Source organism: Pseudomonas sp. MWU12-2345 (assembly GCF_023242385.1).
Lineage (GTDB): Bacteria > Pseudomonadota > Gammaproteobacteria > Pseudomonadales > Pseudomonadaceae > Aquipseudomonas > Aquipseudomonas gingeri_D.
In genome coordinates this window covers 229,204-284,458 of sequence record NZ_JALLJA010000009.1, presented here as the reverse complement: position 1 = coordinate 284,458, position 55,255 = coordinate 229,204, and the positions used below count along the sequence as shown (strand labels likewise).

Sequence of the window (55,255 nt, the reverse complement as noted above, 5' to 3'; positions counted from 1 at the left end):
GCGACCCGGCGTGCGCAACTGGCCTGCTGGCGTACCCAGGCCACCAGCGCCGGGTCCTCGGCGGCCGCGTAAGTCCCCCAACCACCGGAGATGATCAGGGTGTCGCACGACACCCCCGTCGCCGGCAAAGGATCAGCCACCAGGGCCAGCCCCGCCGAACTCATCACCGGTTCGCGCTGGTCGGCAATGACGCTCACGGCATAAGGCAGCGGCAGGCCCTCGGCACGGGCCAGGTCGTTGGCCGAGGCAAAGACCTGCAACGGCCCCGTGACATCGAGCACCTGCACATTGGGAAAAGCCAGGATGCGGATCGTTCTGGGGGTATTCATGGGGATTGGCGTGAAACGTGGGGTCAATGGCGGATACGCCAAAGCCTACGAAACTAAAGTAGGTTCGTCCAGCCTCGCCGGACCCGTTTATCCACTTCCAAGGAGCTATCGCCATGACGCTGCATATCGGCTTTCTGTTGTTCCCCAAAGTCCAACAGCTGGACCTTACCGGCCCCTACGACGTCCTGTTCTCGCTGCCGGATGCGCGGATCCACCTGATCTGGAAAGACCTGGCCCCCGTCACCTCCAGTACCGGCCTGGTCTTTACGCCGACGACGACGTTCGAAGACTGTCCGCCCCTGGACGTGATCTGCATTCCGGGCGGTGCCGGGGTAGGCCCCTTGATGGAAGATGCCGAGACCCTCTCGTTCATCGTCCGACAGGCCGCCCAGGCACGCTATATCACCTCGGTCTGCACCGGTTCCCTGGTACTGGGTGCCGCCGGGCTGTTGCAAGGTCGCAAGGCCACCACGCACTGGGCCTATCACGACCTGCTGGCGCCTCTCGGTGCCATCCCCGTGAAAGACCGTGTGGTACGTGACGGCAACCTGCTGACCGGCGGCGGCATCACCGCCGGGATCGATTTTGCCCTGACCCTGGTCGCCGAACTGGTGGGGGCACAAGAGGCCCAGGCGATCCAGTTGCAGCTGGAATACGCACCGGCACCGCCGTTCAACGCCGGCAGCCCGGAGACGGCGCCCGCGGACGTGCTGGCCATTGCCCTGCAGCGGGTGGCGGAACCGCAAAAGCAGCGCGCTCTGATCACCGAACGTGTCGCCCGGCGTCTGCAACAAGCGGGTTAATCGCGCTCCCACGGCAGATCCAGCAACGCCGAGCCCAGGCTCTTGCCGTGGGCATCCAGCGCCAGGGAGCGGGTCACTCCGCCACGGAGGATGCCCGGCAAGACGAAATTCAAGGCCCGCACCCCCGGTACTGCATAACGCCGTACCGGTCCGGCTGCCGGATCGAGCAAGGGCGCAAAGTAGTCCGCCACCCGTTCGGCCGTCAGCCATTCGCATAACCCGGGGTAGTCCTCGGCCCGATAAGCGATCACCGAGATATTCGAGGTGTCGCCTTTGTCGCCGGTGCGCGAATGGGCAAAGGCGCGCAATTCAAGACCACTCATGAGCGTTCCTCCAGATGTACCGTAGCCGTCAGGTTTTCCCGTGGCAGCAGCAGCGACGCCACCGCTACCACCTGCCGCACACTCTTGCTCGCACCGCCACCGCCGGACGGACCATTGGTGTACAGCGTCTCTACTTCATTACCGACACGCAGCGCATCGGCCCGATCGACACAACGCGCCGCCACCCGCAGGCGCACTTCCCAGGGTTCGCCCTGCCCTCGCGCACTCAGCGCTTCGCCATACAGGGCATCAACGCCAATCAGCTCCGCACGGACCTCCTCGGTTTTCACACCGATGATTTCCAGGCGCTGCAAGACAATCTCCCGCGCCAGCCGTGCCCGGGACAAGGCGCCCGGACCACCGTAGGACATCTGCCCTTCACCGATCCAACCGTCCAGGTAACCGACCGAGACCTTCAACATCTCCGGACGCTGGCGCCCGCTCGCCCCCTGCACGCCGACCCGGTCCGCGCCCTCTTCGACAAAACTCACGCCCTGAAAATCCGCCGTGACATCCGGCGTCAGGTAGGCCGCCGGGTCATGCACCTCATAGAGCAACTGCTCCGTGCAAGTCGCCGCGTCCACCCGACCGCCGCTACCCACAACCTTGGTAATGGTCGCCCGGCCCTCGGCATCCACTTCCGCCAGGGGAAAGCCCAGGCGCGCCAGGTCCGGCACCTCCTTGACGCCCGGGTCGGCAAAGTAACCGCCGGTAATCTGCCCCGCGCACTCCAGCAGATGGCCGATCAGGGTGCCACGGCCCAGGCGCGGCCAATCGTCCGCCGCCCAGCCGAACTCGAAGCACTGCGGCGCGAGAAACAACGATGGATCGGCCACGCGGCCGGTGATCACCACATCGGCATCGGCCGCCAGGGCCTGGACAATGCCTTCCGCCCCCAGATAGGCATTGGCGCAGACCAGTCGCTCGCCCAACTGCTCGACCCGCAGACCGTTGTCCAGCCAACGGCTCGGTTCGGCACGCAGCACCTCAAGCACGTCGTCACCGGTCACCGCGGCAATCTTGAGCCCGGGCAAACCCAGCTCGATGGCGATCCGCCGGACCTCCCGCGCGGCGGCCAGGGGATTGGCCGCGCCCATATTGGTGATGATCCGCAGGCGCCGCCCAGCGCCGCCGACGAAGGGCAGCACGCGCTCCATCCGCTCACGCAACAAGGGGTCGTAACCGCCCTCGGGATCACTGAGCCGGGCCTGTTGTGCCAGGGCAATGGTCCGTTCGGCCAGGCACTCGAACACCAGGTAATCCAGCTCGCCCTTGGCCGCCAGTTCCACCGCCGGTTCAATGCGGTCACCCGAATAGCCGGCACCGGAGCCGATACGCAAGGTTTTCATCGCAAGGTCCCTCCTATCAAAAAATGCCCAGAAGCAACGCCGTCAGGGTCATCAACACCGAGGCGGCGAGCAGGAAAGGAATGGTGAAACGCTGGTGATCGGCCAGTTCGATCTTGCACAGGCCCACCAGCAGAAAGGTCGCGGGGGTCAGCGGGCTGACCGGAAAACCGGTGGTATGCACCCCCAGCAAGGACGCCTGGGCCACCTGCAACGGTTCCACCCCCAAGGCCTTGCCGACCTCGGCGATCACCGGCATCACGCCGAAATAAAAGGAGTCCGGATCGAACAACAGGCTCAGCGGCATCGACAGGAAACCCACCACTGCCGGAATCAGCTTGCCGTGGCCGGCCGGGATCTGCGCCACCGCCACTTCGGCCATGGCCTTGAGCATGCCGGTGCCCTGCATGATGCCGGTAAAGACCCCGGCCGCCAGGAGGATGCTGGCCATGGTCAGGGCGGTCTTGGCATGGGCGTCGACGCGAGCACGCTGGGCGTCGACATTCGGATAGTTGAGGCACAACGCAACCACGGTGCCGAGCATGAACATCACCACCGGGTCGACCCAACCGGCGATCATCACCGCCATCACCAGCACCGTCAGCAACAGGTTGGCCCAGAACAGGCGCGGGCGGCGCAAGGCTTCTGCCTCCTGGCTGATCACCCGGCTCGGCACGCTGCCCGTGGCCAGACCCACGCCCAGGCCCAGACGCCGCTCTTCACGCCGGCCCAACCACCAGGCACAGGCGAAGACAAACAGCAGACCGATGATCTGCACCGGAATCAACGGCTGGAACAGGTCCGCCACCGGCACATGCAAGGCTGCCGACGAACGCAGCACCGGGCCGGTCCAGGGCAGGAAATTCACCCCGGCGGCCATCGCCGCGACACAGGCCAGGATCCGTCGGTCAATGCCCAATCGCGTATAGAGCGGCAACATCGCCGGGATGGTCACCAGAAAAGTCACCGCCCCGGAACCGTCGAGGTGCACCAGCAACGCCAGCAAGGCCGTGCCCATGACAATCCGCGTGGGCCGCGTGCCCACCGTGCGCAGGATGCGATCGATGATCGGGTCGAGCATGCCGGCATCCGTCATCACGCCGAAAAACAGGATGGCGAACACGAACATGCCCACCACCGGGGCGACGTTCTTGATGCCGGTGACGATAAAGGCACTGGTTTGCAGACCGAAACCACCGAGCAGCGCGGCAATGATCGGCAAGGCAATCAGCGCGACCAGGGGCGAGAGACGCTTGCTCATGACAGCCGCAAGCAGACAGACGATGGTGATGACACCCAAGGTGGCGAGCATGGGAAGACTCCGGGACCGCTCAAGGGCGGACAGTTATTGTTTTCCCCAGAGTATTGGAACGCGGTTAAGCTTTGTAAATTGGAATGTTCACCGCCATACATTCGGAAAAACAGAATGAAGAACGCCGTCCAGCATATCCGCGCCTTTCTGACGGTCGCCCAGACCGGTAGCTTCGCCCGCGCCGCCACCTTACTGCACCTGTCGCCCTCGGCGCTGACGGTGCAGGTCCAGCAGTTGGAAGAGTGGCTCGGCGTCACCCTGCTGGAACGCAGCCCGCGCCAGGTCAGCCTGACCGGCGCCGGCCAGCAGGCCCGTGGCCCCATGGAGAAACTGTTGCTGGACCTGGACAATATCGTCAGCGGTTCCCGCGACCTGGCCAGCCTGCAACGGGGCGTGGTGACCCTGGCGGCCTTGCCGTCGATCTGCTCCGGTGCCCTGCCGCCGCTGCTCAAACAGTTTCGCCAGGCTTATCCCGGTATCGAAATCCGCCTGCGGGATGTGGTCGCCCAACGCATCGACAGCCTGGTGCGGGAGAACGAAGTGGACTTCGGACTGGGCGTACGGGCCCGGCTCAATCATGGCCTGGACTTCGAAGTGGTCATGGTCGACCGCTTGTGCCTGTTCCTGCCCGACGAACACCCGCTGGCGCACAAGACAACCGTCAGCCTGCCGGACTTGAGCGGCCAGCCGATGATCCTTACCGGACGCGACAGCAGCGTGCGCGAACGGGTCGAGCAACTCTTCGACGAACAAGGACTGACGCTTGTACCTGGGCTGGAAGCCAACTACATGTCCACGGTCCTGGCGCTGGTACTCCAGGGGCTGGGCATGGCGCTGCTGCCGGAATCGGCGGATGACGGTCTCAACGGCCTGCAAAAACGCCCCGTGGAACACCCCGGCGTCAGCCGCGAGATCGGCCTGATCAGCCGCAGCGGCCAGCCCCTGCCCCCCGCCGCCGAGTGCTTCGTGGCCCTGATCCGGGAACGTCTGGCCCCGACCCGGGTTCTTGACAAAACCTGAATCATTCCGGCATTGTCTGACAACCTGACTACCGAGCTTAGCCTTCATGCTGGAACTCCAACGCCCTGATTCCCTGGTTGAACGAGTGGTCAGTGCCATTCGCGCGGAAATCGATGCCGGGCGCCTCGCGGCAGAATCGCGTCTGCCCACCGAGCAGCAGTTGGCGGAACAGTTGAATGTCAGCCGCTCGGTGGTCCGCGAAGCCATTGCCCAGCTCAAGGCCGATGGTGTGCTGATCGCCCGGCGCGGGCTCGGCTCGTATATTTCCCAGACCCCGACCGGCACGGTGTTTCGCTTTCCCAAGAGCGAGGGGCGCAAGACCGATCTGGCGCAGATGTTCGAAATGCGCCTGTGGATCGAAACCCAGGCCGCCTCGATTGCCGCCCAACGACGCGACGAGGCGGACCTGCAACGCATGCGGCAAGCCCTGCGGGAAATGCACGACAAGCGCACCAACTTCGATGCGGCGGCCGCGGCCGATGTGGCGTTTCACCGGGCCATCGCCGAGGCCAGCAAGAACGAGTATTTCGTCGCCTTCCATGACTTTCTGCGCGGTCAGTTGGCCGAAGCGCGCCGCACCGCCTGGGAAAACTCCGCCAGCCGTTCCGTCGGCGGCTCGGCGGATGCCGGACGCGAACACCAGGCCCTGTACCAAGCCATCGCCGATGGCAATCGCCAGGCGGCGGCCGCCTGCGCCGAGTCGCACCTGCGGGCTTCGGCCAAACGCCTGCAGTTGGAACTGCCACCCATGAACTGAGCCGATCAGCCCTGCGGCGAACGGGCCGGCACGGCCCACTTGGCTTACCCACGTTAGTCTGACAACCTGATAACTAGACATGAACAATAACAAGGTGAATTCCCTCCATGATTTATGACTTCTGCATCATCGGCGGCGGCATCGTCGGCCTGGCCACCGCCATGGAGTTGCTCAAGCGCCAGCCCGGTGCCTCGCTACTGATCCTGGAAAAGGAAGCCACCCTCGCCCGTCACCAGACCGGCCACAACAGCGGCGTGATCCATGCCGGCATCTACTACGCGCCGGGCAGCCTCAAGGCCGACCTGTGCAAGCGCGGAGCCCAGGCCACGAAAGACTTCTGCCGCGAGCACGGGATCCGCTTCGAGGTCTGCGGCAAGTTACTGGTGGCCTCCACGGCCCTGGAAGTGCAGCGTATGCAAGCCCTGTACGAGCGCTCGCAACTCAATGGCATGCGCGTCGAGCGTCTCGATGCTGACGAACTGCGGCGGCGCGAACCGAATATCGTCGGCCTCGGCGGACTGTTCCTCGATGCCACGGGCATCGTCGACTACCGCGAAGTCTGCCAGGCCATGGCCCGGGTGATTCGCGCCGCCGACGGCGAGATCCAGCTCGACACCACGGTCACGGCCATCCAGGAAGACGCTGACAACGTCACCGTCAGCAGCCACGACCGCGTCTGGCAGGCCCGCAAACTGGTGGCCTGTGCCGGCCTGCAGTCCGACCGCCTGGCCAGCCTGGCCGGCATCCGCATCGACCATCAGATCATTCCCTTCCGCGGCGAATACTTCCGCCTGCCGGCGGCGAAGAACAACATCGTCAACCACCTGATCTACCCGATTCCCGATCCGGACCTGCCGTTTCTTGGTGTGCACCTGACCCGGATGATCGACGGCAGCGTCACGGTCGGCCCGAACGCCGTGCTGGGGCTGGGCCGGGAGAACTACCGGAAGTTCTCCATCAACTGGCGGGACGTCGCGCAATATGCCAGCTTCCCCGGTTTCTGGAAAACCCTGTGGCAGAACCTGGGCTCCGGCAGCCTGGAAATGAAGAACTCATTGTTCAAGCGCGGCTACCTGGAACAGTGCCGCAAGTACTGCCCGTCCCTGGTCCTCGATGATCTGCTGCCCTATGAGGCCGGAATCCGCGCCCAGGCGGTAATGCGCGACGGCACCCTGGTGCATGACTTCCTGTTCGCCGAAACGCCGCGCATGGTCCACGTCTGCAACGCACCGTCGCCGGCCGCCACCTCGGCCATGCCGATCGGCGAGATGATTGCCGACCGCCTGCTCGCCCCCCGTTAACCCGCAACCCCTCCCGCGTACGGCAGTACGCTCTCTCCGTTTGCCCGGCCAAGGCAGACGGGGCGCACCAGCGATCACTTGAAAATAACTATAAAGACCTGCAAGGAAACCACTGATGTCGGTATACGAAGCGTCCCGATCCCCCGTCGAAACCCCGCAACAGACCCGCAAGCGCCTGCGCAAAGTCGCCGCCGCCACCATCTTCGGCTCGATGCTGGAGTGGTATGACTTCTACCTCTACGCAACCATGGCGGCGATTGTCTTCTCGAAGATCTTCTTCGACGCCAGCAACCCGCAGACCGCCTCGCTGCTGGCCTTCTCGACCTTTGCCATCGGCTTTATCGCCCGCCCCTTCGGCGGCATCCTGTTCGGCTACCTGGGCGACAAGTTCGGACGCAAACAGGTGCTGGTCCTGACCTTCTGCATGATGGGCGTCTGCACCACGCTTATCGGGCTGATTCCCAGCTACGTGGCCATCGGCCTCTGGGCACCGGTCCTGCTGGTGGTAATCCGCATCATCCAGGGCCTGGGTGCCGGCGCCGAACTCTCGGGCGCCGCCGTGACCTCCTACGAACACGCCGCCCAGGGCAAGCGCGGCAGCCAGGGAGCCTGGCCGGCGCTGGGGCTGAACCTCGGCCTGCTCCTGTCATCACTGACCATTTACCTGCTGACCCTCAACGGCAATGAGTTCCTGCTCGAAGGCGGCTGGCGCATCCCCTTCGTCTGCAGCATCGCCCTGGTCGGTGTCGGCCTGTGGGTGCGCAACAGCATTCCAGAAACCCCGGAGTTCAAGGAACTGAACCAGCAGAAGCGCGCACAACCCAAGGTCTCGCCGTTGAAAGCGCTGCTGAAGAACGACCTCAAGGGCCTCGCCGTGGTGTTTTTTGTCGCCGTCGGCTACAACGCCCTGAGTTATATCTTCAAGACTTTTTCCCTGGCCTACCTCACCCAGTACAAAGGCGTCGATGTGCACGTGACGTCTTTGTCGGTGACCCTTGCCAGCCTGGTGGCCATCGTCGCCGTGCCGTTTTTCGGCTGGTTGTGCGATCGCTGGAGCAGCAAAGCGGTCCTGATTCTCGGCGGGGCGCTTTCGCTGCTGTTCGCCTACCCCTTCCTGATGCTGCTGGGCAGCGGTGAAAACGGGCAGATCTACCTGGCAATCGGCATCGGCACCGGGGTCCTGGCACCGATGATGTTTGCCCCGCAGGGTTCATTCCTCAGTCGTCAGTTCCCGACCCAGACCCGCTCCTCGGGCTTTGGCACCGGACGGGAAATCGGCACGGCGGTGGCCGGCGGGCTGGCGCCCCTGGGCGCCCTGTCACTGGTCTCGGCCTCGGCGACCCACTCCACCGACGGCGTGGCGCTGATCCTGGCGATCGCGGCGGTCTGCGTGGTGGTCTTCGCCTTGTGCGACCAAGGCCGGAAGCATTCGGCCTTCAAGAACTGACGGCCGCCTAGAACGTCAGTGAATGCTTGCGATCCAGGCTTTCGCCAAAGCCGCGAATCACCTCCAGCAGCGACTTCACCCGCAGCGGCAGACTCCCCGCCGGATACACCGCGTGCATCTGCGGACTCTCGCCACTGCTGGAGGTGAGCTTGTATTCGGGGCAGACCCGGACCAGGCGCCCCGCTTCCACTTCCGGCTCCGCCAACCAGTCCGCCAGGCGGGCAATGCCGACACCCGCCAGGGCCGCCTGGAACACCGCGGCACCGGAGCTGAAACGAAACTTCGGGTGCACCCGAAAGCTGATGGCCTGCTCATCACTGCGAAAATTCCACTCCTTGAGGATCCGCGGCGCGGTATGCAGGATCAGCGAATGGGCCTCCAGCGCCTCGATGGAATCCGGCATCCCGCGTCGCTCCAGGTACCCGGGGCTGGCGTACAGGTAACGTGAATAACTCCACAGCGGAAAGCCGATCAGGTCACTGGATTGCGGAAACGCACCGCGAATCGAGAAGTCCAGCTTGCTCTTGGCCGGGTCGATGGTCTCATCGGTGAAAATCACATCGACGTTCACGTCCGGATAATGCTCGCAGTACTGCGCGATCAGCCGGGGCAAGACCCCGTGCCCGAGAAATTCGGGGGCGGAAAACCGAATCCAGCCGTGGGCCAGGCCGCTGAGACCGGCCAGGTCTTCATCCGCCTCACGTTGCAGATCCAGCATTTTGTAAGCGTGAGGTAGGAAACGTTCACCCGCCTCGGTCAGACTCACGGCATTCGACGAACGATTGAACAGCTTGACCCCGGCACTTTCCTCCAAAGCCTGCACAGCACGGGTCAACGAGCTGGGCGAGCGCCCCAGGGTACGGGCCGCGGCAACGAAGCTACGCTTGCGTGCCACCGTCGCGAAGGCTTCCAGCTCCCCCAACATATCCAGGGCCATTTCCCCACCTCATTGCACTTTTCACAATGCGGCATTGCAACACAAAAAAGGCCCTTCCGTTAGCCTTCCCGTTCAACCCGCAGGGACGTAGGCAAAAAGGAGCAAACGGACGTGTCAAAGCTGGATGAAATAGTCGGGAAATCCGCGGCGCTGATCGGTGAAGAAATTCGCGAATGGTTGGGGAAAAAGTCCGCGACCTCAACCCGACAGGGGATCGCGCAGATTCATGTGTCGTTCGAAGAGCAGCGTAGCCTGCACGCCGGCCTGGCGACACTGGCCGTGGCCGACAGCGCTTCGGGCATCAACCGCATGCCGGCCCTGGGCCAGTTGCTGGAGAGCACCCTGTGCGCCGAGAAAATCCAGCAGTTGCGCGACTTCCCCAAGAGCCGTGAGGTGGCGATGATCGTCCGGGGGCTGCCGGTGGACCTGCAGCTACCGCCGACCCCTTACGACATGGAGCCGGGTATCGAGAACCTGCCGGTGTTGGCCGGGGCAATCCTGTCCGTACTGCAGACCCTGCAAACCCGTCCGGTGGCCTACGAAGGTGAAAGCGACGACACGGTATTCCGTCATGTTTCACCCAAGCAGCAGCGCGAAAGTGAAAAAAGCTCCTATGGCTCGCGCATGGACCTGGGCATGCATGTCGACAACCCGCACCTGCCGCTGACCTACGAACCCGTCGCACACCTGTCGGCCTGCCCGGAGTACCTGTCCCTGACCGGCCTGCGCTGCGAGCTCGACGTGCCGACGCGCATCGTCGCCATTGCCGACGTGTTGGCCATGCTGCCGGCCTCGGTCGAAGAAGAATTATCGCGGCCGCACTTCGCCATCCGCCGACCGGCCTCCTTCGGCAAACAGGGTAATGTGCTGGAAAACGTCCCCCTGCTGTACAGAAATGCCAACGGTGACCTGTATTGCCGCTACAACAAGGCCAGCGTCGCGGCAACCTGCGCCAACGCGCAGTTTTCCCTGCAACTGTTCGCCGCGGCCGCCAACCATCCCGATGTCATGCACCAGATTCTGCTGCAGCCGGGGGACATGCTGATCTTCAAGAACCAGCAAACCCTGCATGCCCGGGACGGTTTCGCCCCCCGCTACGACGGCCGCGATCGCTGGATGCTGCGCGTCTTCGGGGTCAACGATCCGGCGCGCGTGGTGCCGCTGGACCCTCACCAACCTTTCATCGTCAGAGCCTGATTTCATGGTCGATATTGTCATCCTTTGCGTGTTCGCCTTCGCCGCCGGCCTGATCGATGCGGCGGTGGGCGGCGGCGGACTGATCCAGATACCCGCGCTGTTCAACGTGCTGCCCACGGCATCACCGGCAGCGCTGCTGGGCACCAACAAGGTCGCGGCCGCTTGCGGCACCACATTTGCGGCCCGGTCCTTCGTACGCAAGGTGGTGATCGACTGGAGCCTGGTGGTCCCCGCCGCCGGCGCGGCCTTTGTCATGGCCTTCTTTGGCGCGGCCACGGTGTCGGCCGTGCCCCAGTCGGTGATTCGCCCGGCGGTGCTGGTATTGATCGTGCTGATGGCCATCTACACCTTCTGGAAAAAGGACTTCGGCGCCCTGCACAAGCCCATGCGCATCGGCACCAAGGAAAAGCTGCTGGCGATCGTGATCGGCGGGGCCATCGGCTTCTACGACGGGTTGTTCGGCCCCGGGACCGGCAGTTTCCTGATCTTCCTGTTTATCCGTTGTTTCGCCTTCGACTTCCTGCACGCCTCGGCGTCGGCCAAGCTGGTGAACATCGCGACCAACGTCGCGGCGCTGATCTTCTTCATTCCAACCGGCAACGTGCTCTACCTGATCGCCATCCCCATGGCCGTCTTCAACATCCTCGGTGCGCTGACCGGCACCTGGCTGGCGGTGCATAAAGGCGTACCCTTTGTCCGGGCGCTGTTCCTGGTGTTGCTGGTGATCCTGATCAGCAAACTGTCCTACGACCTGATTCTGCAAACCTGATCCTGTAAACCCGAGGAAAACTCCATGTATCCGATGTTCGATCGCCTGGTGGCGCTACTCGATGCCCGCGCCGCCTCCTACCGGGTGTTGATGCACGATGCCGAGGGCCAGTCGGCGCGGGTCGCCGAAATCCGTGGCACCGAGCCGGGCCAGGGTGCCAAGGCCATGCTCTGCTCGCTCAAGGGCCAGGCCGAGCCCTATGCCCTGGTGATATTGCCGGGGGACCAGAAGCTCGATATGAAGAAAGTCGGGGCGGCCCTGGGCGGAAAAAAAGCTGAACTGGTGAAAGCCGAAACCGCCATGGAACTGACCGGCTGCCGGATCGGTGCCATTCCGCCTTTCGTCTTCGATGAGCGGATTCAATTGATCGTCGATCCGGCCCTGACCACCCGCTACGGCGAGATCGCCTTTAATGCCGGCCGCCTGGATGCCTCGATGGTGCTCGATACGCAAGACTACCTGGCGATTGCCCAGCCGCAGTTGCTCGATGTGAGCCAGGCCTGAGCCCACGGCGGCATTGGTCTGCCCGTTTTAACCCGCAATGGCCCTTGCAAACCCGATCCCGGCTACCTTGTAATGCTCGCTGAAACCCGCACCGCGAGCGCCTGCCCCGTGAAAAACCTGCAATTGCTGCAATCCCTTGAAGGCGAGCGCTTGCTGCTGCGCCCACTCCAGGCCGACGACGCCGACGCCCTGGTGGCGGCCGCCCGGGACGGCGAACTGTGGAACCTGCCCTTTACCGTCATACCAGGGCCTGACACCGTCGGGTCCTACCTGCACAAAGCCCTCACGGGGCGGGAAGCCGGGACCGTGATGCCCTTTGTCATCGTGATCAAGGCCACCGGCGAAGTGATCGGCTCGACGCGCTTCTGGAAGATCGATCGCCAGTACCGCAAGCTGGAAATCGGCAGTTCCTGGATCTCGACCCGCTGGCAGAGAAGCTTCGTCAATACCGAGGCCAAGTACCTGATGCTGCGCCACGCCTTCGAGGTGCTCGATTGCGTGCGCGTACAGTTCACCACCGATGAGATCAACGAAAAATCCCGCGCGGCAATCCTGCGCCTGGGCGCCAAGCAGGAAGGCATCGTACGTAATGAACGGATCATGCCGGACGGACGCAAGCGCAATTCCGTACGCTTGAGCATCATTGACGAAGAGTGGCCCGATGTTCGCCTGGGGCTGGAAAAGAACCTGCATCGATAGCGCTTTCGCGGCCTTCCACGGAGCCCGGGACGATAATGAAAAAATTTTCAGGGGCGGCCGAAAAAACAGCCCGTTATTCACATACAAACCATTGAAAATATTAGATTTTATTCTTTAACGAATAAAACTTCTTTCACTGTGAACAAGGCCCGGGCTGTTTATATTTCTACCTGCTTCTTTGGTGAAACCTCTTATTGGCCCGCGCTCTTTGCGGGCCTTTTTTTGCCTGAAAAACGAGTAAAATCATCGGGGCAGGGATCGAACGCCTCAACGCAGCGGTCTAGGCTTTATACGAAATGAGTATCGCCTTCTCACCAGCACGAAGAGCCCGCCCTTGAAACCACCACGCCCTGCCGACCGCACCACCCTGCTCTCTAACCTGCGTAACGAAAAAATGGCCCGCTCGGCCCACGCCTATGTCCGTGGCAGTACGGTCCAGTTCTATGAGTGGTTGCACAGCCAGCGCGGCAGACGCTTGCCCCATGGCCCCAACGTGTGGATCTGCGGCGATTGCCACGCCGGCAACCTGGGCCCCACGGGTGACCGTCGTGGTGGTATCGATATCCATATCCGCGACCTGGACCAGACGGTGATCGGCAATCCCGCCCACGACCTGGTGCGCCTGGCCCTGTCCCTGGCGACCGCCGCGCGCGGTTCGGACCTGCCCGGCGTGACCACCGCGCGCATGCTCGAAGAAATGATGGTGGGCTACGAACAGGCCCTGCTGGACGAGACCGACCATACGCCCGAACGCCCGTCACAGGTCAAGGCCGGCCTGCGGGACGCGGTCAAGCGCACCTGGAAAAACCTGGCCCGTGAGCGCATGGAGAACACCAAACTGACGCTGCCGATGGGCCGGCATTTCTGGCCGATGTCCCGCAACGAAAAAGCCGAGATCGAGGCCTTGTGTGCCGGCGAAGAGATCCAGACGCTGGTGACCTCGCTCAAGGGGCGTCCCAAGGATGCCAGTGTCGAACTGCTCGACTGTGCCTATTGGGTCAAGGGTTGCAGTTCGCTGGGGCTGCTGCGCTACGCCGTGCTGCTGGGTGTCGGCGGGCATGACGAGCAGGATTATTGCCTGATCGACGTCAAGGAGGCCGTTGCGGCCGCGGCCCCCCGTGGTGCCCACGTGCAGATGCCACGGGACAATGCGCGGCGGGTGGTCGAGGGAGCACGCCACCTTTCACCCGGTCTGGGCGAGCGGATGATCGCCACCCGTTTTCTCGACCATGGGATGTTCATTCGTGAGCTGCTGCCCCAGGACCTCAAGCTCGAACTGGACACCCTCAATGAAACCGACGCCATGCACGCAGCGGGTTATCTGGCCCGGGTGATCGGTATCGCCCATGCCCGGCAGATGGATGAGGCGACGCGCAAAAGCTGGCGGGCGGAGCTGCAGCTCAATCGCTCGAAAACCCTCGATGCGCCGTCCTGGTTATGGACCAGCGTCGTGCAATTGGTGGGCAGCCATGAGCAGGGGTATCTGGAACATTGCCGACGCTATGCGCTGGGCACGGCGAAATGAGCGTAGCCCGCAGGCTACGCTCGGGAGGGTCGATTACGACAGAAAGCCGGTGCTGACGCCGACGAGGAGGAAAATCCCCAGCGCCGCGCGATAGATCACGAACGGCCAGGTGGAGAAGCGTTCCAGGAAGCGCATCAGGCCCCAGATCGCGCAGAACGCCGAGACACTGGCGACCACCAAGCCGAACAGCAGATGGCTCCAGGCCTCCGCCGGGATCTGCGCATGGTGCAACGTCAGCAACTCCTTGAGCCCGGCCAGCGCAATCGCCGGCAAGCCCAGCAGGAAGGAGAACCGCGCGGCCTCTTCACGCTTGAAGTTGAGGAACAGGGCCGCGGTCAGTGTCGAGCCGGAACGGGAAACACCCGGGATCAGGGCGCCGACCTGGGCGATACCGACGATCAGCGCATCCCGCAGGCGCATCTGGCCCACCACCCGCTGATGGCGGGCACTGAACTCGGACACCGCCATCAACACCGCCATCACCAGGCAGGAAATACCGATCACTGTCAGCCCGCGCAGGGGCGAGTCGCAGGCATTGAGTGTCGACGACAAGGCCAGGCCGGCGATCCCGATGGGGATGGTCGCCAGGATGATCGCCACCGCCAGCTTGAACCACGGGCTGTTGTAGTCGCCCTGGCGCACGGCGCCGATACTGCCACCGACCACATCGCGCACATCACGCCAGAAATAACTGACCACTGCCGCCAGCGCGGCCAATTGCATCGCGGCCGAAAAAGCCGAGCCCGGATCCTGCCAACCGAGCACTGCCGGCACGATGCGCATATGCGCCGTGGAGGAGATAGGGAGCAATTCCGTGATGCCCTGGATGATACCCAGGATGCCGATTTGCAGATAATTCAGCGAAGCGAAGCCAATATCGAGGCCGCTGGAGCAGACGTTAGACAAAATAATTTCCCGGAATAAGGCTAATTTCCCACCGCTCTCCAAGAAGCGCGGCGCAGACCTGTGAAGCTTAGACAGCTGCGGGAATGATGGCCCTGTTTTTTATGATTTTCCAGTCTCAGCAAAACCTAAAACGCAAGCTGGGAATTACTTCATTTTATGACAAGCCAACAGAGCACCCCGTAGAAGCCAGCTTGCTGGCGATGGTATCGACGCGGTCTCCGGTCAAACCGCGTCACCTGAATCGCCGGCAAGCCGGCTCCTACCGGGTCTGTGGTGTGTTCGAGGCGCCGCTGCTTAAACGGTCGCCGCCGTGGGCGCGGTGACCGGCGCCACATACCCGTATCGCCAGCAGCAATGATCCCGATGACCCGGCAAGATCACACAACCGCTCAGACTCAGCAGCAACACAGCTGCACCCAACAGTGAAAGGCGACGTGACATGGTGGTTTCCTCAGGAGGTTCAATAGGTAAAGCCGCTCAACCCACAGGGTCAAGGCACCTGCCGATTGCTACGGTTACCGGTTGAACGTGATGACGATGACCAATCCGTCGCTGCCCTCGAACAATTTCATCAAGTGCCCGCCTTCCCTACGCAATACTGCCCTCGCCCCCTCGGAATGTATCGATAAAAAAATGATTTTTTCTCGCGACGGATTTTCCCGGCACCTATCGTTCAACTCATCAGCAGCGTTCACTTTCGTACGCAGCCTGAAGGAGTTGTCATGAAACCTACACGACCCCTGGCCAAATTGCGCCATGCCCTCCTGCTGATCCCGCTGGCGTTCGCCGCGCTGACCAGTACGCCGAGCTTTGCTCAGACCGAAGTCATCATTCGTGAAGCGCCACCACCGATGCGCGTCGAGGCCGAGCCCATGGGGCGCCCCGGCTACGTCTGGGACCGTGGGCACTGGCGCTGGGAAGGTCGGGGTTACGTCTGGTTCCCTGGCCACTGGCAGCCCGTGATGCGCAATGCGCGCTGGGAACCGGGCCACTGGGAACCCCGTGGACCTAACTGGCGCTGGGTCGAAGGACACTGGATCCGCTGACCTGCGGGCCGGACGACGCTACTGCGCCGTCCGGCCTTGTCATACCCGAACCCATCACCGGACCGAGACTTGCCCGATTGAAAGAGATTGATCCGGACGTTGAGCTGCTGGCCCGTATTGGCAACAAGGAGCCGGCCGCCGTCAACGAGATGGTGTCGCGCAAGCTGCCCCGTTTGCTCGCCCTCGCCAGCCGGATACTGGGCGATGCCGATGAGGCCAAGGATGTGGCGCAAGAAAGTTTTCTGCGCATCTGGAGACAGGCGGCGAACTGGCGCAGTGGCGAGGCGCGTTTCGACACCTGGCTGCACCGGGTGGTGCTGAACCTCTGTCACGACCGCCTGCGCAAGCGCAAGGAGCGCCCGCTGGACGACGACGAGCCCGGCATTGAGTTGGTCGACAGCGCCCCCCGCCCCGATGAACAGCTGGAGGCGACGGCGCGCAGTGAGCAGATGGCCGCGGCCCTGGCCGCGTTGCCTGATCGTCAGCGCGAAGCCATCGTGTTGCAGTACTACCAGGAGCTGTCGAACATCGAAGCGGCGGCGCTGATGAATATCAGCGTCGATGCACTGGAAAGCCTGCTCTCGCGGGCCAGGCGCAACCTGCGCAGCTACCTCGCCGAAACGCACGGCCCAGATAGCCTAGGAAGGGGAAGATGATGACGCCCGAACGATTTGCTTACCTGGCCGACGCCTACGGCGCGGACCTGCAACGCTGGCCGGCCGCCGAACGCGGCGCCGCCCTGGGGTTGCTTGAGCGTGGCGATGCCGCGTTGCTCCAGGTGCTGCAACAGGCCCGGCAACTCGACAGCCTGCTCGACAGCTATCAACTGGCGCCTCCCGACCCGGCCCTGGCCCGGCGTATTGCCGCTTCAGCAGTCATGACCAAGCCGGTGTCGTTCTGGAGCCGTTATGCCGACTGGCTGTCCAGTGTCGGCTTCGTCGGTGTGGGCCTGGCTGGGATTGCCACCGGTATCCTGGTGGTCTCGCTGAGCCTGCCATTGTCCACTGCATCCGAAGCGCTGCCGAGTGTCTTCGACCAGGGCGATGCCGATATCGTCTTCACCGTAAACGCCGAGGAAAGCGAGCAATGAGTCAACCGTCCAAGACCATCAAGAACTTCCTCCTGATGTCGTTGATGCTCAATGTCTTCCTGATCTGTGGCATCGGTGGTGGCGTCTACCACTGGTTGGTCAATGCGAAACCGGCCATGGCCGCCGTCAACCAGCACGGCTTGCGCCAGGCCATGGTGCAGTTGCCGGAGGCGCGACAGCATGAGTTGCGCCAACTGCTACGCCGCAATCGAGCCGACAGCCAGCCGCTGATCATGGCAGGCCGCCAGGCGCGTCAGGATGTGATCAAGCAGCTTGAGGCGCCGACACTGGATCGGCCGGCCTTGCTGGCGGATCTGGGCAAAGCCCGTGAGGCGGATGTCGCGCTCAGGGCGCTGGTGGACAACACCCTGGCGGAATTCGCCGAGACCCTGCCCCAGGAGGAACGTCGCAAACTGGTCGACTCCCTGTATTTCCACACGCAAGCCAAAGGCAAGTCGATGCAAAAAAAGCTGTGAGGGCGACGGATTTTCCCTGTTGTGACGTTTAACCCTTACAAGCCCGCCCACCAGGCAACGACAAATGCTCTGCAAGGAGTCACGCAATGCTGCGAATATTCAAGACCGCGCTGATTGCCACCCTGATGGCCGCGTCACTGGCTGGCTGTATTGTCGAGCCGGTGCATCCGCGTCGACCACCGCCCATTGTCGAAGTCGTACCGGTCACGCCCGGACCGGGTTATCACTGGGTCGCCGGGCACTATCGCTGGGGGCATAATCAGTGGATCTGGGTGCCTGGGCATTGGCGCTACCAGTAGTGGAACAGCGATAAGACAAAACCCGGCGCAAGCGCCGGGTTTCGTTTTTCTGCTTAGGCCTGCCGCTTGCCCGCTGACACTTCAGCCGCCGCCAGCGCGCCATGAATCAGCGGCGCGTAGCGATTGCGGAATTCCCAGTTGTAAGGCACCTGCTGCCGGCTGAGCCCCTGGTCCCAGTTGATGGACCAGGTCATCAGCCCCTTGATCGAATGGCCGGCGGCATCCAGTCGCTTGAACGCATTGACCACCGCCGCCGGGTCGATCACGTAACCCGTGGCCGCCGCATCGTTATTGGTCGGCAGGCCAATGACGAACTTGTCCGGCGTAATCTTGGTAAAGCCCCGCGTTCCCGTGACCAGGCTATCGGTCAGGTAGTAGAGGAAATCCTCCTTCATCGCATCGTTGTTCTGCGCGATCCAGGCTCCGCTGCCACCGTTGGCTTCCGGCACCCAGACGCCATCGCCGCCCTGGTTGTAATACTGCGGCGCGATAAAGTCGTAGTAGCCGTCGAGGGCGGTGATGTAATCGATGTACTTGCCGTTGGTGGTGAGATAGGGGAACTCGGGGGCCATGCTGATAATGAAGTGCTTGCCCTCGGCCTTGTAGTGGTTGCGCACCAGTTTCAGGGCCGCGGGCAACACCGCCTTGTTGTCGGCATAGTCGATGGCACTTTGTTCCAGGTCGATATCCAGCCCATCGAAACCATAGGTTTCCACCAGGCGGATGATTTCGTTGGCCAGTGGCTGCTCGGAGCCCTTGTGCAGTTCGATATGGGCATCGGCACCGCCCAGTGAAATCAGCACGGCACGGCCCTGACCGTTGAGGACACCGACCTGGCGGCGGAACTCCGCGTCAGACAGGTTATACGGCTTGAACGTCGGGATGCCGTTGCCTTTCATAAAGGCCACGGCCACCACGTTGTACTCCATGGGCACATCCGTCAGCGCCAGGTTGGCGAACTTGCCGCCCTGGTAGCCATCGTTCGGCCCCGCGGCCCAGTTGTGCCAGAAGCCCATGAGGATTTTCTTGCCGGCAAGGCTCGGCATCGCCGACGCCGCATCGCTGGCCTTGGATTTGAGCAGTGAGAAGTCGATTGTGGTCACATTCCAGTCCTTTAGAAATTTACATGAGATCGATTGCCCAGAGGCAAGGTCATTTGAAGTCCACGTCAAACGCCTGGTAGAAGGCGTTGCCGGTATTGGCGACGATCCACAACAGGACGATGACGTGATGGCCTTTCTTGCCCGCCGGCAGTTTCACCTCGTGCTCCACCTTGGCCTTCAACTCATCGCTGTGCTGGTAGTAAGGCACCTGGGTGTAGAAGTCCTCGTAAAACGGCTTGGCTTCCAGTTGCCCACGGCTGATGCGTTGTTTCGGGTCCCAGCCGTCCTTGGTGATAAACCAGCGATAGCCCCGGGTGACGTGGGCGGCGGTGTATTCCCACTGCACCTGGAAGGCCTGCCCAGGGTTGACGTTCAGCAGTGGCCAGGCATAAGGGCGATTGAGCTTCTTGCTCAATTCCTCGTCGGTGAAGTTGATGCAGTCACGGGCATCGTTTTTCCCGCCACTGAGGATGTAACCGTCAGCGGGTGGAATGACGCTCTGGTCATCGGTTTCAAACGGTTTCGGGAAAGGCCCGGCGGTGAGCGCCGGAAAGTTCTTCCCGCCTTCCATTTCATTGACCTGCCAGGTACCGAGCAACCCCAGTTCCACGGCCACCGATCCACGGCTGGACGGCGAAACGACACGGCCATGTTTAAGTTCGGGTTTAGATAAAGGCTTGTTCATTTTTCTCACTCCTTTGAAAGAAATCTCTCCAACTCAGGGAGAACCTTCAACCTAGCTCAAACAACAAGAATGTCCATCTAACGCTGAAACAATGAACTTAATCTCTAATCTATAACCCTCTGAATAAATTGAGTTTTTAAAAAATAAACGACAATACTTACGCACAACACAGCGAATAGATTACATGCCCTATTCGCAATAAACTCTGGTCATACCGCTCATGAAAAAATTACCCACAAACGCTCATAAAACGTAACAAGATATTTTTAAACCCCCATGGATCACACCCCAAAGGCTGGGTATCCTGAGCGCCACAGTGCAATGGCGGGCCCTCCCTTTGAACTCCATACGTTATGCCTGGTTGGACAAGTACGAGATTTCCAGCACCGCCTGCACCGGCCTGAACTTCGCCAGGCACAGCCACGATGAGTGCGTGATCGGGGTCAATCTGCTGGGCGAGGAAAAGGTCTGGCTTGACCGGCGGACTTTCGGCGCCGGCGCGGGCAATATCACCCTCTACAATCCCGGCCAGATCCAGGGTGGAGGCGCTGCGCCCGGTACACCCTGGCGTTTCGTAAGCCTCTACGTCAGTGCCGGGCAACTGGCGACGGACCTGGGGCTGAACCATCTGGAGTTTGGTCGGGCGCTCTGCTACCAGCCGCAGCTCGCGGAAAAGTTTGCCCATGCGGTGGAACAGTCGTTGCTGCCGGACCCATTGCTCCGGGCCATCGCCGAGGAGACGCTGGTCGTGCTGCTGGGCGAGATCGTGGCACTGAGCGGGCTGCGCCTGCCGGGCACCACCTCAGTGGGACGCGGCTTGGTGAACCGGGCCCAGGAAATCATCGCCGAGCGCTTGCAGGCACCGCAAAGCCTGGAAGAGTTGAGCGACGAGTTCAGCCTGTCGAAATTCCATCTCCTGCGAGCCTTCCAGCGCGAAACCGGACTCAGCCCGCGACAGTGGGCCATGCAACTGCGAACCCGACGCGCCCAGGGGCTGTTGCGCAAAGGCGCAGCGCCTGGCGACATTGCCTACACCCTGGGGTTTACCGACCAGAGCCATCTGAACCGGCATTTCAAGGCGGCCTATGGATTGACACCCGGCCGTTATCAAAGCGCCGTGAAACGCTGAAAAGCGCAATCCGGTACAAGATCGTTTTCAGGTCTGCGTCGACAATGCCGCCAAACGGTTATTGGAGGCCTGCATGCTCACGATCTTCTTCTCCGCGCTGATCTTCGGCGTGGTGTTCTGCCTGTCGCCGGGGGCTGTCCTGGCGGAAACCTTGCGCCGCGGCTTGCTTCATGGTTTCAAGCCAGCGCTGCTGGTGCAAATCGGCTCGTTGGTGGGGGACGCGCTCTGGGCGGTGATCGGGCTGACGGGGCTTTCGCTGCTGCTGGAACACGAGCAGGTACGGATTCCGCTCACAAGCGCCTGCGCGGCCTATCTGGCGTGGCTGGGTATCCGCAGCCTGAAGGATGCCTGGCAACTGCCCGAGGCCGAAAGCGCGACCGAACGGCCGGGGACAAACGCCCTGATGGTCGGCGCGACCATTTCCATCGCCAACCCGAAAAATGTCGTCTACTGGGGCGCGCTGGGCAGCGCCCTCTCCGGCATCGTCGGCCAGACCCCGAGCCACGGGCAAACCCTGATGTTCTTTGCCGGCTTCATGTTTGCCTCGGTAGCCTGCTGCTTTGTCATCGCGGCCTTGGTCAACGCACTCAGGAAAGCCGCATCACCGGGTTGGCAGCGGCTCAGCCATGGGCTGTGCGGAGTGGCCCTGATCTACCTGGCGATACTGGCGTTGCGGGCGGTTTTCTAAAGCGAGGGGCGCCTGGGTATCGGATGGCTTTTGTTACTTACGCAACAGGCTGACAAGCCCCTCACCCAATTCACCGACAAAGCCTACACACCTGTAAGAAGCCTCTGCTTGAGCCAATGTATCCACGTCGATAACGTTTCAGGGTCGCCGCCCATCGACGACCGGTTTTGACAGACCGAAATAAAGATATAGGAGCGTCCAGGAGCTACACAAATGATGAAGAAAATTACGCCTGACTCGCCCTACCTTCCGATTAATCCGACCGGCGAAGATAAAGCAGCTTTCATTCGCCAAAGCATCAACGCCATTTTTTCACGACTGGATTCAGAACCATCGGCCAATGAAACACTGCGTTCAGGTACTGCCGAAGCACACCCGCCAATACCCTTTGAAACAGCCCACTCTCAGATCCCCTCGCTATTGGCGATTCGCGAAGACATCGGCCTACTGAACGTGCTGGCTAACGTTTCGCAGATACTTGAAACCGCCGAAGATACTGCCGACAACATCAACCTGGGCAATCACGAAACAGCTCACCATCAACTTTTGACTGTCATGCAGTCAGTGGAAATGGCCAAGGCGACGGTGGACTCGCTTCTGATGCTCGCACTTGAAACCCGGATTTAACATCCGACAACCAGAACACTCGGGCGGATCAGGAAATCCCCTGGCCGCCCGATCCCATTCCAATCTGCCACTCACTTCAACTGATTGGCAAACCGCCCCACCGCGCCCACCACCTGCTTGGCCCCATCCTGGATCTCGATGATCACCTCACCGGCCTGGTTGGCCAGGGACACGCCCTGCTCGGCCTTGTGCCGGCTGGTGGACACGTCCCGCACCGCCTCGTCCACCAGCTTCTGGTTCTGCTGAACCAGGGTGACGATTTCCTCGGTGGCGGCGCTGGTGCGCCCCGCCAGTTGCCGGACCTCGTCGGCCACCACCGCGAAACCACGGCCCTGCTCCCCGGCCCGGGCCGCCTCGATGGCGGCATTGAGCGCCAGCAGGTTGGTTTGCGCGGCAATCCCGCCAATGGTCTGGACCATCGAGGTAATCAGCATCGACTGCTTGCCCAGCGCCTCGATGCCTTCCGAGGCCGACTGCATTTCCTCGGAAATGGCCTGCATGGTCATCACCGTGTCCTTGACCACCGTGGCCCCGCGCTGCGCGGTCGTGTCGGTCTGCAGGGAGATGTCGTAGGCAATCCCCGCCGCCTCGCTGACCTCTTTCTCGCGCTCCACCTGGTCGGTCACCAGGCTGGCGAACTTGACCACTTTGTAGAGTTGGCCCTGGGCATCATGGACCGGGTTATAAGTGGCCTCCAGCCAGACATCGCGCCCCTGGCTGTCGATGCGCCTGAACCGATCCGCGACGAACTCCCCACGATTGAGGGTCGCCCAAAAGGCCTGGTACTGATTCGAAGCGACCTCTTCGGGAGAACAGAAAATACGGTGATGCTTGCCGACGATCTGCGCCAGCGAGTAGCCCATGGCCCGCAGGAACTGGTCATTGGCGGTAATCACTTCGCCCTTGAGATTGAACTCGATCACCGCCGTGGAACGCAGCAGTGCCCGAATAAAGGCCTCGTTCTCCTTCATGGTCTCGACGGTCTGGCTGACATCGCGAGCGAAACACCGGATGTGCAACAACTCGCCCTTCTCGTTCCGGACCGGCTGCCAACTGCCCTGCAACCAGGCCAGGGTGCCATCGGCGCGCAGGAAACGGTAGTTGTCGCTGACCGACTCGCCCTTGGCCACCGCAGCCTTGAGGTTACGGTAACAGTCCAGGGTTTTGACATAGGCCGGAACGATCTGCTCCAACGGTCGATCCCGCACCTGCTCGGCGGCATACCCCAGCAGGTCGAGAAAGCGTTGATTGAAGTCGATGACGCGGAACTGCGGGTCGAGCACCAGTGAAACCATTTCCGCCGTCATGCCATGGAACAACTGGTGCAACTTGAAAAGCTCTTCTTCTTTGCTCTCTAATCTCTTCTTCAGATGAGTATTGAACATGACTGCAAGAATCCCTTTTGCCGTGTTATTCCAAGACTATCGGTGTACCTGGGCAATCACTGAGACCATCGGTCGCCTCGAACTGACGCCGCAGATTGCTTGAACGCCAAGAGCCACTCGTCCCCCAGGCCGCAAGGTGCAGGCATGGTTATTAACAACATAGTTCAGGTAACGGAGTCGTGTTGAAAGGCCCGCGTGGGGCGACGGGCGGGGGTTTATTGTCGGTGCATTGCCGGGCCTGCGCTGGCAGGCCACCCCGGCGGCGGCACCACGAAACTGGCCTTCATGCGCTTGACCTCCTCAACCGGGCTGTTGCCGAACAGCCGCTTGAACTCACGGCCAAATTGCGAAGCGCTTTCGTAACCCACTTCCAAAGCAGCGCTGGCGGCGCTCACCTCGTTCCTGACCATCAGCAGCCGTGCCTGGTGCAGCCGGATCGACTTGAGGTATTGCAGCGGTGAAGTCTGGGTGACCGACTTGAAATGACCATGGAACGAAGGAACGCTCATGCCCGCTTCAGCGGCCAATTGCTCCACGCTCAGCGGTTGGCTGAAGGCCCCGTGAATCCGGCGAATGGCCCTGGCTATCTTGCCGAATTGGCCTTGCTGGGTGAGTGCCGCGCGCATGGCGCCGCCCTGTTCCCCCGTCAACGCCCGAAAGTAGATTTCACGGACCAGTGAAGGGCCGAGGATCTCCGCCTCCAGAGGCCGGTCCATCACCTCGACAAAACGCAGGACCGATTCGCTCATCACCCGGTCCATGGGGGTCGAGAACATGCCCTGGGGCTTGGACGCCGCGACGCCACCCTGCTGGTCGATTTGCAGGATCAGATCCGCGACAACATTGAAATCCAGATACAGGTAGATGGCCAGCAGCGGCGCCTGCTCGGTGGCCTGGGTTTGCATGGTGAACGGCACCGGCACTGAAACGGCCAGGTAGTGCTGTTCATCGTAGAGGTAGACCTGGTCGCCGAAGAAACCGCGCTTGCTGCCCTGGCAGACAATGACGATACCGGGCTGGTAAAACACCGGGGTCAGGCTCAGCGGCCGATTGGAACGCAGGAAACGCACCTGCGGCAACACCGTAAGGTTGTAGCCTTCCCGGGGTGTCAGCTTGTCCATCAGCGCAATCATGCGCTTGCGCACGTCGCAGGGGTCCCACGTCTCGCCGTTCACCTGATTCCCCCGCCCTCACTGACCCTGTCGTCGATTGTGCTCAAGGCCGGCCCGGAATAACAGACCGCTCATAGGAATAGGCTAGACATTCAGAGGAAGCGAGCTCTCCCTCGCGGCGCACGAGGACTAAAGTTGCGGCATTCGTACAGCGGAACATCCCGTTGTCGCCCCATCCCCTTGCCATGAGAGAAATCAGCATGTCGTCAGTCAAAACCCTGCTTGTCACCGGCGTCAGCAGCGGCTTCGGGCGAGCCCTCGCCCTGGAGGCGATTGCCGCCGGCCATCGCGTGATCGGTACGGTGCGCAACGAACCGGCCAGGCAGGCCTTTGAGGCCCTGGGCCCTTCACAAGCCTTCGGGCGCCTGCTCGATGTCACCGATTTCGGGCGGATCGACGCGGCTGTGGCCGAGATGGAATCCTCCCTGGGCCCGATCGATGTCCTGGTCAATAACGCAGGTTATGGTCACGAAGGGATCTTCGAAGAATCATCACTCGAGGAAATACGACAGCAGTTCGAGGTCAATGTCTTTGGCGCCGTGGCCGTGACCAAGGCACTGCTGCCTTATCTGCGTCAGCGTCGTCGCGGTCATATCATCAATATCACCTCCATGGGCGGGTTCATCACAATGCCCGGCATCACTGACTACTGCGGCAGCAAATTCGCCCTGGAAGGGATATCCGAAGCGCTGGGCAAGGAACTCAAGCCATTCAATATCGCGGTAACCGCCGTGGCCCCGGGATCGTTTCGTACCGACTGGGCGGGCCGCTCCATGGTCCGTTCGCCGCGCAGCATCGCCGACTATGACGCCCTGTTCGATCCCATCCGGACGGCCCGCGAAGCCAAGAGCGGCAAACAGCTGGGCGATCCCGTCAAAGCGGCCAGGGCCATGCTCAGCCTGATCGCCAGCGACCAGCCGCCGGCTCATCTGCTGCTGGGCAGTGACGCGCTCACGCTGGTTCGGGAAAAGCTCGCCAGCTATGCCGCGGAACTCCACGCCTGGGAGGCGCTGACCCGTTCCACGGACTTTGACGCGGATTAACGCTTCTTTTTCTGCAGGCTTTTCAGACGTAGCGTCGCCCGTTGCACCGCGGCCATTTTTTCCGGGCGCTTCATGCGCTTCCACTGCTTGATCTCTTCCTTGGAGCGGCCACAGCTCAGGCACATCTCGCTGTTGAGCTGGCACACGGAAATACAGGGATTGTCGATGTCCTTGGCCATGATTCAGTGGCGTCCCGGGCGTGGAGTGCGGGCAAGGTGCTGTTGCCAGTTACCGGCGCTCACCTGCTGGCAGTGCTCCTCGCTGTCGAACGTCAGATGAGCCGCGACCTGCTTGACCTCAACGTCCGCTTCGCGCAGGGCTTCGGCGGTCAGTTCAAGCATCTGGGCCGACTCGCCGGACATCGCCTGGTCACGGTTGGCCCGGGTGTCGAAAACCCAGGTCACCCGCAGGCTGGCGGGAAAGTGCGCGAAGTCCACCTCGTGGGTCAGCCAGGCAAACCCGACGATCCTGGCCTTCGCCGTCTCGCAGGCCTCGGTCAGGGCGGCAACCAGGCGACGCTCGATCTGCGCCTGCTCGCGTTTACTCAACAACATGGTTTGATCCTTTTCATCTCGACGGCGCAGAGTATGCCTGATCGTCGGCAAAGCCCGGTATCGACAGGATGACAGGTGGGTGGTCAGGCGGGCGCGCGAAGATTCGACAGTTCATTCGCTGCCCCCTAAGCTGAGCGAAGAAAAAGACAGGGGTGGTGGGCATTCGGTCGCCGGCCTGCCGTAGAAAAAACCAGAGACAGGAATCACCCTCCATGACGATGATTGACGTAGCTCTCTTGAAGCCCTACCTGATCGAAGCAGACAACGCCCGCGCGGCATGGCGCACGACGGTCGCCGCCTTGAGCAAGTCGCCCAAAGACACGCTGGAAGAAGGGTTCAAAGCCGTCAAGATCGCCGAGCGCACCTATTACCGATGCTGCGAAGAGTTGGCCAATGCCCTGCGCAGCGAGGTTGCGCGTGCGGAAGGGCCGAGCTGAGCAACGCACACACTCAATGCGCCAGGAATCACTCTCCCGTCACGGAGTGTGGTCGCTTACACATGCCCGATCATCCAGCCGCTTGAACAGGTGCTCTTCATCGTAAAAACGCCCCTCGAGAACTCAAACTGAGTTCAACCAGAATCCGTAGTGACAGACCTATAAGTCGAAGCCGCCCGATGAGCTTCTTCATACACACCCTTGATTTGTCTGAGTCCAAGGACGACCTCCTTGAGGTTGATACCACTGATTTCGCGTGAAAATTCCCCGAACAATATATTTTTGCGTGCCTCTGTATATTTTTCCGTATTCTCGCGACCTGCCTCGGTAACGCTGAGTTGCACCGGTCTATTCTTGAACGGTTGATATTTTTTTACCAACCCTCGTTCACTGAGCTTTGTAACACTGTAATTGATATTAAAATAATCAGAGCGATTCAACAGCTGCCCCACCTCCGCAATGGTTTTAGGTCGATCATTCATCCGAATAACGTGAAGCACCGCAAGCTCATCAACTGATATTTTATTATCGTTGGCCATCTTTTCGCACTCCAACTGCCAACGCTTGAAGGCATTAAACGCCCTCCAAAGCTGCAATTCGAACTCAGTCCAACTCACTTCACCATCAGTGGTAGCCAGATGCCACGTTTTATCAATCTGCATGAGGTGAACCTTCAGTCCTTGATTCAATCAATTTTCTACATACTTTGCCTAACTTGGCAATGGATACACCAAAAAATCAACCTAGCAGCACAAAACGATCCTCCACCCTACACACCAACAAGATTCGACCTACAAAAACATCAGCAACAAACGATATATCCCCCTATTGAACGACAAGTCCATTCGTTTTATAAATTTCAAAGCGAACCACAAAGCAAATCGCCCCGGGGAACAGAGGGAGCTTCTATGTGCCAAAATACACATCCGAACAGCATCAGGCTCCCGATCAGCAAGCAAACCCTCAGCCGTCATTTGTTTGAGCCATTGACTGACATCATGGAGACCTTCCGGAAGCTCAAGTCCGGAGCCAGGAAGACGGACAGCATGACCTTGGAACAAATGAAACAGTTTATGGCCCATTTCGAAAGAAGTTGCTCCGACCTTGAGCTGTCAGGTGCCGATATGCTTAAATTTTTTCAATGTATTGCAGAGCAAGCCAAGGAAACGACCTCTACCGACAGCCAACCCAAGCCAAGTGCCTGGCTCTCCATATTGATCGTCGACGATGATGAACGAGTGCGCGAGTTTCACTGCAAAATCCTGAAAAGCCTTAATTGCAGCGTCAACATAGCCAGTAATGGATATGAAGCCCTGGGCATGCTGTGCAAATCCTATGACGCCATCCTGATGGATATTCAAATGCCCGGAATGGACGGTATTGAGACCGCCATGAAGATTCGCCAGCAAGGGTTTGATCCGCAGACCACCCCCATCATCGCCATTACCGCCAACCCACTGGAGGAAGTTCGAAGAAAATGCCAGGCATCCATATTCAATGAGTGCATACAAAAGCCAATGGATATCAACAAACTCCAAAAAACACTCGAAACGCTGACAACCCGATAAGACTGAATGGCGTCTCCCAGCCCGTAACGTTTAAATACAACCCTATTACTGTAGGCTGATTCATACCAAACTTGTCCTTGCAGTCTGATTTTCGCCGATGAACAACGTCGCTACCATCGAAGTAGACCGTCCATCAATCAAGTTCCTACAACAGACCCTCCAGAGACTGAACACTTGAAGTGGATGACCGATGAAGCCCAGAGCGATCCCTGATCTCGCTCCTTGTCCATTGACCCTCGAGAGGCTGCCTGACCCATGACCCAGATTGCCCAACTGCCGACACCCCAAACCGACCGAGTGCTGATTCTACGCATTGAGTTGAAGTGGATAACCCCCACGATCTGGCGCCAGGTGGCGGTCCCCGAAAGCATCACCCTGGGCAACCTGCACCAGGTTATCCAGGCGACGATGGGCTGGACGGACACGCACCTGCACGAATTTGAAATTGCCGGTGACAGCTACGGTGTTTCCGACTCCAGCACCGGCTGGAAACCTCCGATCGTTGCGGAGAAACACACGACACTGATCAGCGCCCTGCGGGGGAACCGCACCTTCCGTTATGTCTATGATTTCAGGGATGGCTGGGAGCACTTGATCCGGCTGGAAAAAATCATCCCCGCCGACGTTTGCCCGCAACTGCCCTACTGCATCGACGGAGCCAACGCCCGGCCCCCCGAGGATATCGGCGGCATGCTGGGCTATGACGAGTTCCTGACGGCCCTGAATGACGCCAGCCACCCCGAGCATGAGAGCGTACTGGAGTGGTTCGGCGATAACGACTTTGATCCGACGACCTTTGATTGTGTGCGTATCAATCGGTCGTTGAAACAGATCAGGCTCCAGCGACCTTGATAACGACGTTGCCAACGGCACCTTTGGCGAGGTGCTCATAGGCGTCACACACGACCTCGAACGGGGTTATGGACGAACACCGACCTCGGCAACCTGCGCTGTCCAGGCTTTGACCTGCTCGCTGAGCGTCAGCCCCAGACCGGGACGGGTAGGCACGAGCATGCGACCGTCACGGGTTTCCAGACGCTCGTTGAACAGCGGCTCAAGCCATTCGAAATGCTCGACCCAAGGCTCGGTCGGGTAAGCCGCCGCCAGATGAACGTGCAGCTCCATGGCGAAGTGCGGCGCCAGCATCAGGCCCGCCTGCTCAGCCATGGCCGCCACCTTCAGGTAAGGCGTAATCCCCCCCACCCGCGGTGCGTCGGGCATCAGGAAATCGGCACCGCGCAGCTTGATGAACTCGGCGTGTTCGGCAACGCTGGTAAGCATTTCACCGGTAGCAATCGGCGTATCGAATTGCTGGGCCAGGGCGGCATGGCCTTCAACGTCATAGCAGTCCAGCGGCTCTTCGATCCAGATCAGGTTGTATTGTTCAAACTGGCGGCACATGCGCTGGGCCGTCGGGCGATCCCATTGCTGATTGGCATCCACCATCAAGGGGAAGTCGTCACCCAGGTGCTTGCGAACCGTGCTGACGCGCTGGATGTCGATGGCGCAATCCGGCTGGCCGACTTTCAGCTTTATGCCGCCGATGCCCTTTTCACGAGACAGGTCGGTGTTCTTCATCAGTTGATCCAGCGGCGTGTGCAGGAAACCACCGGAGGTGTTGTAGCAACGCACGGAATCACGTTGGGCACCGAGCAGGCGCGCCAGGGAAAGATTGGCGCGCTTGGCTTTCAAGTCCCACAAGGCCACGTCGAAGGCACCGATGGCCTGGGTCGACAGGCCGCTACGCCCCACCGAGGCGCCGGCCCAGCACAGCTTGGTCCACAGCTTGGCAATGTCACTCGGATTTTCGCCGATCAGCGCCGGGGCGATTTCCTGGGCATGGGCGAATTGCCCCGGCCCACCGGCCCGCTTCGAGTAACTGAAGCCGAGCCCACGATGACCATCGATGGTTTCGATTTCAGCGAACAGGATGACGATTTCGGTCATCGGCTTTTGCCGGCCGGTCAGCACCTTGGCATCACTGATCGGATTGGCCAGCGGCAGGATCACCGAAGACACACGCACCCAGGCAATACGGTCGTCGTCGGAGGATTTGATGGTGTGTTGTGCTGCGAGCATGGCGCTCTCCTTGAACGGTGATGAGGTCTTGAAAAGAGATCAGGTACGGTGCGGTGTCAGTTCGCTGTTCAGCGCGCCCTCTTCGACAGGCTTGGCCGGTGGATCCTCGAAATCATCGAATTCCAGGCGCTTGAGCGGCCCGACGATAAACAGATAGGAAAACGCCCCCAGCAACCCCATGCCGGCCACGTAGATCAACGCGACATCGAAAGAGCCCAACTGGTTGATCATCACGCCGATGGCGATGGGGGTGACGATGCTCGCGAGGTTGCCGCAGAAGTTGAACATGGCCCCGCTGACGCCCATGGCCCGGGCCGGCGAAACGTCACCGACGATGCACCAGCCCAGGTTGCCGACCCCTTTGGCGAAGAAGGCAATGGACATCACCAGGATCACCAGGGGGATCGACTGGGTGTAGTTGGCGACCATGATGCTGCTCGACAGCAACAGGCCACAGATGATCGGTGTCTTGCGGGCCGCGGTCAGGCTGAAGTTCTTGCGCAGCATCCAGTCCGACCAGACACCGCCGATCATGCCGCCCAGGCAACCGGCGATGGGGGGAATGGCGGCCACCAGCCCGACCTTTAACAGAGTCATGCCCTTGGCTTCGATCAGGTAGGTCGGGAACCAGGTCAGGAAAAACCAGGTGATCGAGGTCAGGCAGAACTGGCCCAGGTAGATGCCCAGCATCATGCGGTTGCCGCCGATGGCCTTCATTCTTTTCCAACTGAAGGGTGTCTTCACGTCGCCGAGGGTGGGCAAGCCCCCGCCCGCTTCGATGTAGTCGATTTCAGCCTGGTTGGTACGTTTGTCCTTGCGCGGCTCCTGAACCATGCGAAACCACAGCAAGCCGATCAGGATACCGGCCACACCGGTGACCCAGAACACGTGCTGCCAGCCCCAGGTACTGACCAGCCAGACCATCACCGGGGTGAACGCCGCCAGGGCAAAATATTGCGCGGACTGGAACACCGCCGTGGCCAGGCCCCGTTCATGGCGCGGGAACCACATCACCGTCAGGCGGTTGTTGGCCGGAAACGCCGGTGCTTCGGCCACCCCCATCATGAAGCGCAGGACAAACAGCACCAGAAAGGCCGAACTGAACAGGTCGACGTAGCCCTGCAGGAAGGTAAACACCGACCAGATGATCAGGCTCATGCCAAGCACCAGACGCGAGCCGAAACGGTCGAGAACGATGCCGCCGGGCAGCTGCATCCAGGTGTAGGCCCAGCCGAAGGCCGAGAAAGCGATGCCCATGGTCATGGCATCGAAGCCAAGGTCGGTGCGCATGCTCGGGGCGGCAATGGACAGCGTGGCGCGGTCAACGTAGTTGAACACGGTGACGATGAAGATCATCACGAGGATGAGATAGCGGACGTTGGTCTTCGCGACCGATGGCGTGGGCGTGATCACTATTATTTTCCTTATTGTGAGTGCAGCGGCGAATCCATGTGGCCCTTACGGCTCCTGATAACAGCATGATCGGCAAATGATTGCGCAATCATCGAAAGATTCAAAAAAAGGTCCCGCCCGACAGAGCAGATGACCTTTGCGCCGATACTACACTGATTGCGCAATCATTCAACCCTGCGATTATCGGAAAAAAGCTGTTTTCAGGATCAGGTGCTGGCGCGGTCGATCAGGGTGAAACCGGTGTCGATTCGCACGGGATGATGACTGCCGGCGGGATATTCGAAGCGCTCAAGCAGCGCCTGGGCCACTTGCAGGCCAATGTTCCTGCCATCGACGCTGACGGTCGACAAGGCCGGGTGCACCTGCGCCGCGCTGCTCAGATCGCCGAAGCCCATCACCGCCAGATCCGACGGTACCTTCATCCCGCGACTGGCGGCTTCGGCTAGGACACCCTGAGCCACGGTGTCGGAGCTGCACACCACGATGTCCGGCGGCACGGGCTGTTCAAGCAGGCGTCGCAGCCCTTCCCTGCCCACTTCGAGGGTGGCCGGCGGTGCCAGGATCTCCATCGGCACCTCTTCGATACCCTGGCGCTTGAGCTCGGCGATCAGGCTGTTGCAGCGACGCAGACCGCGAGGATCGCTGATGGTCACTACCGAGAAACGCTTGTAGCCCTTTTTCAGCAAATGCCGTGCGGTCTCCTCCCCGACTTTCTCATGGGAGAAGCCCACCAGCATATCCAGGGGATCTTCGCTCAAGTCCCAGGACTCCACCACCGGAATACCCGCCTGGGCGAGTCGCAGACGACTGGATTCGGTATGCAGCGTGCCAGTCAGGACAATACCGTCCGGCCGACGGCCGAGGACCGCTTCCAGCAGCTTTTCTTCCTGCTCGGCGGAGTAGCCGGTCAGCCCCAGCAGGGTTTGATAGCCGGCCTGGGTCAGGCGATCCATCAGCGATTGCACGGTATCGGCAAAAATGGAGTTGGCAATGGTCGGGAGGAAAATCGCCACCAGGCGGCTTTTGTTACTCGCCAGGCCACCAGCCAGCATATTTGAAACATAGCCGGTCTTGCGCACCGCTTCACGGACCTTTTCCCGAGTCTCCTCGGTCACCAGCTCCGGTCGATGCAAGGCCCGGGAAACTGTCATCGGCGAAACGCCGGCCACCTTCGCCACATCAATCAAGGTCAGGCTGGCGCCCTTCCTGGGCGCGGTGATCGATGTGTCAGTGGAGGACGCCGCTGGTTTCTTAGCCATGAACCTTTCCGAATCTGAAGCTCAGTCTCTGAAGCTGCCGTGCAAGGCAGGCTGTAAGCGCGGGGAATCTACCAAAACCCCGCGCAACATTCACGATACTTGGTTTTGGCTCACTCAGAGGGTAGCGATCAAGCCAGCGGTAATTTCCTCTTGTGCCCTGCCCCGGCCAATCAACCAGCGCTGAAAGGCCCGGCATTGGGATTTCTGCAGGGTGTTGGGGTGCCAGCTCAGGTAATACGGCGAAGGCAGCGGCATGGCGCGGCCCCAGGGAATGACCAGGCGCCCTTCATCAATATCGCGGGAAATCATCGAAAACTGCGCCAGCACCACCCCCTGGTGATCGATGGCGGCTTGAATCGCCATGCTCGACGAAGAAAAACTGCGACGGATGACAATCGCCTGCTCGACCGCCACACCTTCGTGCTCGAACCATTCGGCCCATGAGGGCGGCGAGTCGAATTTCGGCCGCGAATCGATACGGATCAGCGGGTATTGGAGCAGGTCAGCGGCCCGCTCCACCCGGCCCGGATAGCCCGCAAGGCTCAACAGCTTCGGTGAGCAGGCCGGCACCACACAATCGCGAAACAGCACGACGCTGTGCTCGGCATATTGGCCTGGCTCGCCATAACCGATCCGAAAATCGGCGTTTTCTTCCTCCGAGGTATCCGCCAGCGTGCTGTCCAGATAGATGTCGAGGTCGCCATGCTCATGCTGCCATTCGTAGGTCAGGGGCGCCAACCACCGGGTCATGAGTGAAGGCAGGCCACTGACATACAGATTGTTGGGATTTTTCGAACGCTCGACTTCGGAAACGGCGGCCCTCAACTCTTCAAAGGCCGTGGAACAGCGCCCATGAAAACGCAGGCCAATGGCGTTCAGCCGCAGGCGCTGTCCCTCCTTGACCGTCAGGCTCATGCCCAGCGCCTCCTCCAGCAACTTCATCTGCTGGCTCACGGCGCCCACGGAGAGGTTCAGGCGTTTGGCCGCCTGGGAGATACCGCCGCAGTGACCGACGGTTTCAAACACCTGGAGGGCTCGTAAAGGCGGTAGACGGCTCATGGCGGTACAAAGCTCTCGAAGGCATTTTAAGTTTAGAAATTCTATTAAAACTAACAGAAATTGCCATATTTTCTTCATCGATAAATCGCTTTAGCCTTCTCCCACGCTCAATCGAGCGATGGCCCGGCCGGGCCGGGTCCTCAATCATTTCGTTTCTCGGGAGTTCGCAATGACAGCTCATCCTCAGCAGATCACTCAGGTCGTGCTTGGCGACAGGGAACCTTCCATCGAAGAGTTCGTCGCGGTAGCCCGTTACTCCGCCAAGGTGTCGTTTTCCGAGACCTACAAGCATCGCGTAAACCGGTCCCGGGGTCTGGTCGAGCGTTTCCTCGATGAAAATCGCCTGGTCTATGGGGTGACCACCGGCTTCGGCGACAACGTCCGGCATGTGATTTCGCCACAGAATGCCAAGGAGCTTCAGGTCAATATCGTGCGCTCCCATGCCGTCGCCGTCGGCGAGCCGCTCAAGCGTGAACAGGTTCGGGCCATCCAGTTGATGGTATTGATCAGCCTGGGCAAAGGCTTTTCCGGGGTACGCCTGGAGTTGCTGGAGCTGATTGCCGGCCTGCTCAACCATGACGTCGTGCCGTTTGCGCCCGGCGAGGGGTCGGTGGGTTATCTGGCCGTCGAAGGGCACCTGGCCCTGGTCCTGCTCGGCGAGGGCAAGGCCCGGGTCAATGGCGGCGAATGGGTGGATGGCGCCACCGCCCTGCAACAGGTTGGCCTGCAACCGACGGACCTGCAGTGCAAGGAAGGCCTGGCCATGCTCAACGGCACCATGTCGGTGACCGCCATCGCGATTCTGGCCCTCTACAATGCCATGCAGAGCGCCGCCCTGGCCGACGTCACCGCCGCCCTTTCGCTGGAAGCACTGAAGGGCACGATTCGGGCCTTCGATCCGCGTTACCACTCGATCAAGGCCCACAAGGAGCAGGCGCAAACCGCCCGGGAGATCAAGGCAATGCTGCACGACAGCCAACTGATCGCCGAAAACATCGACTACCGGTTGCAGGACGCCTACAGCCTGCGGGCCATTCCCCAGGTGCATGGTGCGTCGAAACGCTTTATCGATCACGCCCGGGAAAATATCCAGAACGAAATCCACTCCTCGGGCGACAACCCGATCATCTACCCGCTGGAGGACGGTGACGGCATTGCCATTTCCGGCGCCAACTTCGACGGCAGCTATATCGGCATGTCGGCGGATTCGCTGTGCGTGGCGCTGGCCAGCCTGGCGAAGATTTCCGAACGCCGCATCGACCGCATGGTCAACTCGCACTTCAGCGAAATGCCGGCCTTCCTGGTGCGCAACCCGGGACTCAACAGCGGCTATATGATCCTGCAATACACCGCGGCGGGCCTGTATGCGGAAATGAAGGCGCTGTCATTCCCCTCCACGGTCGACAGTTTCTCGACCTGCGCCAACCAGGAGGACCTGGTCAGCCTGGCGTACAACGCCGCGATCAAGGCCTACAAGGTTTCCGAAAAGCTCGAGTCGGTGCTGGCGATTGAACTGCTGGTGGGTTGCCAGGCGTTGGACTTCCATGACGTGCACAAAGCTTCCAGCGTGACCAAGGCGGTTTACGACCTGGTGCGCAGTCGCGTACCGGTCGCCGACCATGATCGTGCCTTCTATCTGGACATGGTGAGTGTTACCGAGCAGGTACGCAGTGGTGAGGTGCTGGCCACGGTGCAGAAAAACCTCAAGTAAACAGGTTGACCCCGGGGCCGTCCTTTGGCCGTCAAGGTAGGTGTTTTGGCTACCTCTCGACGGCTGAAGGACGGCCTTTTTCGCTATACAAGCCCTCCCCAAAACGTTCCCCATCGCGCACTAACATCTCTCAAACTGTCACCGAGCGCCCCAACGTGGCGCAATTCCCAGCTCAGGTAACAACCGTTACCTCCTCGGCAAAGCTTCCAGAAAAAAAACCCCGCCCAGCAAAGCCTTGTCCTACAAGCGCTGCAGCAAAATCCCAGGTTTTATTGCACGGCGACCCGGCAAGTTGGCCGCTTGATTGCATATGCTTGTATGTACAAGTAAATGTGTGTGCGTATAAGTTGCCAGCACGATCTGTGCACAGCACCGGTTTACGTTCGAGAGCAAGGCCACAAACCTGCCGATGATCACGGCTTGATCGATCGATCAGGAGCACATGGAGAGGGGACGGCCAGCCAGGCTGAAACCATCAGGGGTGCGAATTAACCGGCTTGACTGGCGGGTTGGCTGTTTATGGTTTTGTCTTGTCTGCACAAGAACCGTTGCGCAGGCAAGCATTGGAGATTCGGCCTGAGCCGGATCAGTTCGCAACACTCCATTGATTAGGCAGGAAATTATCAAGATGTCGAAGAAATCAAGCTGGTTGGGTTCTGTAGCGCTCAGTGCAATGGTTCTGGCCTGTGCCCCGGCACTGCAGGCCAAAGAGTGGACCTCGGTGAATATCGCCACCGAGGGCGCCTATGAGCCCTGGAACCTGACGCTCCCAGGTGGAAAGATCGGCGGCTTCGAACCGGAGTTGATGGATATCATCTGCCCGCGCATGAAGCTCAAGTGCAACGTCGTGGTACAGAACTGGGACGGGATGATCGCCAGCCTCAATGCCGGCAAATTCGACGTGCTGATGGACGCCATCGTCATCAACGAGGAACGCCAGAAGGTCATGGCCTTCTCGACGCCTTACGCCCAGACCCCGGCCAGCTTCGTCTCGCTGAAAGCCGATCTGCTGCCGGGCAAGACCGGTGACGCCGCCGCCATCACCCTGGGCACCGATGCCAAGCAAGTCCGCGCCGGCGTTGAAGAGCTGCGCAAGGCCCTCAAAGGCAAGACCATCGGTATCGCCTCCGGCACCATCTACACATCGTTCATTGATGAGAACTTCAAGGATGTCGCGACCATTCGCGAGTACGGCAGCTCGGCCGAAGCCATCCTCGACCTGCTGGCTGGCCGTATCGACGTCGCTTTCGATGACGTGACCTTCTTCAACTCGGTCATGGACAAGCCAGAGAACAAACCGCTGGTCTTCACCGGTCCGGTCATCAAAGGCCCGATCTGGGGTGAAGGCGAAGCGCTGGGCTTCCGTCAGAAAGACCCGGAGCTCAAAGCCAAGTTCGACGCAGCCCTCAAGGAAGCCATGGCTGACGGCACCATCAAGAAACTGAGCGAGAAGTGGTTCAAGGCAGACCTTACCCCTAAGCAGTGATTCTGAATGGCCCGGCAACGTAACGGTTGCCGGGTTGCTTGAACCTTCATCATAAGTGGGACCTTCTATGAACCTCTTGCAGCTACTCAGTTTTGGTGACTCAGGCTGGGGAATGGCGCTGCTCAAGGCAGCAGGCATGACCGTGATATTGACCCTGGCGGCGCTGCTGGTGGGTGCGGTATTTGGCAGCCTGGTCGCGGCGGCCAAGCTATCCCGTCGGCGCACCCTGCGCTGGCTCGGGGACTTGTATTCGATTCTGTTCAGGGGCATCCCTGAGCTGCTGGTGATCTACCTGTTCTACTTTGGCGGCGCCAGTGTGGTCACCGCGGTGGGCCACTGGTTCGGCGGCGAAGGCTATATCGACGTGCCGCCTTTTCTGGTGGGCGCGCTGGCGGTCGGGCTGATTTCCGGCTCCTATCAGGCCGAGGTCTACCGTGGCGCTTTTCTCGCCGTCTCCAAGGGCGAGCTGGAAGCCGGATTGGCCATCGGCATGAGCCGGGCCATGCGTTTCAAACGGATCTTGATCCCCCAGGTACTGCGCTTCGCGCTGCCCGGGCTGGGCAATGTCTGGCAAATGAGCTTGAAAGACTCCGCGCTGATTTCCGTGATCGGCCTGGTGGAATTGATGCGGGCCAGTCAGGTCGCGGCCGGATCGACCCGGCAATATTTCACGTTCTACATCATCGGGGGCATCGTGTATCTGGTTCTCACTGGCCTGTCCGGTCGGCTTTTCAACATGGCCGAGGCTCGCGTGCGTCGCACGCAGCAGCGCAGCCCAGTCTAGTCAGAGTCGGAAGGACTACTTATGATCGATTTTCCGTTCCTCGCTGACACCATGCTCAAGCTGTTGGCCGCGTTGCCCACCACGCTGACGCTGTTTTTCTGCTCATTGGTGATCGGCCTGACCCTCTCCGTCGGCATTGTCAGCCTGCGGGTCAGCCGCTGGTGGTTCTTCAGCTACCCGGCGCGTTTCTACATCATGCTGTTTCGCGGCACGCCGCTGCTGATCCAGATGTTCCTGATCTACTACGGGCTGGGCCAGTTCCCAGCCATCCGCGACAGCTTCGCCTGGGTCCTGCTCAAGTCGCCCTATGGCTGCGCGGTGGTTTCACTGGCCCTGTGTACCGCCGGTTATACCGCCGAGATCATTCGTGGCGGGCTGCTCAGCGTACCCCAGGGGCAGATCGAAGCCGGCAAGGCCGTGGGCATGTCGCCGTGGGAATTGCTGCGCCGGATCATTGCGCCGGTCACCCTGCGCCAGGCCCTGCCGGCCTACTCCACCGAAGCCATCTTGCTGGTCAAGTCCACGGCGCTGGCCAGCCTGGTGACGGTGTGGGACGTGACGGGGGTCGCGCAACAGATCATCCAGCGCACCTATCGCACGATGGAAGTGTTCATTTGCGCGGCCATGATCTACCTGGTGCTGAATTTCCTGGTCGTCCGTGCAGTCGCCTGGCTTGAGTATCGTCTCTCGCCGCACTTGCGGGAGCGACCAGTCGACGCCATCAAAAAAGCCAGCCCTTCGCTGCCTACCCATTCCTGATTTGATACGGAGCCTGCCATGAGCACTCAGTCCGCCTCTGCCCTGTCGGTGACTAATATTCAGAAGTCCTTCGGCAGCGCCCATGTCCTCAAGGGCATTTCCCTTGAAGCCCACAAGGGCGACGTGATCTCGATCCTCGGCGCCAGTGGATCCGGTAAAAGTACCTTCCTGCGCTGCATCAACCTGCTGGAAACCCCCGATCAGGGCATCATCACCGTCAACGGTGAAATGATCGAAATGAAGCAGCACGCCGACGGCCGCCAGACCCCGAGCAACGCCCGCCAGGTCGAGCGCATGCGCAGCTGCCTGGGCATGGTGTTCCAGAGCTTCAACCTGTGGTCGCACATGACCGTGCTGCAAAACGTCATTGAAGGCCCGATGCGGGTGCTCAAGCGCTCCCGTGCCGAGTGCGTCGAGGAAGCCGAGGCCCTGCTGCACAAGGTCGGCCTGTACGATCGTCGCGACTATTACCCGGCGCACCTGTCCGGTGGTCAGCAACAGCGCGTGGCGATTGCCCGTGCACTGGCGATGAACCCGCAGGTGATGCTGTTTGACGAACCGACCTCGGCCCTTGACCCTGAACTGGTGGGCGAAGTGCTGCGGGTGATGCGCTCCCTGGCCGAAGAAGGTCGCACCATGCTGGTGGTCACTCACGAAATGGGCTTTGCCCGCCACGTGTCAAACCGGGTGGTATTCATGCACGGCGGCTTGATCGACGTCCAGGGCACGCCGACGGAACTGTTCGAAGGCTTGCCTACCGAACGCTTCAAGCAATTCGTCTCCAGCCATCATGAGCGCACCACCGAATAAAGCCGCTCGGCGCCATTACCTCGCGGAACGACAACGGCCCCTGATTTGGGGCCGTTGTCTTTTCCAGTCGGTCATTGATGTGGAATCTGGCAACAGTGTTTGTCCAGTGAGCCGCTATATGGGGGAATAACAAACACCTAATATCGTCTCTACCCAGTGAGCCAATGCAATAAGCATTAACCCCTCACGAGGTAAACACTCGAAACTCCAGACGACACGGTGAACATCATGAACTTCGCAAAAATGGCATTGGTTCTTATTCTTGGCAGTGCAGCGGCGCAGGCATTTGCCGACGACGGCTATTCAACAGCCGCCACCAGCCAGCTCCCGGTTGAAACGTACACCGCTGCAGCAAAACCCGATATCGAGAAAGTCATTGCCATCACCGAGGCCGCCGACCAATGCGCGCCGGTGCCCGTGCAGATGACCTATGACGACTCCCACGGCCAACGCCATATCCTGCAATACGATGTCATGGGTAGCGGCTGCTCGAACGGCTGAGTGCCTTTGTGGACGATGGAGGGTCGACACTCCTTCCCCGCACGGCCAGATGAAAAAGCCATTATCGTTATTGTGAACCGACAATTTCCTTATTGGATGCCAACAACTCCGGAATCGCGCCTTTGAGAAACTCGACCCAGGTTTTTATCTTGGCATCGACGAACTTTCGCGAGGGATAGATTGCAAACAGATTCAACTCTTCAAGATGATGGTTGGGCAGTACCCGCACCAATGTTCCGTTCCTCAGTCCCTCGACAGCCGAAGCAATCGGCTGTATCCCGATCCCCATTCCGCTTTTTATCGCAACGGTCATGCCGTCGGCGGTATTGATGTGCAAGGGAGACAGGGGTGTCGTGACGCTCTCCAGGCCTTCGGGCCCTTCGAATATCCAGTTTTCAGCCGGCATCACCGTGTTCACGATTCTCAGGCAGTCGTGTGAACAAAGATCCCCCGGAGACTCGGGATGCCCGCGTTTTTCCAGGTAGGCGGGCGACGCACACAGAATGCTGTAGGTGCTACCGAGCCGCTGGGCGACAAAGCCTGAATCGGGCAAATCCCGCGCCAGCACAATCGACATGTCATAGCCCTCCTCCAGCAAGTCAGGCAGCCGATTGGTCAGGACCAGATCAAACATCACCGAGGGATGGGTCTCTCGATACCTGGCAATGGCCTGGATCACATAGTGATTGCCGATGGCCGACATGGCGTGAATCTTCAGCCGGCCAGCCGGCATGACCTGAGCCGTACCGGCCTCTTCTTCCGCTTCACGCACCTCATCAAGGATTTTCTCGCAGCGCTGCAAATAACGCACACCGGCTTCGGTGAGGGCCAGGCGCCGGGTCGTCCGATTGATCAGGCGGGTTTGCAGTCTGGCTTCAAGGCTGGAGACGGCTTTGGAGACGTTGGCGGTGGTACTGTTCAGGATCTCGGCGGCCCCGGTAAAGCTGCCGCTTTGAGCGACCACCGTGAAAAAACGCATGGTCTGGAAGACATCCATCGTTTCCACCTCGGCAAATCAGCAAAAATACCATAGCCCAGCCTGGAAAATGGCTCGTAAAAAAGGGGCGGCCCTGCAACAGCCGCCCCCTGCTTATGCGTTATTTCTTGCGCGGAATAAACCCGGGCACGCCGGTTTCCACTACCGAGTTGAAGCGTATCCGGGTGGTGATATCGTCCCGGATTTCAGCCATGGCCCGATGCGGCAAGGTGGCAATATCGAAGTTTTCCTGGATATGGCTCGGTGTTGCGCTGGTGGTCAGAAAAGCGGTTCCCCGCTGTACCGCCCAGGCCAATGCGACTTGCGCCGGGGTTTTCTGCAAGCACTGGGCGATTCCAGTCATCACCGGTTCTTCCAGCACATTGGGTTCCATGCCATGCCCCAATGGCGCAAATGCCAGGAGGATAATCCCGTGCTCCTGGCAGAACTCGAGCAGTTCCCATTCAGGCAGATAAGGGTGGGATTCAACCTGCACGACGGCGGGTTTTATCCGCGCCACGGCCACCAGCGCTTTCAACGCGTCCAGGGTGATATCAGACAAACCGATGGACCTGCACCGGCCTTCATCCACCAGGCGCTCAAGGGCCCTCCAGGTCTCGATCAAGGTGACACCCGAATCGTAGATGACATGCCCCTGAAAATCCCTCGGGTCCTGGTCATCGCCGGGCTGAAAGGCAAACGGCGTATGGATCAGGTAGCAATCGATGTAATCCACCTGAAGTCGGCGGCAGCTGGCGGCAAATGCCGGCTCGACGCGCTCGGGACGATGGTTGGTATTCCACAGCTTGGTGGTAATGAACAGCTCTTCTCGCCGAACCTTGCCGGCCTGTAAAACCTCCTGCAGAGCAACACCGACACCTTCTTCGTTGCGATAGCGCTCCGCACAATCGAAATGACGAAAGCCCGTTTCCAACGCGGCCTTGACCGCTTGCGTGGTCACCGAGAGGTCTCGAAACAGCGTGCCAAAACCAACGGCCGGCATCTCGCCAGTTCCGTGGGCAATAGGGAATTTGGTGTCGCGAAGCGCATCGTGATAAGTCATGCCTTTACTCCATTGCCTGGGGCCACTACCGCAACCACGGCAGTGACCGTTCATAAAATTTCGGGAGGCCGGCCAGTTCGCGGAAACGGTCCGCCAAGACATGGCTCGGCTATGGGTTCGGCCTTGCCGCTGTCAGCGACCCGCCACTTTTTGCCCAAGTACACCGACGGAGTTACCGCCCAGCGCCACGAACAAGCGCACCGTGTCGAGATACCGCGCGGTCTTCACGCGGATCTGTCCCAGCAGCGCCTGTTGATACGCACGCTCGGCCTCCAGCACTTGAAGAACACTGTTCTCGCCTTGCGCATAGGCCTGTTGGTTCAAGCGCAAACTGGTTTCGGCGGCGCGCAGCGCGTCCCCTTGGGCGAGGTTTTCCTGCTCGTCATGATTGATGGCCTGCAACGTGTCAGCGACCTGGCCGAAGGATTGGATGACCGTCTGCTGGTAGCCGGCGAGAGACGCCTTGTAGCCGTCGACGGCTGCCTGGCGTTCAGCCTTGAGCGTTCCGCCATCGAAGATCGGCCCCGCCAGTCCCGCCGCAAAGCCCCAGAGCGCCGCGCCGCCATTGCCGGAAGCGGCCTGCGTCAACGATGCGGAAAGCTCGACATGCGGATACAGGTTCGCGGTCGCGATCCCCACGGCGGCACTGGCCATCTGCAAGTCAGCCTCGGCTTGCCGGACATCGGGCCGGTCGTGGGCCATTTCCGAGGGCAGGCTGACCGGCACACCGGAGGGCAAGGCAAATTCGGCCAGGTCGAAGTCCGGCGCAATCCAGTCGGCCGGCCCCTTCCCGGTCAGAATCGACAGCGCATGACGTGCCGCATCCCGCTGCTGGGCCAGGGACGGCAACAGCGTGCGATCCTGCGCCAAGCGTGTCTCGGCCAGCGCAACATCGACCTGCGTGGTGCTGCCATTGAGGTGGGCCATGCGCACCAGCTCAAGATTCCGGGTGTCATCGGCCAGCAGTTTCTCGACCGCCGCCATTTGCGCGTTGGCAGAGGCCACCAGCAGCGCCTGGCTGGCGACGTTGCCGGTCAGGCTCAGATACGCCGCCTCGTAGCGATGCGTCTGAAGATCAACCAAAGCCGCTTGTTGTTCGACCCGCCGCTTGTTACCACCGAACGTATCCAGGTCGAAGCTGACTTGAGGCCCGATGCTGTAGAAGTTGGCCACCGATGGGTCGGCGGCGGTATGGACCCGCTGGCGACCGGCCTGGGCGGCAAAATCGACCCGCGGATAGAGCGCGCCTTGCGCCGCAACCACGGACGAAGCCGCCTGCCGGAGCGTCGCGTCAACCGCCACCAACTCAAGATTGCCCTCGATTGCCCGACGGACAACCCGGTCGAGCTTGGGTGATTGAAAGGCCGACCACCAGTCACCGTTGATCTTCTGGCCCAGGTCAATCCGGCCCTTCTGACCGAGGCCCTGCTCGGCCTGCTGGTCATAGTGCTGCGACGCGCTTTCCGAGGGTGCCTTGTAGTCAGGGCCGACGGTACAGGCGGACAGGAAAAAAGCCGCCGACACCGCACCGACCGTCGTAGGGAAGAGGTGTCTGTTGAGGACGAATGCATTGGGTTTCATTTGCCAGACTCCACGAAAACTAGTTGGTCGGAACGGGTTTGCGAAGCAACACCACCAGCGGACTCACCAGCAGCATCACCCACAGCAAAATCTTGAATTGGTCGACGATGGCGATGAAGGCCGCCTGGCCGGTGATCATTTCGTTGAGCGCGCCCAGCGCCGGCAAGGACGTCGAGGCGGCCATGCGATACGCGGTCAGATGACTGGCCAGCGCCTGATGCATCGCCTGCGTGTTGTTGAAGAAACAGGCCTGCACCACTGCCACGCCCAGGGTGCTGCCGTAGACACGGGCCAGATTGAAAAAGCCCGTCCCTTCCGGGCGCAGCTTCGGGTCCAGGGTGCTGAACGCCACCTTGCTCAGCGCCGGCATCGATACCCCGAGACCGGCGCCCTGGAGCGAACCGGCAACCGCCACCGGCCAGCCGTCCATCAAGGGTGAATAACCGAGCATCAGCCAGTTGGCATAGATCACCATGGCGATGCCCCCCGCCACGAAAGGCCGGCGGTCGAAACGTTCGGGAACACGGCCCATCAGCAGGAACGCACCGACCAACCCGACACCCCGCGGTATCGTCAGGTAGCCCGTGGTGTCAGGCGGAAAACCGAGCAGTTCATCCAGCATCGGCGAGGTCAGCGCCATGGTCGACAGCAGCACAAAACCGAGGGCGAAAAACATCACGGTCGACAGCACGAAGTTGCGATCCCGGAACAAGCCCTTGCTGAGGAAATGCACCTTGGCGGTCAGCACATGCACCACGAACAGGTAGAGCCCCAGCGCACAGGCCAGGGCTTCCAGCCAGATTTCCAGCGAGTCGAACCACTCCAGGCGCTCCCCACGGTCGAGCAGCATTTGCAGGCCGATCATGCCGAGCGTGAAGCTACCGAAACCGAAGAAGTCAAAGGGCGGACGTTTCTCGGCCTTTTTCTCCGGCAACAAAAATGTCACCACGAGGAAGATGAACAGCGACAACGGAACGCTGATGTAGAAGATCGAACGCCAACCGTAAAGCTCGCCAAGCCAGCCACCGAGACTCGGGCCACTGACGATGCCCAGCAGCACAATGGCCGTCCATATCGGGCCAAAGGTCCCGCGCCGTGCGGGCGGTAAAGTCTCCATGGCAATCGCCATCGACAGCGGTGCCAGCACGCCACTCGCGGCGCCCTGGATAATCCGTGCACCGACGAACTCCAGCGGCGTCGTTGCCTGGGTCGCGAGCAACAAACCCAGGACAAAGCCGGCTATCGCGGCTTGATACACCCGCTTCAAACCGAATCTCCCGGCAAGCCACTGCGCCAGCGGCAGGGTGATCGCGCTCGCCGCCAGATACGAAGTGAAGACCCAACCCGCCTGGTCATCACTCATCGACATCGCCCCCTGGATAAACCGGAGCACCGCGTTCGGCAGCGGCAGGCTGGCGGACTGCATATAGGTCACGAACAGCGCGGCAAACCTGAGCGTAAGCGCGCCCTCCCCTCCGGGCTTGGCGTTCATTGGTCAGTCCCCGCGCTCAACAGCGCCGCGATCGGCTTCCACCAGGACGAGCGATAGCCGGTATCGACCTTGACCGTGGCGCTGGTGCCGGAGAACAACGGCAGATCCGGATCGGCTTGATCGAGTTCAAGTCGAACCGGAACCCGCTGGACCACCTTGACCCAGTTGCCGGTGGCATTTTCCGGTGGCAACAGGGCGAAGTCCGCGCCGGCCCCCGGGCTCATGCTGATCACGTGGGCCTTGAAGGCGTGCCCCGGATAGGTGTCAATACGGATCATCGCGGCCTGGCCCGGATGCATATGGGTCACCTCCGTTTCACGGAAGTTGGCCTCGACCCAAACCCGCCGAGACAGCAGGGCAAAAGCTGGCGCCCCATTGCTGACATAGTTGCCCACCTGCAAATCGTCGACCTTGGCGACGATGCCATCGTCCGGCGCATACACCGTCGCGTAGGAAAGATAGAGCTGCGCCTCATCCAGCTGCGCCTTGGCCTCACGAATCGCCGGGTGGCTGTCGACGTCGATATCCGGATTGCCGTTCAGCGCAACCACCGTGCTGGCGATCTGTTGTTCGATAGACGCCACGTGCTGCCGCGCCATTTTAAGGTCGGTGTCCGCGCGCTCATAAACAGAGCGCGAGACAAACTCGGTCGCCACCAACGCCTGCTTGCGGGTGAACTCCCGTTGATCGAAGCCGGCCGACTCCTTGGCCGATTGCAAGTCGGCCTGTTGCTGGCGATAGCTGGCCTTGAGTCCCTGGATACGCAACCGCGCCACGCTCAGTTGGGCTTCGGCGCGGTTGACCGCAATCTGGAACGGCTCCGGATTGATCCGAAACAGCACCTGGCCCTTGCGTACGGGCTGGTTGTCCTCAACGGCGATGTCCACCACCTGCCCGGAAACCCGAGGGTTGACCGAGGCCTTCGCCACCCGGGCGTAGGCGTTATCGGTCGAGACATAGGGTTCGCCGGCCAGATAGCGGGCATACCCGAGTGCCGCGAAAAGCACCGGAACACCGACCATCAGCAGTGGCCGCAACCGCTCGTTGATTGGTTTGCGGACAAGCGTGCCAGCCGGGTTCGGTCCTGGGTGCTCGAAGGTCTGCGAAGCGGGGATGTCGAACTGTTGGGTCATGATCGAATGCACCTTTAACCGGGAAATCGGAATTGCTGTGAGAAAGCAGTCCATGCGCGGTCTGGAGGGTTGCCCCAGCGCACCTGTTTCATCGCAGCACCACCCGGTTCGAGCTCCGCCACAACAAATCCGAGATTCAGGAACTTCTGGTTCCTTAATTTTGTGCGATGGTGTAAGAATATCCCCACGCAAGCCTTCACTCAAGGATTTTTATACAACATGGCACAAAATAAAATCACCGAAGCCAAAGGCCGCGGCCGGCCTCGTGCGTATGACCCGCAGACCGCGCTGCAGCAGGCGCTTGGGGTTTTCTGGAGCACCGGGTATGCCGGCGCGTCGCTGGACAGCATCGCCACGGCGGCCGGAATGAACCGTCCCAGTCTCTATGCGGCGTTCGGCGACAAACACGCCCTCTATATCAAGGCGTTCGAGCAGTATTGGGCGCAGGCCTGCGCCGCCGTGCACGAGGCCCTGACGGACAGCACGCTGACCTTGCGCGAGGCGTTGCTGGGTTTCTACGAGGGGCAGTTGTCGATCTATTTCTCGGGTGACGGCCAGCCGCGGGGCTGCTTTGTAATCGGCACGGCCACCACCGAGGCTGCCGAAGACCGTGAAATACGCGACCTGCTTGCGGATCGCCTGAGCCAGCTCGACGCCGATCTCGAAGCACGCCTGCGCCTGGCCGTCGCCGCTGGCGAATTGAAAAGCGATGCCGACCCGGCCGCCCTTGCCGTACTCGCCTCCTCCCTGCTGCACAGCCTTTCGATACGGGCTCGAGCGGGCAAACCCCGCGCCGAATTGACGGAGCTGGCACGCAATGCGGTCAAGGTGATCTGCGGATGAGCTTGAACGAGGTGCTCGGCACCCGCCGGGCTTGCGAGGTGTGGGGTGGCTGAAAGACTCGAAGACATTCTTGATGAAGGCCTTGCGGTGATTTTCTGCGGTATCAATCCGGGACTACTGGCCGCCGCCCAGGGGCATCACTTTGCCGGCAGAAGCAATCGTTTCTGGCGCACGCTGCATCTGGCCGGCTTTACCCCTGAGGAAATCCGCCCGGAAAACGACCGGACAATCCTGCAGCATGGGTGTGGATTGACCGCCGTGGTTGAACGGCCCACGGCGCGCGCGGATCAGCTGTCTCCCGCTGAATTCACCGCCATCGCCAGGGACTTTGAGCACAAGATCGCCCGCTACGCCCCGCGCTTCGTGGCCTTTCTCGGCAAGGCGGCGTACTGCGGCTTGTCCGGCCAACGAGACATCGCCTGGGGACTTCAGCCACAGACCTTCGGCCATGCGGCGGTCTGGGTGCTGCCCAATCCCAGTGGGCGTAATCGTGCGTTCAGCCTCGATCAATTGGTGGCGGCGTACCGTCAACTGCATCTGGCGGCACTCGGGCACCTTTCGGTCCTGAAAGCGGCTGAATCCTAATTTCTCGATATCCCAGCCTACTTATTAAATTGCGCCTGCCCATCCGCGACGGCCTAATTAGAGCTTTGTTAACCAAGGCTCCCGAATGGAACATATACGAGCTTCAAGCACCCACGCCGCAGGGTTGATGGTCAGTGTGGTGTTGGTCGCCCTCAATCTGCGGCCGTCGATGGCCGCGGTCGGGCCCTTGCTGTCGGCGATTCGCGGGGATATCCCCTTGAGTTTCAGCGCCGCGTCGTTACTGACCATGCTGCCGGTCATGGCAATGGGACTGGCCATGTTCCTCGGCATGCGCATCGCCCAGCGCTTCGGCGAACACCGCACCATCGTCCTGTCCTTGCTGGTCATCGGCCTGGCGACGGCTTCGCGACTCTACCTGGACAGCACCGTCGAGCTGATCCTCAGTGCGGTACTCGCGGGTCTCGGGATCGCCCTGATCCAAGCGGTGATGCCGGCGCTGATCAAGTCGCGCTTCAGCCACAACGTCTCGCTGTTCATGGGGATCTATGTGACCTCGATCATGGGCGGCGCGGCGCTCGCGGCGTCGTTCTCGCCGTTCGTCCTGGCACAGACTGGAAGCTGGCGGATCAGCCTCGCCATCTGGGCGCTGCTGGCGCTGGTCGGCCTGGTGGTCTGGTTCGCCCAGCGCTCGGCGGTTCCGCACTTGCCGCAGGCCTCGACGAGCCACCAACAGGAGTCATTCTTCAGCAATTCGAGGGCCTGGCTGCTGGCGATCTTCTTCGGCCTGGGCACGGCGTCCTACACCTGCGTGCTGGCCTGGCTGGCGCCCTACTACGTGGAAAAAGGCTGGAGCGAACAAAGCGCCGGCTTGCTGCTGGGCCTGCTGACCGCCATGGAAGTGGTGTCCGGCCTGGTCACCCCGGCAATCGCCAACCGCAGCCAGGACCGACGCCTGGTGCTGGCGGTCTTGCTGGCGTTGATCATCGCCGGCTTCTGCGGCCTGATCCTCAGCCCGGAACGCTTCACCCTGCTCTGGCCATGCCTGCTGGGCCTGGGTATCGGCGGGTTGTTCCCGATGAGCCTGATCGTTTCCCTCGACCACCTGGACAACCCGCGTCGTGCCGGCGGCCTGACCGCCTTCGTGCAAGGCATCGGTTATCTGATCGCCGGGCTCTCGCCGCTGATTGCCGGGGTGATTCGTGACCAGTTGGGCAGCTTCGAGTGGGCCTGGTGGTCACTGACGGCGGTGATGGCCGTGATGATCGTGATGGTCCTGCGCTTCAATCCGAAGCACTACGCACAGCACATCCACTAGTCGTCGCGGTCCTTTCCTGGCTGATCAGCCTGCCATTGGAAATGGGGTTCCATGGAAACGTCCTTCAGGGAACGAAGGGGTCATTTGCCCCTGCCTTCAACCACGGGCGCAGCGCTGTCGGATCCACCCGATCCGACAGGTACAGGGGCGCGCCGTCAGCGCGGTAGCGGACCAGGGCGGCAAAGGCGCCATAGTTGGCGACTTGCCGTTGCCCTTCGAACAAGGCCGGTAGCCCCGGGCAATGCTGGCCGGCGGCGTCCCGCCAGTTGGCAATATTCATGTTCATCCCGCGTGGGCCTGAAGGACCGAGGCGTCGCTGACGACCACAAAGAGGGAGATACAATCATGAATCATGGCGATTTTCTTCTTGGCAAGGATAACGCGAGGGCCAGGCCTTTATAGTGAAGGGGTCGCCCACAGGCTATTTAAAAAGCAAATTCCATCCCCTAATATGTCAATCGGCTGCTTGTCTACAAACATGAGCAAAAGTAACGCCTATGGAACCTGACCGAGACGGATTTTATGCTCAATAGCAATTTGCTCAGAAAGCTGGACATGCAGGACCTGATGGTATTCGTCGCGGTTTATGAGCAGAGCAGCGTCACCGAGGTTTCCGAAACCCTTTGCGTCAGCCAGTCCACGGTCAGCTACTGCCTGAAAAAGCTGCGGACCAGCTTCGAGGACGAGTTATTCATCCACACCCGTAATGCCATGTGGCCGACCAGCAAGGCCACCCGCATGTACAGCCACGTGGTCAACATTATAAAAAACATCAACCTGTGTCATTCCGGAGTCAACGTATTTGACCCGACTGAAAAAGAGATCACTTTTAATATTTGCGCACCGGAGTACTTCGAACTCCTGATCCTCCCCGACCTGCTGAAAAGCTTTATCAAGAGCAACCTGCCGATCATTGTGAACACCCACAAGTTCCACAAGGATGTTCCGGTCGAACAATTGGTCGACGGTCGTATTGACCTGGTGATTTGTGCCGGTCCGAACTTTCATCGTGACGCCAAGCCCTTCAAATCAAAGATCCTGCTGGACGACGATCTGGTGTGCGTGGTCGACAAGCATTTCACGCCGCCAGAGAACAGGTTCAACCTGGACACCTTTGTCGCGCGCCAGCATATCTTTCCGACGCCCTGGACCTCAGACACCAACATGGTGGACGGCTGGCTCGGCAAACAGGGCTATACCCGGCAGATAGTCGCCCGCGCCAACAGCTATGTGGCGGCACTTGAAATGCTCAGTGGAACCGATCTCGTTCTGATGTTGCCTCGCCGTCTCCAGAAGCGGATCTGTGACGAAACCAAGTTCGCGTTTTGCAAGCCGCCGGCGGGTTTGCCCAGTTTCACCATCGACATGTTGTGGGACAGGAAAGCCGAGCAAAACACTGCCAATACCTGGCTGCGCGAGCAGATTGCCAAGGTCTGTGCCTAGGGGAGGGTAAATGACGCCTGGAGTCCACGAGTGCTCATGGATTTGGAGTTTCTTTATCAGGTCGCATTATTTCGGACAGGACATTGGTCTCCAGAATGATTACGCATCGAAATTCGGAGGTTCACGCATTACCTCGCGTGGCACGATGTCCAAATCCACACCACCTAAAGGTTCGATCCGTGCACGAATGGCATCGACTAGCGAGCCGGAGCACCCGGACACTACTGACAATGCCGAACGCAGGATATCGCGCGCCTCCTCCTCCATGGAGCGACCATGTAGCGCCGCCTGCACTCGCAAGCGCGCTTTTAGCTGTTCATCAACATCACGAATCGTCATGCTAGCCATGGAACATCCTACCGTTCATCAATGAACGCATTTTGAGCATTGATTTCAATCAAGACAGTTCCTTTACGATCTTGAATGCATCTTGCAACCCATGCACCGTCAGCGCACCCCTCTGGCAACAGCCAGCAAAACACCAAAACCCACCAGCAACCCGCCGAACGCGCGGTCGATCCAGTGACGCACCGCCATCAACCGTTCACGCACGGCGCTCGCCGAAAAGCACAAGGCCACCACACTGAACCAGGCCATATGCGCACCCGAGATAAAAGCCCCGTAGCCGATCTGCACGGCCAGCGGCGTATCGGGACGTACCACCTGCATGAACAGGCTGATGATAAAGATCGTCGTCTTCGGGTTCAGGACATTGGTCAGGAAACCCGTGCGCAGCGCGGCAAAGTCCGACAGTGGTGCGACAGCGCTCTCGGCCAGCGTTCCGCTGGGCTGGGTTCGTAGCATCTTCACCCCCAGCCAGATCAGGTACGCAGCCCCTGCCAGCTTGATGGTGTTGAACAACCACAGCGACTGCTGGATCAGCAGCCCCAAACCAATCAGCGTATAGCTGACGTGGACCAGCACGCCCAGCCCAATGCCCAGGGCCGTGAGCACGCCCGCTCGACGGGACAACATCAGGCTGTTACGCGTCACCATGGCGAAATCGGGGCCAGGGCTGATGACAGCCAACAGGGTAATGGAGATCACCGCCAAGAGTTCCGCCATGGCCAATCCTCTGGAAAACGTAAAAGTTAGCGTGATCATAAACGAATAGCCTGCGGACCAGAAACGCTGATGACTCATATTTCATTGGGTGGCCGGGACCCGACACGCTATCGTAGCGCTCTAAAGCCCTGCTCTTTTAAAGTGATCCAATCCAAATCAACACTTGGAGTAACAGAAGATGATGGCGAGCCCATACAAACTGATCAGCACCAAATCCATTATCAACTTCACAGCCGCTATCACCATGACACTCAGTTGCACCTACGCCTTTTCACTCGATGCCAGCAAAGCACCAGGCCATAACTTTCCAACGCTGACCAGCTCGTACCTTCTCCAGGATTTCAATGACGCCAACCTGCCAGAAGAAATATCGATAACCGACAACTTGCAGAATTCATATTTCTACACAAACTGCTACACATCAAACAATTGCCACAAAGGCGTGCCTGAGGGCGCCATCATTTTCAGCACACCCTCAGGACTCAAAGCCACCGCCCACAGCGACTACCCCCGCGTTGAGCTGAGAGCCAAGAGAGAATTCACCATCGGCGGCCCACTGAATGCCAGCCAATCCGGTGAAGCCTATATCGTGCAGAACCCACACACCAAGTCCATTATCTTCGCGCAGATTCATGGGGATAAACCAGGTGGATCGGAGCTGCTCAAGCTCCGCTGGAAGGACGGCGCCATTATTGCGGGAACAAAAACGCACTATGGCGACAAAGAGAGCCGATCAACCTTGTTATCCGGCATCAGCCTTAACGACAAAATAGATTACACGATAGAAGCCAAAGGCTCTGACAATGAAATGACCTTGCGGGTTAAGGTGACAGCGGCGGGTCAAACATCAAGCAAGACGTTCATCTTTCCGAAGTCAGGATGGGACGGCGTAAATTTGTATTTCAAAGCCGGGAATTACAATCAAACCTCTGACACCACCGGGGATGTAGCTATTGTGGCGTACAGCGCCCTGAATATTAATTACGAATAAAAAATGGAAGAAGCGCAAACATTGGCACAGCGGCCAGTATCAGGGCACCGGTGTCAGGACAGGGCTTCCTGAGAAATACGCCGTCAGGTTTTCAATGACCAGCTGCAGCGTGGCGGTGACCGCTTCCGGTGAGCGCCCCGCTATATGCGGCGTCAGGATCAAGTTATTCAGGTTGGCAAATGCCGCCGGCACCTCAGGCTCGCCTTCCACGACATCCAGTGCCGCCCCGGCAATTTCCCTGTTTGTCAGTGCCGAGATAAGTGCAACGGTATCCACCACGCTGCCTCGGGCGATATTGACCAGATAGCCGTCGGGGCCAAGGGCTTTCAGTACCGTGGTGTCGACCAGATGAAATGTCCCCGCACCACCGGGCGTGGCCACGATCAGGAAATCGGCCCAGCTTGCCAAGGCCACCGGCGTATCAAAATAGGTGAAGGGCGAGTCGTGTCGTGGATGACGGCTGTGATACCCCACCGACATCTCGAATCCGCCGACGCCACGCCGGGCAATCTGCTGCCCGATATTACCCAACCCCAGGATCCCCAGTTTCTTTTTCGAGAGCATGGGACGTGGCTGTCTGGAGTGGGCCCATTGGCCGTGACGAACGGCGGCATCGGCTTGCGGAATGCCTCTGACAATGGCCATCAACAAGGCGATCGCATGGTCAGCGACCGAGGCGTCATTGGTGCCGGGGCCGTGTGTCACGACGATGTCGCGTGCACGAGCCGCAACCAGATCGACCTTTTCGTAGCCCGCGCCCTGGGCGCAGATGATCTTGAGTTGAGGCAGGGAGGCCATTTCGTCGGCCGAGAGTCCCGTAGACCCGTTTGTCAGAACGGCTTGAATCTGAGGGCCGAGCGCCTTGAGCGTGCCGGCCTTCACTTCAGCCGACAACGCCACATGGGTTTTGAAGCCGGCGGCTTCCAGGCGAACAAGACTTTCGGGAGCCAGTTCGATCAGAACCAGGAGATCTCGGACCATGGTCAGGTACTCTTGATTTAGCCTACGCATGTTGGGAGCGTTCAGCCCCATAGACTACATGATTCGTTGCAAGCGACCTGCCCCTCTCTGCTCTGGCAGATGCGCATTGTCGTGCAACCAACAACCGTCGGCGAAGTCAGCCTGACCGGTTTCATTGATCAAAATCAAAACTCGAAATCACATTGATATCACGCTGAACAGCACGGGTTGCGCCGGGACAACGCTCAAATCAGCATCGCCAAGCCCTGCAAGCGCCCCTACGGCAAAGGACCGCTGTTATCCACAATAACAATCCGCGGTTTACCCTGAGGTAGTCCTTGATGAATCTCTCTCATTTGCTCAACCGGACCCACTCCTCGTCGTCGGGCACCCTCAGCGTGCTCAGTACCGCCAGTGAACTACAGGCCAAGCTGCAGGCAGTTCGCCTGGAGCCGGTATTCATCTCCGGCTTCGTGTCCCCGCACCTGGACCTTGACCAGATCGCCCGCACGGTCCGCCAGCGTTTCCCGAGCTGCATCATCAGCCTGTGCACCACCTCCGGCGAACTCTGCGGCACGGCCAGCCAGCTCTACTGCCCTACCGGCGAACGCTGGGACCGGATCGTGCTGCAGTTGTTCGATCGCAGCGTGATCGCCAGCGCGGAAATCGCCATGGTGTCCCTGGAGTGCGCCGACATCCGCGGCGATAGCAAACGCATCAGCATGCGCGAGCGCATCTCCCGCCTGGTACACAACCTCAAGGCGGCGCAAGTCCGCACCCAGATTGACCAGCGTGACACCTTGGCCTACATCCTCTTCGATGGCCTGTCGGCGTCCGAATCCTTCTTTATGGAAGCCCTTTACGAATCCGGCCGTTTCCCCTGCCTGTTCGTCGGTGGCTCGGCGGGCGGCAAGGGCGATTTCAAGAAAACCCTGATCCATGACGGCAACCGCAGTTACGAGAACCACGCCCAGATCGTCTTTCTCAAGTGCTCGCCCGGTATCCGTTTTGGCGTATTCAAAAGCCAGAATTTCCAACCCTCGACGCTGACCTTCAGCGTCCTGACCGCGTCCCTGGAAGATCGCACCATTCACCAGGTCATCGACGCCCAAGGCAATATCAAGACCATGGTCCAGGCCCTGGCTGATGCGTTCAAATGCACGCCGCAGACACTGGAGCAGCACCTGGGCGACTACTCCTTCGCTATCCGCGTGGGCCAGGAACTGTTTGTCCGCTCCATCGCCCGCATCGACCCGGCGCAAGGCCTGGTGCACCTGTTCTGCGACGTGGCGCCGGGCGAAGAGCTACTCATGGTCAAACGCACCTCGATCCGCGACGCCACCCGTACCGACTACCAACGCTTCCTGCAGGGCAAGGGCGGCCAGCCGATTGCCGGCATCCTCAACGACTGCATCCTGCGCCGGCTGAACAACGGCTCGGAACTGGACGCCATGACCGGCCTGTTCGGCGACGTACCGTTGATCGGCTTTTCCACCTTCGGCGAAATCC

At 60.4% G+C, this 55,255-nt stretch carries 60 protein-coding genes and 1 pseudogene (2 of these 61 running past the window's edge); 35 read left to right on the top strand and 26 right to left on the bottom strand.

Annotation, left to right across the window (positions count from 1 at the left end; genetic code table 11):
* On the bottom strand, positions 1-329 hold the start of the coding sequence (locus tag M5C71_RS19620; RefSeq protein ID WP_248768540.1) for a GlxA family transcriptional regulator. 646 nt of this gene lie to the left of the window's left edge; 329 of the gene's 975 nt are visible here — the first part of the coding sequence; the start codon lies at positions 327-329; the stop codon falls past the left edge of the window.
* A 113-nt stretch (positions 330-442) separates the two neighbouring features.
* On the opposite strand from M5C71_RS19620, the gene inhA reads away from it, so the two are divergent.
* Positions 443-1,132 carry an isonitrile hydratase gene (gene inhA / locus M5C71_RS19615; RefSeq protein WP_152737485.1) on the top strand — a complete coding sequence of 230 codons (690 nt, stop codon included), beginning with the start codon at positions 443-445 and terminating at the stop codon, positions 1,130-1,132.
* Here inhA and M5C71_RS19610 read toward each other — a convergent pair.
* Genes M5C71_RS19610 through M5C71_RS19600 form a run of 3 tightly spaced genes read right to left on the bottom strand, consistent with a single transcriptional unit; the run spans position 1,129 to position 4,113 of the window.
* Entirely contained in the window at positions 1,129-1,455 is a 327-nt protein-coding gene (locus tag M5C71_RS19610; protein WP_177103485.1) for a hypothetical protein, read from the bottom strand. The two genes, inhA and M5C71_RS19610, sit on opposite strands and share 4 nt — an antisense overlap.
* Positions 1,452-2,804 (bottom strand): acyclic terpene utilization AtuA family protein, encoded by a 1,353-nt coding sequence (locus M5C71_RS19605; protein ID WP_248768539.1) that lies wholly within the window; start codon positions 2,802-2,804, stop codon positions 1,452-1,454. The genes M5C71_RS19610 and M5C71_RS19605 overlap by 4 nt, the downstream gene beginning before the upstream one ends.
* 16 nt (positions 2,805-2,820) lie before the next feature.
* On the bottom strand, positions 2,821-4,113 hold the full coding sequence (locus M5C71_RS19600) for a citrate:proton symporter (protein WP_248768538.1): 1,293 nt from the start codon (positions 4,111-4,113) through the stop codon (positions 2,821-2,823).
* A gap of 114 nt (positions 4,114-4,227) precedes the next feature.
* Here M5C71_RS19600 and M5C71_RS19595 point away from each other — a divergent pair, with 114 nt between their 5' ends.
* From M5C71_RS19595 to M5C71_RS19580, 4 genes are all read left to right on the top strand, one after another.
* On the top strand, positions 4,228-5,133 hold the full coding sequence (locus M5C71_RS19595; protein ID WP_248768537.1) for a LysR family transcriptional regulator: 906 nt from the start codon (positions 4,228-4,230) through the stop codon (positions 5,131-5,133).
* Between the two features lie 46 nt (positions 5,134-5,179).
* A complete protein-coding gene (locus M5C71_RS19590) occupies positions 5,180-5,890 on the top strand; it encodes a FadR/GntR family transcriptional regulator (RefSeq protein ID WP_248744981.1) in 711 nt (236 codons plus the stop codon).
* Between the two features lie 107 nt (positions 5,891-5,997).
* A complete protein-coding gene (gene lhgO, locus M5C71_RS19585) occupies positions 5,998-7,191 on the top strand; it encodes an L-2-hydroxyglutarate oxidase (RefSeq protein ID WP_248768536.1) in 1,194 nt (397 codons plus the stop codon).
* Between the two features lie 115 nt (positions 7,192-7,306).
* Positions 7,307-8,638, top strand: a complete 1,332-nt coding sequence (locus M5C71_RS19580; protein ID WP_248768535.1) for an MFS transporter — start codon at positions 7,307-7,309, stop codon at positions 8,636-8,638.
* Positions 8,639-8,645: 7 nt separating this feature from the next.
* Here M5C71_RS19580 and M5C71_RS19575 read toward each other — a convergent pair whose 3' ends face one another.
* Positions 8,646-9,575: a LysR family transcriptional regulator gene (locus M5C71_RS19575; protein WP_248768534.1), complete on the bottom strand. Its 930-nt coding sequence runs from the start codon at positions 9,573-9,575 to the stop codon at positions 8,646-8,648.
* Positions 9,576-9,686: 111 nt separating this feature from the next.
* On the opposite strand from M5C71_RS19575, the gene M5C71_RS19570 reads away from it, so the two are divergent.
* From M5C71_RS19570 to M5C71_RS19550, 5 genes are all read left to right on the top strand, one after another.
* A complete protein-coding gene (locus M5C71_RS19570; RefSeq protein WP_248768533.1) occupies positions 9,687-10,772 on the top strand; it encodes a TauD/TfdA family dioxygenase in 1,086 nt (361 codons plus the stop codon).
* Positions 10,773-10,776: 4 nt separating this feature from the next.
* A complete protein-coding gene (locus tag M5C71_RS19565) occupies positions 10,777-11,541 on the top strand; it encodes a TSUP family transporter (protein ID WP_248744976.1) in 765 nt (254 codons plus the stop codon).
* A gap of 24 nt (positions 11,542-11,565) precedes the next feature.
* Complete coding sequence (locus M5C71_RS19560; protein WP_152737476.1) at positions 11,566-12,045, top strand: YbaK/prolyl-tRNA synthetase associated domain-containing protein; 480 nt, start codon at positions 11,566-11,568, stop codon at positions 12,043-12,045.
* A 126-nt stretch (positions 12,046-12,171) separates the two neighbouring features.
* The gene (locus tag M5C71_RS19555) at positions 12,172-12,744 is read left to right on the top strand and encodes a GNAT family protein (RefSeq protein WP_248768556.1); all 573 of its coding nucleotides are present in this window, start codon (positions 12,172-12,174) and stop codon (positions 12,742-12,744) included.
* A 334-nt stretch (positions 12,745-13,078) separates the two neighbouring features.
* The gene (locus M5C71_RS19550) at positions 13,079-14,269 is read left to right on the top strand and encodes a DUF2252 family protein (RefSeq protein WP_248768532.1); all 1,191 of its coding nucleotides are present in this window, start codon (positions 13,079-13,081) and stop codon (positions 14,267-14,269) included.
* 33 nt (positions 14,270-14,302) lie between these two features.
* Here the strand turns inward: M5C71_RS19550 and M5C71_RS19545 are convergent, their stop codons facing one another.
* The gene (locus M5C71_RS19545) at positions 14,303-15,175 is read right to left on the bottom strand and encodes an undecaprenyl-diphosphate phosphatase (RefSeq protein ID WP_152737474.1); all 873 of its coding nucleotides are present in this window, start codon (positions 15,173-15,175) and stop codon (positions 14,303-14,305) included.
* Positions 15,176-15,258: 83 nt separating this feature from the next.
* Between M5C71_RS19545 and M5C71_RS19540 the strand changes: the two genes are divergently transcribed.
* From M5C71_RS19540 to M5C71_RS19515, 6 genes are all read left to right on the top strand, one after another.
* Positions 15,259-15,498 carry a hypothetical protein gene (locus tag M5C71_RS19540; RefSeq protein ID WP_248768559.1) on the top strand — a complete coding sequence of 80 codons (240 nt, stop codon included), beginning with the start codon at positions 15,259-15,261 and terminating at the stop codon, positions 15,496-15,498.
* Positions 15,499-15,897: 399 nt separating this feature from the next.
* The gene (locus M5C71_RS19535; RefSeq protein WP_103494972.1) at positions 15,898-16,221 is read left to right on the top strand and encodes a YXWGXW repeat-containing protein; all 324 of its coding nucleotides are present in this window, start codon (positions 15,898-15,900) and stop codon (positions 16,219-16,221) included.
* Positions 16,222-16,298: 77 nt separating this feature from the next.
* Positions 16,299-16,877: an RNA polymerase sigma factor gene (locus M5C71_RS19530; protein ID WP_103494973.1), complete on the top strand. Its 579-nt coding sequence runs from the start codon at positions 16,299-16,301 to the stop codon at positions 16,875-16,877.
* Positions 16,877-17,311, top strand: a complete 435-nt coding sequence (locus M5C71_RS19525; protein ID WP_103495013.1) for a hypothetical protein — start codon at positions 16,877-16,879, stop codon at positions 17,309-17,311. Before M5C71_RS19530 ends, M5C71_RS19525 begins: the two co-directional genes overlap by 1 nt.
* Positions 17,308-17,787, top strand: a complete 480-nt coding sequence (locus M5C71_RS19520) for a periplasmic heavy metal sensor (protein ID WP_248768531.1) — start codon at positions 17,308-17,310, stop codon at positions 17,785-17,787. The genes M5C71_RS19525 and M5C71_RS19520 overlap by 4 nt, the downstream gene beginning before the upstream one ends.
* Before the next feature lie 86 nt (positions 17,788-17,873).
* On the top strand, positions 17,874-18,086 hold the full coding sequence (locus M5C71_RS19515; RefSeq protein WP_248768530.1) for a YXWGXW repeat-containing protein: 213 nt from the start codon (positions 17,874-17,876) through the stop codon (positions 18,084-18,086).
* A gap of 101 nt (positions 18,087-18,187) precedes the next feature.
* Here the strand turns inward: M5C71_RS19515 and M5C71_RS19510 are convergent.
* Both M5C71_RS19510 and M5C71_RS19505 read right to left on the bottom strand, forming a co-directional pair.
* A pseudogene (locus M5C71_RS19510) lies at positions 18,188-19,132 on the bottom strand (chitinase); the annotation flags it as partial.
* 106 nt (positions 19,133-19,238) lie between these two features.
* Positions 19,239-19,874, bottom strand: a complete 636-nt coding sequence (locus M5C71_RS19505) for a lytic polysaccharide monooxygenase auxiliary activity family 9 protein (protein ID WP_248768529.1) — start codon at positions 19,872-19,874, stop codon at positions 19,239-19,241.
* A gap of 337 nt (positions 19,875-20,211) precedes the next feature.
* On the opposite strand from M5C71_RS19505, the gene M5C71_RS19500 reads away from it, so the two are divergent.
* The 3 genes from M5C71_RS19500 (at position 20,212) to M5C71_RS19490 (ending at position 22,318) form a co-directional block, all read left to right on the top strand.
* Complete coding sequence (locus M5C71_RS19500) at positions 20,212-21,003, top strand: AraC family transcriptional regulator (RefSeq protein WP_248768528.1); 792 nt, start codon at positions 20,212-20,214, stop codon at positions 21,001-21,003.
* A 73-nt stretch (positions 21,004-21,076) separates the two neighbouring features.
* On the top strand, positions 21,077-21,691 hold the full coding sequence (locus M5C71_RS19495) for a LysE family transporter (protein ID WP_248768527.1): 615 nt from the start codon (positions 21,077-21,079) through the stop codon (positions 21,689-21,691).
* 213 nt (positions 21,692-21,904) lie between these two features.
* Positions 21,905-22,318, top strand: coding sequence for a hypothetical protein (locus M5C71_RS19490; RefSeq protein WP_248768526.1), 414 nt, complete (start codon positions 21,905-21,907; stop codon positions 22,316-22,318).
* A 71-nt stretch (positions 22,319-22,389) separates the two neighbouring features.
* Here the strand turns inward: M5C71_RS19490 and M5C71_RS19485 are convergent, their stop codons facing one another.
* Positions 22,390-23,703: a PAS domain-containing methyl-accepting chemotaxis protein gene (locus tag M5C71_RS19485; RefSeq protein ID WP_248768525.1), complete on the bottom strand. Its 1,314-nt coding sequence runs from the start codon at positions 23,701-23,703 to the stop codon at positions 22,390-22,392.
* A gap of 215 nt (positions 23,704-23,918) precedes the next feature.
* The gene (locus M5C71_RS19480) at positions 23,919-24,824 is read right to left on the bottom strand and encodes an AraC family transcriptional regulator (protein ID WP_248768555.1); all 906 of its coding nucleotides are present in this window, start codon (positions 24,822-24,824) and stop codon (positions 23,919-23,921) included.
* 251 nt (positions 24,825-25,075) lie between these two features.
* On the opposite strand from M5C71_RS19480, the gene M5C71_RS19475 reads away from it, so the two are divergent.
* Positions 25,076-25,918 (top strand): oxidoreductase, encoded by an 843-nt coding sequence (locus M5C71_RS19475; protein ID WP_248768524.1) that lies wholly within the window; start codon positions 25,076-25,078, stop codon positions 25,916-25,918.
* Here M5C71_RS19475 and M5C71_RS19470 read toward each other — a convergent pair.
* Complete coding sequence (locus M5C71_RS19470; RefSeq protein ID WP_103494981.1) at positions 25,915-26,097, bottom strand: DUF1289 domain-containing protein; 183 nt, start codon at positions 26,095-26,097, stop codon at positions 25,915-25,917. The two genes, M5C71_RS19475 and M5C71_RS19470, sit on opposite strands and share 4 nt — an antisense overlap.
* 3 nt (positions 26,098-26,100) lie before the next feature.
* On the bottom strand, positions 26,101-26,472 hold the full coding sequence (locus M5C71_RS19465) for a hypothetical protein (protein WP_248768523.1): 372 nt from the start codon (positions 26,470-26,472) through the stop codon (positions 26,101-26,103).
* A 212-nt stretch (positions 26,473-26,684) separates the two neighbouring features.
* On the opposite strand from M5C71_RS19465, the gene M5C71_RS19460 reads away from it, so the two are divergent.
* Positions 26,685-26,909, top strand: coding sequence for a hypothetical protein (locus M5C71_RS19460; protein WP_103494983.1), 225 nt, complete (start codon positions 26,685-26,687; stop codon positions 26,907-26,909).
* Positions 26,910-27,043: 134 nt separating this feature from the next.
* Here the strand turns inward: M5C71_RS19460 and M5C71_RS19455 are convergent, their stop codons facing one another.
* Positions 27,044-27,571 carry a winged helix DNA-binding protein gene (locus M5C71_RS19455; RefSeq protein WP_103495015.1) on the bottom strand — a complete coding sequence of 176 codons (528 nt, stop codon included), beginning with the start codon at positions 27,569-27,571 and terminating at the stop codon, positions 27,044-27,046.
* Here M5C71_RS19455 and M5C71_RS19450 point away from each other — a divergent pair.
* Both M5C71_RS19450 and M5C71_RS19445 read left to right on the top strand, forming a co-directional pair.
* Entirely contained in the window at positions 27,548-28,477 is a 930-nt protein-coding gene (locus M5C71_RS19450) for a response regulator (protein WP_103494984.1), read from the top strand. The two genes, M5C71_RS19455 and M5C71_RS19450, sit on opposite strands and share 24 nt — an antisense overlap.
* Positions 28,478-28,732: 255 nt before the next feature.
* A complete protein-coding gene (locus M5C71_RS19445) occupies positions 28,733-29,329 on the top strand; it encodes a plasmid pRiA4b ORF-3 family protein (RefSeq protein WP_248744966.1) in 597 nt (198 codons plus the stop codon).
* 66 nt (positions 29,330-29,395) lie between these two features.
* On the opposite strand, the gene M5C71_RS19440 is transcribed toward M5C71_RS19445, so the two are convergent.
* The 4 genes from M5C71_RS19440 to M5C71_RS19425 all read right to left on the bottom strand — a co-directional run bounded on the left by M5C71_RS19440 (position 29,396) and on the right by M5C71_RS19425 (position 34,287).
* Positions 29,396-30,556, bottom strand: coding sequence for a mandelate racemase/muconate lactonizing enzyme family protein (locus M5C71_RS19440; RefSeq protein WP_248744965.1), 1,161 nt, complete (start codon positions 30,554-30,556; stop codon positions 29,396-29,398).
* Between the two features lie 39 nt (positions 30,557-30,595).
* Entirely contained in the window at positions 30,596-31,912 is a 1,317-nt protein-coding gene (locus M5C71_RS19435) for an MFS transporter (protein ID WP_103495016.1), read from the bottom strand.
* A 263-nt stretch (positions 31,913-32,175) separates the two neighbouring features.
* Positions 32,176-33,228: a LacI family DNA-binding transcriptional regulator gene (locus M5C71_RS19430; RefSeq protein ID WP_103494987.1), complete on the bottom strand. Its 1,053-nt coding sequence runs from the start codon at positions 33,226-33,228 to the stop codon at positions 32,176-32,178.
* Between the two features lie 114 nt (positions 33,229-33,342).
* Positions 33,343-34,287 (bottom strand): LysR substrate-binding domain-containing protein, encoded by a 945-nt coding sequence (locus M5C71_RS19425; protein WP_248744964.1) that lies wholly within the window; start codon positions 34,285-34,287, stop codon positions 33,343-33,345.
* A 169-nt stretch (positions 34,288-34,456) separates the two neighbouring features.
* Here M5C71_RS19425 and M5C71_RS19420 point away from each other — a divergent pair, with 169 nt between their 5' ends.
* The 6 genes from M5C71_RS19420 to M5C71_RS19395 all read left to right on the top strand — a co-directional run bounded on the left by M5C71_RS19420 (position 34,457) and on the right by M5C71_RS19395 (position 40,338).
* A complete protein-coding gene (locus M5C71_RS19420) occupies positions 34,457-35,998 on the top strand; it encodes a histidine ammonia-lyase (RefSeq protein WP_248768522.1) in 1,542 nt (513 codons plus the stop codon).
* A gap of 628 nt (positions 35,999-36,626) precedes the next feature.
* Positions 36,627-37,484, top strand: coding sequence for a transporter substrate-binding domain-containing protein (locus M5C71_RS19415; RefSeq protein ID WP_178129759.1), 858 nt, complete (start codon positions 36,627-36,629; stop codon positions 37,482-37,484).
* A 67-nt stretch (positions 37,485-37,551) separates the two neighbouring features.
* The gene (locus M5C71_RS19410; RefSeq protein WP_100942876.1) at positions 37,552-38,268 is read left to right on the top strand and encodes an ABC transporter permease subunit; all 717 of its coding nucleotides are present in this window, start codon (positions 37,552-37,554) and stop codon (positions 38,266-38,268) included.
* 21 nt (positions 38,269-38,289) lie between these two features.
* Positions 38,290-39,027 carry an ABC transporter permease gene (locus M5C71_RS19405; protein ID WP_103494990.1) on the top strand — a complete coding sequence of 246 codons (738 nt, stop codon included), beginning with the start codon at positions 38,290-38,292 and terminating at the stop codon, positions 39,025-39,027.
* Between the two features lie 18 nt (positions 39,028-39,045).
* On the top strand, positions 39,046-39,837 hold the full coding sequence (locus tag M5C71_RS19400) for an ATP-binding cassette domain-containing protein (RefSeq protein ID WP_152737459.1): 792 nt from the start codon (positions 39,046-39,048) through the stop codon (positions 39,835-39,837).
* 228 nt (positions 39,838-40,065) lie between these two features.
* On the top strand, positions 40,066-40,338 hold the full coding sequence (locus tag M5C71_RS19395; protein ID WP_103494992.1) for a DUF2790 domain-containing protein: 273 nt from the start codon (positions 40,066-40,068) through the stop codon (positions 40,336-40,338).
* 67 nt (positions 40,339-40,405) lie between these two features.
* Here the strand turns inward: M5C71_RS19395 and M5C71_RS19390 are convergent, their stop codons facing one another.
* The 5 genes from M5C71_RS19390 to M5C71_RS19370 all read right to left on the bottom strand — a co-directional run bounded on the left by M5C71_RS19390 (position 40,406) and on the right by M5C71_RS19370 (position 46,583).
* Positions 40,406-41,335, bottom strand: a complete 930-nt coding sequence (locus M5C71_RS19390) for a LysR family transcriptional regulator (RefSeq protein ID WP_103494993.1) — start codon at positions 41,333-41,335, stop codon at positions 40,406-40,408.
* Positions 41,336-41,435: 100 nt separating this feature from the next.
* Complete coding sequence (locus tag M5C71_RS19385; protein ID WP_248744962.1) at positions 41,436-42,377, bottom strand: aldo/keto reductase; 942 nt, start codon at positions 42,375-42,377, stop codon at positions 41,436-41,438.
* A gap of 132 nt (positions 42,378-42,509) precedes the next feature.
* Positions 42,510-43,958, bottom strand: a complete 1,449-nt coding sequence (locus M5C71_RS19380; RefSeq protein ID WP_248768521.1) for an efflux transporter outer membrane subunit — start codon at positions 43,956-43,958, stop codon at positions 42,510-42,512.
* Positions 43,959-43,977: 19 nt separating this feature from the next.
* Positions 43,978-45,450 (bottom strand): DHA2 family efflux MFS transporter permease subunit, encoded by a 1,473-nt coding sequence (locus tag M5C71_RS19375; protein ID WP_248768520.1) that lies wholly within the window; start codon positions 45,448-45,450, stop codon positions 43,978-43,980.
* Complete coding sequence (locus tag M5C71_RS19370) at positions 45,447-46,583, bottom strand: HlyD family secretion protein (RefSeq protein ID WP_248768519.1); 1,137 nt, start codon at positions 46,581-46,583, stop codon at positions 45,447-45,449. Before M5C71_RS19370 ends, M5C71_RS19375 begins: the two co-directional genes overlap by 4 nt.
* Positions 46,584-46,802: 219 nt before the next feature.
* Here M5C71_RS19370 and M5C71_RS19365 point away from each other — a divergent pair, with 219 nt between their 5' ends.
* The 3 genes from M5C71_RS19365 (at position 46,803) to M5C71_RS19355 (ending at position 49,287) form a co-directional block, all read left to right on the top strand.
* Positions 46,803-47,426, top strand: a complete 624-nt coding sequence (locus tag M5C71_RS19365) for a TetR/AcrR family transcriptional regulator (protein WP_248768518.1) — start codon at positions 46,803-46,805, stop codon at positions 47,424-47,426.
* A gap of 45 nt (positions 47,427-47,471) precedes the next feature.
* Positions 47,472-48,011, top strand: coding sequence for a G/U mismatch-specific DNA glycosylase (gene mug, locus M5C71_RS19360; RefSeq protein ID WP_103494999.1), 540 nt, complete (start codon positions 47,472-47,474; stop codon positions 48,009-48,011).
* An 85-nt stretch (positions 48,012-48,096) separates the two neighbouring features.
* Positions 48,097-49,287, top strand: a complete 1,191-nt coding sequence (locus M5C71_RS19355) for a cyanate transporter (protein ID WP_248744958.1) — start codon at positions 48,097-48,099, stop codon at positions 49,285-49,287.
* A 64-nt stretch (positions 49,288-49,351) separates the two neighbouring features.
* On the opposite strand, the gene M5C71_RS19350 is transcribed toward M5C71_RS19355, so the two are convergent.
* Positions 49,352-49,567, bottom strand: a complete 216-nt coding sequence (locus M5C71_RS19350; protein WP_152737450.1) for a hypothetical protein — start codon at positions 49,565-49,567, stop codon at positions 49,352-49,354.
* Between the two features lie 242 nt (positions 49,568-49,809).
* Between M5C71_RS19350 and M5C71_RS19345 the strand changes: the two genes are divergently transcribed.
* The gene (locus M5C71_RS19345) at positions 49,810-50,730 is read left to right on the top strand and encodes a LysR family transcriptional regulator (RefSeq protein WP_248768517.1); all 921 of its coding nucleotides are present in this window, start codon (positions 49,810-49,812) and stop codon (positions 50,728-50,730) included.
* Positions 50,731-50,829: 99 nt separating this feature from the next.
* On the opposite strand, the gene M5C71_RS19340 is transcribed toward M5C71_RS19345, so the two are convergent.
* Together M5C71_RS19340 and M5C71_RS19335 are read right to left on the bottom strand one after the other, a co-directional pair.
* The gene (locus tag M5C71_RS19340; RefSeq protein WP_248768516.1) at positions 50,830-51,078 is read right to left on the bottom strand and encodes a plasmid stabilization protein; all 249 of its coding nucleotides are present in this window, start codon (positions 51,076-51,078) and stop codon (positions 50,830-50,832) included.
* A gap of 99 nt (positions 51,079-51,177) precedes the next feature.
* Positions 51,178-51,795: a LysE family transporter gene (locus M5C71_RS19335; RefSeq protein WP_152737448.1), complete on the bottom strand. Its 618-nt coding sequence runs from the start codon at positions 51,793-51,795 to the stop codon at positions 51,178-51,180.
* Positions 51,796-51,973: 178 nt separating this feature from the next.
* Between M5C71_RS19335 and M5C71_RS19330 the strand changes: the two genes are divergently transcribed.
* Positions 51,974-52,786 carry a polysaccharide lyase family 7 protein gene (locus M5C71_RS19330; protein WP_248744951.1) on the top strand — a complete coding sequence of 271 codons (813 nt, stop codon included), beginning with the start codon at positions 51,974-51,976 and terminating at the stop codon, positions 52,784-52,786.
* 39 nt (positions 52,787-52,825) lie between these two features.
* Here the strand turns inward: M5C71_RS19330 and M5C71_RS19325 are convergent, their stop codons facing one another.
* Positions 52,826-53,767, bottom strand: coding sequence for a 2-hydroxyacid dehydrogenase (locus tag M5C71_RS19325; RefSeq protein ID WP_248768515.1), 942 nt, complete (start codon positions 53,765-53,767; stop codon positions 52,826-52,828).
* Positions 53,768-54,087: 320 nt separating this feature from the next.
* Here M5C71_RS19325 and M5C71_RS19320 point away from each other — a divergent pair, with 320 nt between their 5' ends.
* Positions 54,088-55,255, top strand: the 5' portion of a protein-coding gene (locus tag M5C71_RS19320; RefSeq protein ID WP_177103528.1) for a methyl-accepting chemotaxis protein. The gene runs 857 nt beyond the window's last position; the window shows 1,168 of its 2,025 coding nt (coding positions 1-1,168); its start codon is at positions 54,088-54,090; its stop codon lies off the right edge, out of view.

Coding starts and splice junctions, on each gene's coding strand:
- M5C71_RS19440 (WP_248744965.1), bottom strand. CDS start 30,556: ATGCTCGCAGCACAACACACCATCAAATCCTCCGACGACGACCGTATT.
- M5C71_RS19495 (WP_248768527.1), top strand. CDS start 21,077: ATGCTCACGATCTTCTTCTCCGCGCTGATCTTCGGCGTGGTGTTCTGC.
- M5C71_RS19480 (WP_248768555.1), bottom strand. CDS start 24,824: ATGGACAAGCTGACACCCCGGGAAGGCTACAACCTTACGGTGTTGCCG.
- M5C71_RS19540 (WP_248768559.1), top strand. CDS start 15,259: ATGATGGCCCTGTTTTTTATGATTTTCCAGTCTCAGCAAAACCTAAAA.
- M5C71_RS19380 (WP_248768521.1), bottom strand. CDS start 43,958: ATGAAACCCAATGCATTCGTCCTCAACAGACACCTCTTCCCTACGACG.
- M5C71_RS19365 (WP_248768518.1), top strand. CDS start 46,803: ATGGCACAAAATAAAATCACCGAAGCCAAAGGCCGCGGCCGGCCTCGT.
- M5C71_RS19460 (WP_103494983.1), top strand. CDS start 26,685: ATGACGATGATTGACGTAGCTCTCTTGAAGCCCTACCTGATCGAAGCA.
- M5C71_RS19610 (WP_177103485.1), bottom strand. CDS start 1,455: ATGAGTGGTCTTGAATTGCGCGCCTTTGCCCATTCGCGCACCGGCGAC.
- M5C71_RS19405 (WP_103494990.1), top strand. CDS start 38,290: ATGATCGATTTTCCGTTCCTCGCTGACACCATGCTCAAGCTGTTGGCC.
- M5C71_RS19385 (WP_248744962.1), bottom strand. CDS start 42,377: ATGACTTATCACGATGCGCTTCGCGACACCAAATTCCCTATTGCCCAC.
- M5C71_RS19590 (WP_248744981.1), top strand. CDS start 5,180: ATGCTGGAACTCCAACGCCCTGATTCCCTGGTTGAACGAGTGGTCAGT.
- M5C71_RS19455 (WP_103495015.1), bottom strand. CDS start 27,571: ATGCAGATTGATAAAACGTGGCATCTGGCTACCACTGATGGTGAAGTG.
- M5C71_RS19335 (WP_152737448.1), bottom strand. CDS start 51,795: ATGGCGGAACTCTTGGCGGTGATCTCCATTACCCTGTTGGCTGTCATC.
- inhA (WP_152737485.1), top strand. CDS start 443: ATGACGCTGCATATCGGCTTTCTGTTGTTCCCCAAAGTCCAACAGCTG.
- M5C71_RS19575 (WP_248768534.1), bottom strand. CDS start 9,575: ATGGCCCTGGATATGTTGGGGGAGCTGGAAGCCTTCGCGACGGTGGCA.
- M5C71_RS19400 (WP_152737459.1), top strand. CDS start 39,046: ATGAGCACTCAGTCCGCCTCTGCCCTGTCGGTGACTAATATTCAGAAG.
- M5C71_RS19370 (WP_248768519.1), bottom strand. CDS start 46,583: ATGACCCAACAGTTCGACATCCCCGCTTCGCAGACCTTCGAGCACCCA.
- M5C71_RS19580 (WP_248768535.1), top strand. CDS start 7,307: ATGTCGGTATACGAAGCGTCCCGATCCCCCGTCGAAACCCCGCAACAG.
- lhgO (WP_248768536.1), top strand. CDS start 5,998: ATGATTTATGACTTCTGCATCATCGGCGGCGGCATCGTCGGCCTGGCC.
- M5C71_RS19595 (WP_248768537.1), top strand. CDS start 4,228: ATGAAGAACGCCGTCCAGCATATCCGCGCCTTTCTGACGGTCGCCCAG.
- M5C71_RS19415 (WP_178129759.1), top strand. CDS start 36,627: ATGTCGAAGAAATCAAGCTGGTTGGGTTCTGTAGCGCTCAGTGCAATG.
- M5C71_RS19470 (WP_103494981.1), bottom strand. CDS start 26,097: ATGGCCAAGGACATCGACAATCCCTGTATTTCCGTGTGCCAGCTCAAC.
- M5C71_RS19560 (WP_152737476.1), top strand. CDS start 11,566: ATGTATCCGATGTTCGATCGCCTGGTGGCGCTACTCGATGCCCGCGCC.
- M5C71_RS19535 (WP_103494972.1), top strand. CDS start 15,898: ATGAAACCTACACGACCCCTGGCCAAATTGCGCCATGCCCTCCTGCTG.
- M5C71_RS19435 (WP_103495016.1), bottom strand. CDS start 31,912: ATGATCTTCATCGTCACCGTGTTCAACTACGTTGACCGCGCCACGCTG.
- M5C71_RS19325 (WP_248768515.1), bottom strand. CDS start 53,767: ATGGTCCGAGATCTCCTGGTTCTGATCGAACTGGCTCCCGAAAGTCTT.
- M5C71_RS19600 (WP_248768538.1), bottom strand. CDS start 4,113: ATGCTCGCCACCTTGGGTGTCATCACCATCGTCTGTCTGCTTGCGGCT.
- M5C71_RS19410 (WP_100942876.1), top strand. CDS start 37,552: ATGAACCTCTTGCAGCTACTCAGTTTTGGTGACTCAGGCTGGGGAATG.
- M5C71_RS19525 (WP_103495013.1), top strand. CDS start 16,877: ATGACGCCCGAACGATTTGCTTACCTGGCCGACGCCTACGGCGCGGAC.
- M5C71_RS19395 (WP_103494992.1), top strand. CDS start 40,066: ATGAACTTCGCAAAAATGGCATTGGTTCTTATTCTTGGCAGTGCAGCG.
- M5C71_RS19490 (WP_248768526.1), top strand. CDS start 21,905: ATGATGAAGAAAATTACGCCTGACTCGCCCTACCTTCCGATTAATCCG.
- M5C71_RS19605 (WP_248768539.1), bottom strand. CDS start 2,804: ATGAAAACCTTGCGTATCGGCTCCGGTGCCGGCTATTCGGGTGACCGC.
- M5C71_RS19390 (WP_103494993.1), bottom strand. CDS start 41,335: ATGGATGTCTTCCAGACCATGCGTTTTTTCACGGTGGTCGCTCAAAGC.
- M5C71_RS19565 (WP_248744976.1), top strand. CDS start 10,777: ATGGTCGATATTGTCATCCTTTGCGTGTTCGCCTTCGCCGCCGGCCTG.
- M5C71_RS19340 (WP_248768516.1), bottom strand. CDS start 51,078: ATGGCTAGCATGACGATTCGTGATGTTGATGAACAGCTAAAAGCGCGC.
- M5C71_RS19485 (WP_248768525.1), bottom strand. CDS start 23,703: ATGTTCAATACTCATCTGAAGAAGAGATTAGAGAGCAAAGAAGAAGAG.
- M5C71_RS19445 (WP_248744966.1), top strand. CDS start 28,733: ATGACCCAGATTGCCCAACTGCCGACACCCCAAACCGACCGAGTGCTG.
- M5C71_RS19450 (WP_103494984.1), top strand. CDS start 27,548: ATGCCACGTTTTATCAATCTGCATGAGGTGAACCTTCAGTCCTTGATT.
- M5C71_RS19375 (WP_248768520.1), bottom strand. CDS start 45,450: ATGAACGCCAAGCCCGGAGGGGAGGGCGCGCTTACGCTCAGGTTTGCC.
- M5C71_RS19350 (WP_152737450.1), bottom strand. CDS start 49,567: ATGAATATTGCCAACTGGCGGGACGCCGCCGGCCAGCATTGCCCGGGG.
- M5C71_RS19505 (WP_248768529.1), bottom strand. CDS start 19,874: ATGAACAAGCCTTTATCTAAACCCGAACTTAAACATGGCCGTGTCGTT.
- M5C71_RS19515 (WP_248768530.1), top strand. CDS start 17,874: ATGCTGCGAATATTCAAGACCGCGCTGATTGCCACCCTGATGGCCGCG.
- M5C71_RS19420 (WP_248768522.1), top strand. CDS start 34,457: ATGACAGCTCATCCTCAGCAGATCACTCAGGTCGTGCTTGGCGACAGG.
- M5C71_RS19425 (WP_248744964.1), bottom strand. CDS start 34,287: ATGAGCCGTCTACCGCCTTTACGAGCCCTCCAGGTGTTTGAAACCGTC.
- M5C71_RS19520 (WP_248768531.1), top strand. CDS start 17,308: ATGAGTCAACCGTCCAAGACCATCAAGAACTTCCTCCTGATGTCGTTG.
- M5C71_RS19475 (WP_248768524.1), top strand. CDS start 25,076: ATGTCGTCAGTCAAAACCCTGCTTGTCACCGGCGTCAGCAGCGGCTTC.
- M5C71_RS19345 (WP_248768517.1), top strand. CDS start 49,810: ATGCTCAATAGCAATTTGCTCAGAAAGCTGGACATGCAGGACCTGATG.
- M5C71_RS19330 (WP_248744951.1), top strand. CDS start 51,974: ATGATGGCGAGCCCATACAAACTGATCAGCACCAAATCCATTATCAAC.
- M5C71_RS19465 (WP_248768523.1), bottom strand. CDS start 26,472: ATGTTGTTGAGTAAACGCGAGCAGGCGCAGATCGAGCGTCGCCTGGTT.
- M5C71_RS19355 (WP_248744958.1), top strand. CDS start 48,097: ATGGAACATATACGAGCTTCAAGCACCCACGCCGCAGGGTTGATGGTC.
- M5C71_RS19430 (WP_103494987.1), bottom strand. CDS start 33,228: ATGGCTAAGAAACCAGCGGCGTCCTCCACTGACACATCGATCACCGCG.